This window comes from Streptomyces sp. JK94 (genome assembly GCF_053613315.1).
On sequence record NZ_JBSICH010000035.1, the window covers coordinates 1 to 56,507 of the forward strand.

General features: G+C 73.0%; 50 protein-coding genes, 1 tRNA gene and 4 pseudogenes (1 of these 55 running past the window's edge). 22 read left to right on the forward strand and 33 right to left on the reverse strand.

All coding sequences use genetic code 11. The features are described 5' to 3' along the window. Positions 1-392: transposase (locus ACVV2G_RS26705; RefSeq protein ID WP_453844860.1), on the forward strand; the 392-nt coding region annotated here is incomplete at its 5' end. Between the two features lie 66 nt (positions 393-458). Continuing rightward, positions 459-734: pseudogene (locus ACVV2G_RS26710) on the forward strand (ArsR/SmtB family transcription factor); the annotation flags it as partial. Between the two features lie 75 nt (positions 735-809). On the opposite strand, the gene ACVV2G_RS26715 reads toward ACVV2G_RS26710, so the two are convergent. Continuing rightward, entirely contained in the window at positions 810-1,484 is a 675-nt protein-coding gene (locus ACVV2G_RS26715) for a response regulator (protein WP_453845321.1), read from the reverse strand. A 114-nt stretch (positions 1,485-1,598) separates the two neighbouring features. Next, entirely contained in the window at positions 1,599-2,801 is a 1,203-nt protein-coding gene (locus tag ACVV2G_RS26720) for a sensor histidine kinase (protein ID WP_453845322.1), read from the reverse strand. A gap of 268 nt (positions 2,802-3,069) precedes the next feature. Here ACVV2G_RS26720 and ACVV2G_RS26725 point away from each other — a divergent pair, with 268 nt between their 5' ends. After that, positions 3,070-4,248, forward strand: a complete 1,179-nt coding sequence (locus ACVV2G_RS26725) for an SAM-dependent methyltransferase (RefSeq protein WP_453845323.1) — start codon at positions 3,070-3,072, stop codon at positions 4,246-4,248. Here ACVV2G_RS26725 and ACVV2G_RS26730 read toward each other — a convergent pair. Further along, a complete protein-coding gene (locus tag ACVV2G_RS26730) occupies positions 4,213-5,364 on the reverse strand; it encodes an NADH-quinone oxidoreductase subunit D (protein WP_453845324.1) in 1,152 nt (383 codons plus the stop codon). The two genes, ACVV2G_RS26725 and ACVV2G_RS26730, sit on opposite strands and share 36 nt — an antisense overlap. A 31-nt stretch (positions 5,365-5,395) precedes the next feature. On the opposite strand from ACVV2G_RS26730, the gene ACVV2G_RS26735 reads away from it, so the two are divergent. Together ACVV2G_RS26735 and ACVV2G_RS26740 are read left to right on the forward strand one after the other, a co-directional pair. Continuing rightward, complete coding sequence (locus ACVV2G_RS26735; protein WP_453845325.1) at positions 5,396-5,926, forward strand: PH domain-containing protein; 531 nt, start codon at positions 5,396-5,398, stop codon at positions 5,924-5,926. Further along, positions 5,923-7,260 (forward strand): PH domain-containing protein, encoded by a 1,338-nt coding sequence (locus ACVV2G_RS26740; RefSeq protein WP_453845326.1) that lies wholly within the window; start codon positions 5,923-5,925, stop codon positions 7,258-7,260. The genes ACVV2G_RS26735 and ACVV2G_RS26740 overlap by 4 nt, the downstream gene beginning before the upstream one ends. 165 nt (positions 7,261-7,425) lie before the next feature. Here ACVV2G_RS26740 and ACVV2G_RS26745 read toward each other — a convergent pair whose 3' ends face one another. Together ACVV2G_RS26745 and ACVV2G_RS26750 are read right to left on the reverse strand one after the other, a co-directional pair. Continuing rightward, on the reverse strand, positions 7,426-8,820 hold the full coding sequence (locus tag ACVV2G_RS26745; protein ID WP_453845327.1) for a hypothetical protein: 1,395 nt from the start codon (positions 8,818-8,820) through the stop codon (positions 7,426-7,428). A 159-nt stretch (positions 8,821-8,979) separates the two neighbouring features. Further along, positions 8,980-9,147, reverse strand: a pseudogene (locus tag ACVV2G_RS26750) (esterase); the annotation flags it as partial. Between the two features lie 31 nt (positions 9,148-9,178). Here ACVV2G_RS26750 and ACVV2G_RS26755 point away from each other — a divergent pair. The 6 genes and pseudogenes from ACVV2G_RS26755 to ACVV2G_RS26780 all read left to right on the forward strand — a co-directional run. Beyond that, positions 9,179-9,721 (forward strand): annotated as a pseudogene (locus ACVV2G_RS26755) (phosphatidylglycerol lysyltransferase domain-containing protein); the annotation flags it as partial. Positions 9,722-9,880: 159 nt separating this feature from the next. Then, positions 9,881-10,774 carry a dihydropteroate synthase gene (gene folP / locus ACVV2G_RS26760; protein WP_453845415.1) on the forward strand — a complete coding sequence of 298 codons (894 nt, stop codon included), beginning with the start codon at positions 9,881-9,883 and terminating at the stop codon, positions 10,772-10,774. Then, positions 10,771-11,271 (forward strand): nuclear transport factor 2 family protein, encoded by a 501-nt coding sequence (locus ACVV2G_RS26765; protein ID WP_453845328.1) that lies wholly within the window; start codon positions 10,771-10,773, stop codon positions 11,269-11,271. Before folP ends, ACVV2G_RS26765 begins: the two co-directional genes overlap by 4 nt. 237 nt (positions 11,272-11,508) lie before the next feature. After that, positions 11,509-11,868 carry a dihydroneopterin aldolase gene (gene folB / locus ACVV2G_RS26770; RefSeq protein WP_453845329.1) on the forward strand — a complete coding sequence of 120 codons (360 nt, stop codon included), beginning with the start codon at positions 11,509-11,511 and terminating at the stop codon, positions 11,866-11,868. Then, positions 11,865-12,476, forward strand: a complete 612-nt coding sequence (gene folK / locus ACVV2G_RS26775; RefSeq protein ID WP_453845330.1) for a 2-amino-4-hydroxy-6-hydroxymethyldihydropteridine diphosphokinase — start codon at positions 11,865-11,867, stop codon at positions 12,474-12,476. The genes folB and folK overlap by 4 nt, the downstream gene beginning before the upstream one ends. A gap of 81 nt (positions 12,477-12,557) precedes the next feature. Beyond that, positions 12,558-13,046: a DUF3180 domain-containing protein gene (locus ACVV2G_RS26780; protein WP_453845331.1), complete on the forward strand. Its 489-nt coding sequence runs from the start codon at positions 12,558-12,560 to the stop codon at positions 13,044-13,046. A gap of 89 nt (positions 13,047-13,135) precedes the next feature. Here ACVV2G_RS26780 and folE read toward each other — a convergent pair whose 3' ends face one another. From folE to dacB, 6 genes are all read right to left on the reverse strand, one after another. Next, positions 13,136-13,741: a GTP cyclohydrolase I FolE gene (gene folE / locus ACVV2G_RS26785; protein WP_453845332.1), complete on the reverse strand. Its 606-nt coding sequence runs from the start codon at positions 13,739-13,741 to the stop codon at positions 13,136-13,138. 122 nt (positions 13,742-13,863) lie between these two features. After that, positions 13,864-15,903, reverse strand: a complete 2,040-nt coding sequence (ftsH, locus tag ACVV2G_RS26790; RefSeq protein ID WP_453845416.1) for an ATP-dependent zinc metalloprotease FtsH — start codon at positions 15,901-15,903, stop codon at positions 13,864-13,866. 196 nt (positions 15,904-16,099) lie between these two features. Beyond that, positions 16,100-16,639 carry a hypoxanthine phosphoribosyltransferase gene (gene hpt / locus ACVV2G_RS26795; RefSeq protein WP_229831030.1) on the reverse strand — a complete coding sequence of 180 codons (540 nt, stop codon included), beginning with the start codon at positions 16,637-16,639 and terminating at the stop codon, positions 16,100-16,102. Between the two features lie 95 nt (positions 16,640-16,734). Continuing rightward, positions 16,735-17,784: a tRNA lysidine(34) synthetase TilS gene (tilS, locus tag ACVV2G_RS26800; protein ID WP_453845333.1), complete on the reverse strand. Its 1,050-nt coding sequence runs from the start codon at positions 17,782-17,784 to the stop codon at positions 16,735-16,737. Positions 17,785-17,978: 194 nt separating this feature from the next. Beyond that, positions 17,979-19,106, reverse strand: coding sequence for a zinc-dependent metalloprotease (locus ACVV2G_RS26805; RefSeq protein ID WP_453845334.1), 1,128 nt, complete (start codon positions 19,104-19,106; stop codon positions 17,979-17,981). Between the two features lie 158 nt (positions 19,107-19,264). Next, entirely contained in the window at positions 19,265-20,878 is a 1,614-nt protein-coding gene (dacB, locus tag ACVV2G_RS26810) for a D-alanyl-D-alanine carboxypeptidase/D-alanyl-D-alanine endopeptidase (RefSeq protein WP_453845335.1), read from the reverse strand. A 79-nt stretch (positions 20,879-20,957) separates the two neighbouring features. Here dacB and ACVV2G_RS26815 point away from each other — a divergent pair, with 79 nt between their 5' ends. Together ACVV2G_RS26815 and ACVV2G_RS26820 are read left to right on the forward strand one after the other, a co-directional pair. Then, positions 20,958-21,449: an inorganic diphosphatase gene (locus ACVV2G_RS26815; protein WP_007452023.1), complete on the forward strand. Its 492-nt coding sequence runs from the start codon at positions 20,958-20,960 to the stop codon at positions 21,447-21,449. Positions 21,450-21,573: 124 nt separating this feature from the next. After that, positions 21,574-23,286 (forward strand): threonine/serine exporter family protein, encoded by a 1,713-nt coding sequence (locus tag ACVV2G_RS26820; protein WP_453845336.1) that lies wholly within the window; start codon positions 21,574-21,576, stop codon positions 23,284-23,286. Positions 23,287-23,381: 95 nt separating this feature from the next. Here ACVV2G_RS26820 and ACVV2G_RS26825 read toward each other — a convergent pair whose 3' ends face one another. Then, the gene (locus tag ACVV2G_RS26825; RefSeq protein WP_453845337.1) at positions 23,382-24,320 is read right to left on the reverse strand and encodes a DedA family protein; all 939 of its coding nucleotides are present in this window, start codon (positions 24,318-24,320) and stop codon (positions 23,382-23,384) included. A 136-nt stretch (positions 24,321-24,456) separates the two neighbouring features. On the opposite strand from ACVV2G_RS26825, the gene ACVV2G_RS26830 reads away from it, so the two are divergent. Beyond that, a complete protein-coding gene (locus tag ACVV2G_RS26830) occupies positions 24,457-24,957 on the forward strand; it encodes a YbjQ family protein (RefSeq protein ID WP_453845338.1) in 501 nt (166 codons plus the stop codon). Here the strand turns inward: ACVV2G_RS26830 and ACVV2G_RS26835 are convergent. Continuing rightward, positions 24,909-25,670, reverse strand: a complete 762-nt coding sequence (locus ACVV2G_RS26835; protein WP_453845339.1) for a MerR family transcriptional regulator — start codon at positions 25,668-25,670, stop codon at positions 24,909-24,911. The genes ACVV2G_RS26830 and ACVV2G_RS26835 overlap by 49 nt on opposite strands. A gap of 99 nt (positions 25,671-25,769) precedes the next feature. On the opposite strand from ACVV2G_RS26835, the gene gad reads away from it, so the two are divergent. Next, a complete protein-coding gene (gad, locus tag ACVV2G_RS26840; RefSeq protein WP_453845340.1) occupies positions 25,770-27,197 on the forward strand; it encodes a glutamate decarboxylase in 1,428 nt (475 codons plus the stop codon). Between the two features lie 17 nt (positions 27,198-27,214). On the opposite strand, the gene ACVV2G_RS26845 is transcribed toward gad, so the two are convergent. From ACVV2G_RS26845 to ACVV2G_RS26865, 5 genes are all read right to left on the reverse strand, one after another. After that, positions 27,215-27,943, reverse strand: coding sequence for an ABC transporter permease (locus ACVV2G_RS26845; RefSeq protein WP_453845417.1), 729 nt, complete (start codon positions 27,941-27,943; stop codon positions 27,215-27,217). Positions 27,944-27,993: 50 nt separating this feature from the next. Continuing rightward, the gene (locus ACVV2G_RS26850) at positions 27,994-28,935 is read right to left on the reverse strand and encodes an ATP-binding cassette domain-containing protein (RefSeq protein ID WP_453845341.1); all 942 of its coding nucleotides are present in this window, start codon (positions 28,933-28,935) and stop codon (positions 27,994-27,996) included. Between the two features lie 76 nt (positions 28,936-29,011). Then, positions 29,012-29,653 carry a PadR family transcriptional regulator gene (locus ACVV2G_RS26855; RefSeq protein WP_453845342.1) on the reverse strand — a complete coding sequence of 214 codons (642 nt, stop codon included), beginning with the start codon at positions 29,651-29,653 and terminating at the stop codon, positions 29,012-29,014. A 78-nt stretch (positions 29,654-29,731) separates the two neighbouring features. After that, positions 29,732-31,192, reverse strand: a complete 1,461-nt coding sequence (locus ACVV2G_RS26860; RefSeq protein ID WP_453845343.1) for an aldehyde dehydrogenase family protein — start codon at positions 31,190-31,192, stop codon at positions 29,732-29,734. Between the two features lie 74 nt (positions 31,193-31,266). After that, positions 31,267-32,091, reverse strand: a complete 825-nt coding sequence (locus ACVV2G_RS26865) for a helix-turn-helix domain-containing protein (RefSeq protein ID WP_453845418.1) — start codon at positions 32,089-32,091, stop codon at positions 31,267-31,269. A 356-nt stretch (positions 32,092-32,447) separates the two neighbouring features. On the opposite strand from ACVV2G_RS26865, the gene ACVV2G_RS26870 reads away from it, so the two are divergent. Beyond that, on the forward strand, positions 32,448-32,969 hold the full coding sequence (locus tag ACVV2G_RS26870) for an ATP-binding protein (protein ID WP_453845344.1): 522 nt from the start codon (positions 32,448-32,450) through the stop codon (positions 32,967-32,969). Positions 32,970-33,011: 42 nt separating this feature from the next. On the opposite strand, the gene ACVV2G_RS26875 is transcribed toward ACVV2G_RS26870, so the two are convergent. From ACVV2G_RS26875 to rpmG, 5 genes are all read right to left on the reverse strand, one after another. Next, positions 33,012-33,281: a DUF397 domain-containing protein gene (locus ACVV2G_RS26875; RefSeq protein ID WP_077799099.1), complete on the reverse strand. Its 270-nt coding sequence runs from the start codon at positions 33,279-33,281 to the stop codon at positions 33,012-33,014. Between the two features lie 394 nt (positions 33,282-33,675). Further along, positions 33,676-33,909, reverse strand: a complete 234-nt coding sequence (gene rpsR, locus ACVV2G_RS26880; protein ID WP_453845345.1) for a 30S ribosomal protein S18 — start codon at positions 33,907-33,909, stop codon at positions 33,676-33,678. 4 nt (positions 33,910-33,913) lie between these two features. Next, the gene (locus tag ACVV2G_RS26885; RefSeq protein ID WP_453845346.1) at positions 33,914-35,215 is read right to left on the reverse strand and encodes a CobW family GTP-binding protein; all 1,302 of its coding nucleotides are present in this window, start codon (positions 35,213-35,215) and stop codon (positions 33,914-33,916) included. Further along, the gene (locus tag ACVV2G_RS26890) at positions 35,212-35,466 is read right to left on the reverse strand and encodes a type B 50S ribosomal protein L31 (RefSeq protein ID WP_453845347.1); all 255 of its coding nucleotides are present in this window, start codon (positions 35,464-35,466) and stop codon (positions 35,212-35,214) included. Before ACVV2G_RS26890 ends, ACVV2G_RS26885 begins: the two co-directional genes overlap by 4 nt. 7 nt (positions 35,467-35,473) lie before the next feature. Beyond that, on the reverse strand, positions 35,474-35,638 hold the full coding sequence (gene rpmG / locus ACVV2G_RS26895; protein WP_453845348.1) for a 50S ribosomal protein L33: 165 nt from the start codon (positions 35,636-35,638) through the stop codon (positions 35,474-35,476). Positions 35,639-35,709: 71 nt separating this feature from the next. On the opposite strand from rpmG, the gene rpmB reads away from it, so the two are divergent. The 3 genes from rpmB to ACVV2G_RS26910 all read left to right on the forward strand — a co-directional run bounded on the left by rpmB (position 35,710) and on the right by ACVV2G_RS26910 (position 37,020). Beyond that, positions 35,710-35,946, forward strand: a complete 237-nt coding sequence (gene rpmB / locus ACVV2G_RS26900; protein ID WP_453845349.1) for a 50S ribosomal protein L28 — start codon at positions 35,710-35,712, stop codon at positions 35,944-35,946. After that, the gene (gene rpsN / locus ACVV2G_RS26905) at positions 35,946-36,251 is read left to right on the forward strand and encodes a 30S ribosomal protein S14 (protein ID WP_453845350.1); all 306 of its coding nucleotides are present in this window, start codon (positions 35,946-35,948) and stop codon (positions 36,249-36,251) included. The genes rpmB and rpsN overlap by 1 nt, the downstream gene beginning before the upstream one ends. Positions 36,252-36,486: 235 nt before the next feature. Further along, complete coding sequence (locus tag ACVV2G_RS26910) at positions 36,487-37,020, forward strand: hypothetical protein (protein ID WP_453845351.1); 534 nt, start codon at positions 36,487-36,489, stop codon at positions 37,018-37,020. A gap of 454 nt (positions 37,021-37,474) precedes the next feature. Here ACVV2G_RS26910 and ACVV2G_RS26915 read toward each other — a convergent pair whose 3' ends face one another. After that, positions 37,475-38,614, reverse strand: a complete 1,140-nt coding sequence (locus tag ACVV2G_RS26915) for a DUF2786 domain-containing protein (protein ID WP_453845352.1) — start codon at positions 38,612-38,614, stop codon at positions 37,475-37,477. Positions 38,615-38,799: 185 nt separating this feature from the next. On the opposite strand from ACVV2G_RS26915, the gene ACVV2G_RS26920 reads away from it, so the two are divergent. Together ACVV2G_RS26920 and ACVV2G_RS26925 are read left to right on the forward strand one after the other, a co-directional pair. Then, positions 38,800-39,552, forward strand: coding sequence for a Clp protease N-terminal domain-containing protein (locus tag ACVV2G_RS26920; RefSeq protein ID WP_453845353.1), 753 nt, complete (start codon positions 38,800-38,802; stop codon positions 39,550-39,552). A gap of 250 nt (positions 39,553-39,802) precedes the next feature. Continuing rightward, a complete protein-coding gene (locus ACVV2G_RS26925) occupies positions 39,803-41,494 on the forward strand; it encodes a bifunctional 3'-5' exonuclease/DNA polymerase (protein ID WP_453845354.1) in 1,692 nt (563 codons plus the stop codon). A 335-nt stretch (positions 41,495-41,829) separates the two neighbouring features. On the opposite strand, the gene ACVV2G_RS26930 is transcribed toward ACVV2G_RS26925, so the two are convergent. Next, complete coding sequence (locus ACVV2G_RS26930) at positions 41,830-42,735, reverse strand: glycosyltransferase family 2 protein (protein WP_453845355.1); 906 nt, start codon at positions 42,733-42,735, stop codon at positions 41,830-41,832. Between the two features lie 252 nt (positions 42,736-42,987). Between ACVV2G_RS26930 and ACVV2G_RS26935 the strand changes: the two genes are divergently transcribed. Beyond that, positions 42,988-43,566: a hypothetical protein gene (locus tag ACVV2G_RS26935; protein WP_453845356.1), complete on the forward strand. Its 579-nt coding sequence runs from the start codon at positions 42,988-42,990 to the stop codon at positions 43,564-43,566. A 137-nt stretch (positions 43,567-43,703) separates the two neighbouring features. On the opposite strand, the pseudogene ACVV2G_RS26940 reads toward ACVV2G_RS26935, so the two are convergent. The 8 genes and pseudogenes from ACVV2G_RS26940 to ACVV2G_RS26975 form a co-directional block, all read right to left on the reverse strand. Beyond that, positions 43,704-43,814 (reverse strand): annotated as a pseudogene (locus ACVV2G_RS26940) (IS5/IS1182 family transposase); the annotation flags it as partial. 614 nt (positions 43,815-44,428) lie between these two features. Then, positions 44,429-44,505: transfer RNA gene (locus tag ACVV2G_RS26945), tRNA-Thr, on the reverse strand. Positions 44,506-44,733: 228 nt separating this feature from the next. Next, positions 44,734-46,347, reverse strand: a complete 1,614-nt coding sequence (locus ACVV2G_RS26950) for an alpha/beta hydrolase (RefSeq protein WP_453845357.1) — start codon at positions 46,345-46,347, stop codon at positions 44,734-44,736. Between the two features lie 153 nt (positions 46,348-46,500). Beyond that, the gene (locus ACVV2G_RS26955) at positions 46,501-47,706 is read right to left on the reverse strand and encodes a DNA polymerase III subunit delta' (RefSeq protein WP_453845358.1); all 1,206 of its coding nucleotides are present in this window, start codon (positions 47,704-47,706) and stop codon (positions 46,501-46,503) included. 359 nt (positions 47,707-48,065) lie between these two features. Beyond that, positions 48,066-51,479, reverse strand: a complete 3,414-nt coding sequence (gene tmk, locus ACVV2G_RS26960) for a dTMP kinase (protein ID WP_453845359.1) — start codon at positions 51,477-51,479, stop codon at positions 48,066-48,068. A 224-nt stretch (positions 51,480-51,703) separates the two neighbouring features. Beyond that, positions 51,704-54,547, reverse strand: a complete 2,844-nt coding sequence (gene topA, locus ACVV2G_RS26965; RefSeq protein ID WP_453845360.1) for a type I DNA topoisomerase — start codon at positions 54,545-54,547, stop codon at positions 51,704-51,706. 270 nt (positions 54,548-54,817) lie between these two features. After that, positions 54,818-55,015: a hypothetical protein gene (locus ACVV2G_RS26970; protein WP_453845361.1), complete on the reverse strand. Its 198-nt coding sequence runs from the start codon at positions 55,013-55,015 to the stop codon at positions 54,818-54,820. 330 nt (positions 55,016-55,345) lie between these two features. Continuing rightward, on the reverse strand, positions 55,346-56,507 hold the 3' portion of the coding sequence (locus ACVV2G_RS26975; RefSeq protein ID WP_453845362.1) for a DUF7059 domain-containing protein. Its footprint extends 356 nt past the window's final position; the window shows 1,162 of its 1,518 coding nt (coding positions 357-1,518); the start codon falls outside the window, past its right edge; the stop codon is at positions 55,346-55,348.

Below are 56,507 nucleotides of genomic sequence, written 5' to 3' on the forward strand. Positions count from 1 at the left end.
TGACGTCGATGCCCGGCGTCGGCGTCAGGACCGCCGCCGTCCTGCTGGTCACCGTCGGCGACGGCACCAGCTTCCCCACCGCCGCCCACCTCGCCTCCTACGCCGGCCTCGCCCCCACCACGAAGCAGTCGGGCACCTCCATCCACGGCGAACACGCACCCCGAGGCGGCAACCGGCAACTCAAACGCGCCATGTTCCTGTCCGCCTTCGCCTGCATGAACGCCGACCCCGCCTCCCGCGCCTACTACGACAAACAACGAGCACGCGGCAAAACCCACACCCAGGCCCTCCTCCGCCTCGCCCGCCAGCGCATCAGCGTCCTGTTCGCCATGCTCCGCGACGGCACCTTCTACGCACCCCGCGTCCCCAAGGACGTCGAACTCGCCGCATGACCCCCACAAGCCAAACCAACCCAAATCAACCCTGGGCGCCTTGACGAAAGACATAGAGGCACCCCCCCGCCGTCGGTGGAGCAGCTCACCCTGCGGATGACCGCGCTGTCGCACCCGGTGCGGATGCGGATCTGCCGTCACCTGGCGCGCAGTTCGTACACCACGAGCGAGCTGGCGCAGGTGCACGGCGTGTCGGCCCCGGAGATATCCAGGCACCTGGCCGTGCTGAAGAAGGCGGGCCTGATCACCACCCGCCGCCGCGGACGGTACGTCCTGCACCAACTGGACGTGACGGTGGTGGCCCGGCTGGGCAGCGACTTCCTGGAGGGAATACTCCGCTGATCCGCCGGAGCGCGGTCGCCCGTCCACAGGGGCACGCGGCGCTCCCCACCGGCGCGGCGTCCGCCGCGGGCGCCGTCAGCCCTGCCCGCCGCCGGCCCGCACCAGCCCGGTCTCGTAGGCGAGGACCACGACCTGCACCCGGTCGCGCAGGCCGAGCTTGGTCAGGATGCGCCCCACGTGCGTCTTCACGGTCGCCTCGGACAGCACGAGCCGGGCCGCGATCTCGCCGTTGGACAGGCCTTGGGCGACCAGCACCATGACCTCGCGCTCGCGTTCGGTGAGCCGGTGCAGTTCCTTGTGCCGGGGCTCCTGGCCGGTGGCCGGCAGCATCGGCGCGAACCGGTCCAGGAGCCGTCGGGTCGTCGAGGGGGCGACCACCGCGTCGCCGCTGTGCACGGAACGGATCGCGGCGAGCAGCTCGCCGGGCGGCACGTCCTTCAGCATGAAGCCCGAGGCGCCCGCCTTCAGCGCCGAGAACGCGTACTCGTCGAGGTCGAAGGTGGTCAGGATCAGCACCTTCGGCGCGTCCGGGTCCGCGCAGATCCGGCTGGTCGTCTCGACACCGTCGAGCTTGGGCATGCGGACGTCCATCAGGACGACGTCCACGGCGGTCGAGCGCAGCACCTGGAGGGCCTCGACGCCGTCGCCCGCCTCCGCGACGACCTCCATGTCCGGCTGGGCCGCCAGCACCATCCGGAAGCCGGTGCGCAGCAGCACCTGATCGTCGACGAGCATGACGCGGATCGCCATCGGGGCCTCTTCCGTTCTCCGGGCGTCCGGTCGTGCCGGTCGTGCCGGTGGTCTGCCGGATCGCCTGCCGGTTGTGACAGGTGTCAACGCCGTACATGCGTACGGGCGCGGATGTCAGTGTGCGGGTTTCAGCGGGAGCAGCGCACTGATGCGGAATCCTCCGCCCTGCCGCGGGCCCGCGTCCAGGGTGCCGCCGACCATGCCGACGCGTTCGCGCATACCGATCAGGCCGTGGCCCTGGCCGTCGAAGCCGCCCTCCTCGTACAGCTCGTGCGGGGCGCCCTTGCCGTCGTCCTCGACGAGCAGTCCGAGACCGTCGTCGAAGTAGACCAGCCGCACGCTCGCGCCCGCGTTGGGGCCGCCGTGCTTGCGCGTGTTGGTCAGCGCCTCCTGCACGATGCGGTACGCGGTGAGCTCGACGCCGCTGGGCAGCGTGCGCGGGGTGCCCTCGACCTTGAAGTCCACCGGCAGGCCGGAGGTGCGGCACTGCTCGACGAGGTCCTCGATCTGCTGGACGTCCGGCTGCGGCACGTACTCGCCGGCCTCCTGGTGCTCGCCGGTGCGCAGCACGCCGAGCAGGCGGCGCATCTCCGCGAGGGCCTGGCGGCCGGTGGAGGAGATGGTCTCCAGAGCCTTTCTCGCCTGGTCGGGGGCCGCGTCCATGACATAGGCGGCGCCGTCCGCCTGCACCACCATCACGGAGACGTTGTGCGCGACGACGTCGTGCAGTTCGCGTGCGATCCGGGCGCGCTCGGCGGCGACCGCGACCTTGGACTGCGCCTCGCGCTCCTTCTCCAGTCGGGCGGCCCGCTCCTCCAGCTGCGCGAAGTAGGCACGGCGGGTGCGGATGGAGTCGCCGAGCACCCAGGCCAGCGCGAAGGGCACCGCCTGGAACACCGTTATCGCGACGTTGTTGCCCATGCCCACGTCTTCCATGGGCCAGCGCACCTGGGCGACGGGCGCCGCGCACAGCCCCATGGTCAGCGCGGCCCGGGAGGCCCAGCGAGCGCCGGACACGGCCACGGTGTAGACGATGACCAGGAGGGCGAAGTCGGCCGCCATCGTCGACACGTCCAGCACCACTTGCCCGACGCCCACCGCGGCGGCCAGCAGGAGCATCCGCTCCGGCACGAGCCGGCGCAGCGCGATCACGACGCACAGGAGCAGAACGCAGGGAATGACCAGCGCCGTGGCGTCCGTCCCCCTGGTCTCCTGCTGCGGAGCCACGGACACGACGGAGATTCCGAACAGGACAAGGGCCCAGAAGCAGTCGACCCCGGTGGGGTGTCTGCGGAGGAAATCGTAGAGGCGCTGCACGTGAACCAGCGTAGGGAAGTGCGATAGGTGCAGGGGTCAACCGGAGGACCGATCCGCATCGTCCGTGCGTACTCCGCAAGGTGGAGGCTCCGCTCTCCTGTGCGCCTAGCCTGGGTCTGTGACGCGAGGGACAACAGGGATCAGAGCGACTGCTGCGGCGCAAAAGGCCTGGCGAGGCTGGAGAGAAGCAACGCAGGACGCCCTCTACGGTCCGGGCGGCTTCTACCGCCAGGGGCCCGAGGGTCCGGCCGGGCACTTCCGCACGTCCGTGCACGCGTCGCCGCTGTTCGCCCGGGCCGTGGCGCGGCTGCTGTGCCGGGTGGACGAGGCGCTCGGGCGGCCCGCGTCGCTGGGCTTCGTGGACATGGCGGCCGGGCGGGGGGAGCTGGTCACCGGGGTGCTGGCCGCGCTGCCCGCCGACGTGGCCGCACGCACGCGCGCGTACGCCGTCGAGGTCGCCGGACGGCCGCAGGGGCTGGACCACCGGATCGAGTGGCGCGCCGAGCCGCCGCGCGGGGTGACCGGGCTGCTGTTCGCCAACGAGTGGCTGGACAACGTGCCCGTGGACGTGGCCGAGGTGGACCCGGCCGGCGTGCCGCGGCGGGTGCTCGTCCGGGACGACGGCACCGAGCGGCTCGGGGAGCCGGTGGGCGGGGCCGAGGAGCAGTGGCTGGCGCGGTGGTGGCCGCTGCCCGGCGTGGAGGGGCTGCGGGCCGAGATCGGGCTCCCCCGGGACGCGGCCTGGGCGTCCGCCGTCGCGGCGCTGGCCGGGGGCCTCGCGGTGGCCGCCGACTACGCCCACACCGCGGCCACCCGCCCGCCCTTCGGGACGCTCACCGGCTTCCGGGAGGGGCGGGAGACGGCACCGGTGCCGGACGGGTCGTGCGACATCACCGCCCACGTCGCACTGGACGCGTGCGCGGCGGCCGGCACCGGGAGCTGCGCTCGGACCGGAGCCGAGGAACGTACCGCGGACCACGCCGGGGCACGTACGGCGGACCACGCCGGGGCACGTACCAGGGACCACACCGGGGCACGTACAGCGCCTCAGGCCCAGGAGTCCGCACCGGGCCGCACCGGGGACCACACACCGCCCCACGCCGACGCCCCCGCACCGGACCACACCGGGAAACACACCGCACGCCCCGCCGAGGAACCCGCACCGGCCCCCGCCGGGAGGCGCACGCCGGAGCGCACACCCCCTGGTGCGCTCCTGCGCCCCCAACGCGAGGTCCTGCGCGCGCTCGGTGTCGCGGGCACACGCCCCCCGCTCGCGCTGGCCTCCACCGATCCGACGGCGTACGTACGCGCCCTCACGCACGCCTCGGAGGCCGCCGAGCTGATCGCGCCGGGCGGGCTGGGCGACTTCGTGTGGCTGCTCCAGCCGGTGGGGGCCGTCGACGCGTCCGCGCTACTTGTCGATGTCCCCGACCACGAAGAACAGTGACCCCAGGATCGCGACCATGTCCGCGACCAGCGTCCCGGGCAGCAGCTCCGCGAGCGCCTGGATGTTGTTGTACGAGGCCGAGCGCAGCTTCAGCCGGTACGGGGTCTTCTCACCCTTGCTGACCAGGTAGTAGCCGTTGATGCCGAGCGGGTTCTCGGTCCAGGCGTACGTGTGGCCCTCGGGCGCCTTGAGCACCTTCGGGAGCCGCTGGTTGACGGGCCCGGGCGGCAGCTCGGCCAGGCGGTCCAGACAGGCGTCGGCGAGAGCGAGGGCGTTGTGCGTCTGCTCCAGGAGGCACTCGAAGCGGGCGAGGCAGTCGCCCTCGGTCCGGGTGACCACCTTCAGGGTGTCCTGGAGTGCGCCGTAGGCGAGGTACGGCTCGTCGCGGCGCAGGTCGAAGTCGACGCCGGAGGCGCGCGCGATCGGACCGCTGACGCCGTAGGCGTGCACGGCCTCGGGGGCGAGGGAGCCCACCCCGCGGGTCCGCCCCCGGAAGATCTCGTTGCCGAGCACCAGGTCGTCGAAGACGTCCATGCGCGAGCGGACCGCGGCGACGGCACCGCGCGCGCGGGTGGCCCAGCCGGCCGGCAGGTCCTCCTTGAGGCCCCCGACGCGGTTGAACATGTAGTGCATGCGCCCACCGGAGACCTCCTCCATGACGTTCTGGAGGACCTCCCGCTCCTGGAAGGCGTAGAAGACGGGGGTGATGCCGCCCAGCTCCAGGGGGTATGAGCCCAGGAACATCAGGTGGTTCAGCACCCGGTTCAGCTCCGCGAGCAGCGTCCGCGTCCACACCGCGCGCGCGGGTACCTCCATGCCGAGCATCCGCTCGACGGCGAGGACCACGCCCAGCTCGTTGGAGAAGGCCGACAGCCAGTCGTGGCGGTTGGCGAGCACGATGATCTGGCGGTAGTCACGGGCCTCGAACAGCTTCTCCGCGCCGCGGTGCATGTAGCCGATCACGGGCTCGGCACTCACGATGCGCTCGCCGTCCAGCACCAGCTTGAGCCGCAGCACCCCGTGCGTGGACGGGTGCTGGGGCCCGATGTTGAGCACCATGTCGGTGCTCTCCGCGGCACCGCCGACACCGACCGTGGTCTCCGTCGTGGGAGTCATGCACACAGTCTCCCCTACGTACGCTGGCCCCATGGAGACGGGGAGCACTGACGACACGGGCACGACGGGCAGCACGGGGGCGGCGGAGGCGGTGCCGGACGGGCCGGTGTGGACCGGTCTGCCGCCGGGACTGCTCCGCATGCGGCGGTTGTTGCTGGTGGTGTGGCTGGGACTGCTCGCACTCGCCGCGGGCCTGCTGTCCGGACTGTTCCTGGGCCCGCTCTGGGCGGCCCTGGCGCTGTTCCCCCTGGCCGTCACGGCCTGGGGCTGGTCGATGCTGGAGCGCAACTGGCGTTCCTGGCGCTACGCCGAGCGCGCCGACGACCTGCTGATCAACCGGGGCGTGCTGTGGCGGGAGGAGACCGTCGTCCCCTACGGGCGGATGCAACTGGTCGAGGTCACCTCCGGGCCGGTGGAGCGGTACTTCGGCCTGGCCAGCGTGCAACTGCACACGGCCGCCGCCGCGAGCGACGCGACCATCCCCGGCCTCGACCCGGCCGAGGCGGAACGCCTGCGCGACCGGCTCACCGCGCTGGGTGAAGCCCGATCGGCGGGGCTGTGACGACGCGCGGGGCGGAGAAGGGGCCGCCGGGGACCGGGGACGGTGTCGTCGAGCGGCGGCTGCATCCCGTCACGCCGCTGCGGCGGGCCTGGGCGCCGGTGGCCGTACTCGTCGGATGGGCCGTGCACGACCCGGACCAGGCCCAGCGCCAGCTCACCCGGCTGACGACGGCGCACCTGCTCATCGGCCTCGCCGTGCTCATCCCGGCTGCCGCCCTGTACGGCTTTTTGACCTGGTGGTTCACCCACTTCGCGGTGACCGACACGGAGTTGCGCATCCGTACCGGTCTGCTGTTCCGGCGCACCGCGCACATCCGGCTGGAACGCATCCAGGCCGTCGACGTCACCCAGCCGCTGCTCGCCCGCGTCGTCGGGGTCGCCAAGCTGAAACTCGACGTCATAGGCACCGGCAAGAAGGACGAGCTGGCCTTCCTCGGCGCCGACGAGGCGAGCGCGCTGCGGGCCGAGCTGCTCGCCCGCGCGGCCGGCCTCGCGCCCGAGACCGCGCACGAGGTCGGCGAGGCACCCTCCCGGCAGATGCTGCGCGTACCGCCGCGCGTACTCGCCGTCTCCCTGCTGCTGACCGGCGCGACCTGGGGCACGCTGATCGCCGCCGTCCTCGTACCGACGCTGCTGTGGCTGGCCACCCACAACCTGTGGACGGTGCTGGCGACCGCCTTGCCCCTGCTGGGCGCCGCGGGCGCGAGCAGCGCGGGCCGGTTCGTCGGGGAGTACGACTGGACGGTGGCCGAGTCCCCGGACGGCCTCCGCATCGACCGCGGGCTGCTGGACCGCACGCACGAGACCGTGCCGCCGGGCCGGGTGCAGACCGTACGGATCGTGGAGCCGCTGCTGTGGCGACGGCGGGGCTGGGTGCGGGTGGAGCTGGACGTGGCCGGGTCGTCGAACTCCGTGCTGCTGCCGGTCGCCCCGCGCGAGATCGCGGAGTCGGTCGTCGCCCGTGTCCTGCCCGGGGTGACCGTGCCGGCGGACCCGGCGCTGTCGCGGCCACCGCGCCGCGCCGCGCGGTGCCGGCCCCTGTGGTGGCGCGGTTACGGGCTCGCCGTCACGGACGCGGTCTTCGCCGCCCGGTACGGGCTGCTGCGCCGCACCCTGGCGCTGGTGCCGCACGCCAAGGTGCAGAGCGTCCGCCGCACCCAGGGGCCCTGGCAGCGGGCGCTGCACCTGGCCGGCGTACGGGTGGACACGGGGGCGAACAAGACCGTGACCGCACGGCTGCGCGACGCGGACGAGGCGACGGAGCTGCTGCGGGCCCAGGCGGAGCGTTCCCGGACGGGGCGGCGCGACGCGCTGCCGGACCGCTGGATGGCCTGAGGACGACACGACGCGCCACCGGACCACCGGACGGCCTGAGGACGGTGAACCCGCCGGCCGATGGCCGAGACCGCCGGCGCCGCCGGGACGGACGACCCACCACGACCACGGCGTCCACCGCCGTCGCGGGGTGGAGCCGGTCCCGAGGACGGGCGCCTGCCCGCGTCAGGACACCGCGCTGCGCAGTGCCTGTACGTCGATCTGCTCCGTCTCGTCGTGGGCCGTCAGGTCGATCACCTGGCCCACTCCCCGGGACTCCTCGCCGGCCGGCTTGAAGGCGGCCTCCGTCTCGGCCTTGTGCAGGGCGAGGGCCTCCTGACCGACCACGTCGGCGAGGTCCTCGTTCTGGACGGACTCCAGGGTGCCGGGCGAGGAGGTCCCGTCCTCGGAGTCCTTGGTGCCGAAGAAGTCGAAACCGCCCTCGACCGCGGGGCGCCGCTCCGGAGCGGTCGGTACGACGGCCACCGCGGTCGGCACCGTGAAGTGACCGGTGGTCCGCCGGGTGGGCCGGGCGGGCTGCGCGAACCGGCCGTCGGACCGCTCGGACGCCTCGGACCGCTCGGACGCCTCGGACCGCTCCGGCTGCCCTGATGGCCCCGGCCGTTCGGACGGCTCGGAGCGGTCGGTCCGTCCGGGCTGGGCCGGCGGGGAGGCGGTGGTGGCGCGCTCGTGTCCGCCGGCCGCCTCGGGCCGTCCCTGGGGCTCGTCCTCCGGTGCGGCCTCGGCCGCCTCCGCGCTCTCGCCTCCGCCGTTGCCGCCGTCGTCCCCGCCGTCCCCGTCGTCGCCGTCCCCGGAGTCGCCGGAGTCGCCGGAGTCGCCGTCGCCGTCACGGTGACCGGCGTCCGGTCCGACGGGTGCGTCCTGGCCGAACCGGGCCAGGGCGGCGTTCGCCCGCAGGAACAGCCGGGAGCCCGCGGGCGAGAAGACGGCGGGGGCCTCCTCGGTGACCGCAGGGGTCTCCGCTGCCCCCGCGCCCGGCGCCCCGTCGGCCGGCGCGACGCCGACCGGGGCCCCGTCAGCCGGCGTCCGGTCGGCCGGCGCCGCCCCGGCCGAGGTCTCCCCCACCGGCGCCTGACGTGCCGCCGGCAGTGCGCGCGCCTGCGGCACGGTCTCTATCTCCATCAGCCGGCGGCCCTCCAGCGCGCTGGCACGCTCGGTCTCCGCCGTGGCGTAGCGCCGCAGCAGGGCGGCGTGCTCGTTGCGCAGCCCCGCCAACTCCGTGCGCTTCACCCGCAGCCGGTGCTCCAGCTTCACGCGCAGCTCGCGCGACTCCTCCAGGTCGGACTCCAGTTCGGCGACCCGTTCCTCGTAGCGCCACTCGTCGCTCGCCCGCGCGCGCGTGAGGTCGGCGACGCGCCTGCCCGCCTGCACGTCCCAGTGCCGCATGACGACCGAGCCCGCGACGGCCGTCACCGCGGCGACCGCGGCCAGTGAGCGCAGGATCATCGCTTCGCTGAACACCCAGGGGCCGAGGGCGCAGACGACGGAGACGCCTGCGATCGCCGACGGAGGAAGCAGCCTGTGCAGGGGCGGGGAATGGCGGTGACGTCCACGTGGCATGGCCAGAAACTTACCGCGCGTAGGCGAATCTTGGCGCCCCGCCCCGTAAAAACACGGTCTACTCCTACGTGTTCACAGGACACCGGGAATCCACATGCCCATCGGCAGCCGAATTACTTCAAGATCACTTCTGTGGGACGCCCCGTCGCGCCCGCCCGGCCGCCCACCGAGCCGCCCGCCGAGCCACTGCGGCGTCGCGGGATTCTCGCGCCGCCAGGCAGGGAAGTCGTGCCCGCCGCTTTCCAGGATGATCGACGAGATCCGCATCGGTTTCCTGTCCTTCACCCGTTCAAAGAACTCCAGCGTGTCCTTGTAGTTGGCCTCACCGGACTAGCCGCCGGTGAGGAGCGGTGAAGTAGGTGAGGTGTGGACCCGCGAGACCGGGCTCGACGCCCTCGAACCGGGCGACGAGGCGGTGGTGGACGTCGCGGATTTCTCCCTGGCCGGCCGCTCGATGCGCAACGTGCGCCAGAGAGGCCGGCGCAGCGAGCGCGCCGGTTGCGGGACCCGGCCGGGTACGGCGCGTGGCTGACCTCGGCGGCCCCGCACCGCGCCGCGTCCGCCGCGCCGCCGGGGACTGGCGCGGCACGGACACCGAGCGCGGCTTCTCCACGGCCTGGACCACATCGGCGACCCGACCGACGGCGACTGCCCGATCGCGACCACGCACCGGCAGGACGGCGCGTACGGCGAGCCCGGCGCGCACGGCAGGCACGGCGAGCCCGGCGGGCACGGCGCGACCTCAGGGCGATCCCGTACTTCGTGCCGTGGGGCGCCGACGGCCGGCCCCCCCCCCGACCTGACGAGGCCCGACCGCTCGGCCGGCCCCGGCATGAACGAGCTGCTGATCGTGGCCGCCCTCCGGACCGCCCCGCAGCCGGGCGGCACGCGGGCCTCCCTGAAGCAGGGACCGGGACCGAGGGACAGAGGGACAGGGGGACGGGGGACGAAGGACGGGGGACGGGGGGATGGGGGGGGACGGGGGCCGTACGCCGCCGCGCGCGCCCTCACCCACCCACCGCCGCCGGAGGCCCCCACCCCCGGGGCCTACGCTGAACACATGAGCAAGCAGACCGGCCGCCGCCACCACCTGGCGGGACTGACCCCATGGGACCGCTGCGCGGTCATGGGCGTCGTCAACGTGACCCCCGACTCGTTCTCCGACGGCGGCCGCTTCTTCGACACCACGGCCGCCATCAAGCACGGCCTCGGCCTCGTCGACGAGGGCGCCGACCTGGTGGACGTCGGCGGCGAGTCCACCCGCCCCGGCGCCACCCGCGTCGACGAGGAGGAAGAGCTCAGGCGCGTCGTCCCGGTCGTGCGCGGCCTGGCCTCCGAGGGCGTCGCGGTCTCCGTCGACACGATGCGCGCCTCCGTCGCCGAGCAGGCACTCGCGGTGGGCGCCGCCCTCGTCAACGACGTCAGCGGCGGCCTCGCCGACCCCCGGATGGTCCCGGTCGTCGCCGACGCCGGCGCCCCTTTCGTGGTCATGCACTGGCGCGGCCTCCTGGAGGGCGGCAACGTCCGCGGCACCTACGCCGACGTCGTCACCGAGGTCGTGGACGAGCTGCACGCGCGCGTGGAGGCGGTCCTGGAGGGCGGCATCGCCCCCGACCGCGTGGTCGTCGACCCCGGCCTCGGCTTCTCCAAGGACGCCGAGCACGACCTCGTCCTCCTCGCCCACCTCGACCGTCTCCTCGGCCTCGGCCACCCCCTGCTCGTCGCCGCCTCCCGCAAGCGGTTCCTCGGCCGGGTGCTCGCCGGTCCGGAGACGGCCCCGCCGCCCGCGCGGGAGCGCGACGCGGCCACCGCCGCCGTCTCCGCCCTCGCGGCGCACGCCGGCGCCTGGGCCGTACGCGTGCACGAGGTACGCGCCACGGCCGACGCCGTACGGGTCGCGCGCGCCGTCGAAGGGGCGCGCAGAACGGACCAGGGCTCGGAAGGAACCCGGTGAACGCACCGCACATCGACGTCGAGCAGGTAGAGGCCGCCAACACCGCCTTCTACGAAGCGCTGGAGCAGGGCGACTTCGAGAAGGTGTCGGACTTCTGGCTCACCCCGTCCGACCTGGGCATCGACGAGTCGTACCACGACCCCGCCGACGCCGGCGTGGTCTCCTGCGTCCACCCCGGGTGGCCGGTGCTCACCGGCCGCGGCGAGGTCCTGCGCTCCTACGCGCTGATCATGGCGAACACGGACTACATCCAGTTCTTCCTCACCGACGTGCACGTCTCCGTGACCGGTGACACCGCCCTGGTGACCTGCACCGAGAACATCCTCAGCGGCGGCCCCGCCCCCGAGGGCGACGAGCTCGGCCCGCTCGTGGGGCAGCTCGTGGTCGCCACGAACGCGTTCCGGCGCACGCCCGCCGGCTGGAAACTCTGGTCGCACCACGCCTCCCCCGTACTGGCCGAGACCGAGGACGAGGAGGGCGAGGACACCCCGCCCTGACCCGGGTGAGCCGCGACGTGGTTGGAATCACGGGCCGCCGGGTATGGGCGGCTACCAACCCGTGATCCACCGGGACCGCCAGGGGAAACGCACGGTGAAACCTCCTGGCCCCCGTCCGGCCCCCCACACCCCGTGGCCCGGCGCTGTGGGTGCCCGCGGGTAGATTCGACTGTGGCCGGCGTACCGCCCGCACGTGGTGCGCACCGGCCGAGACCGACGACTGCAGGAGTGATTCGCGTGGATCGTGTCGCGCTGCGCGGCCTGAAGGCCCGCGGGCACCACGGTGTGTTCCCCAAGGAACGCGAGGACGGCCAGACCTTCCTCGTGGACATCGTCCTTGGCCTGGACACCCGTCCGGCCGCGGCCGACGACGACCTGGCGAAGACCGTGCACTACGGCATCGTCGCCGAGGAGGTGGTGGCCGTCGTGGAGGGCGAGCCCGTCAACCTCGTCGAGACGCTCGCCGAGCGCATCGCCCAGGTCTGCCTGAAGCACGACGGGGTCGAGGAGGTCGAGGTCTGCGTCCACAAGCCCGACGCGCCGATCACCGTCCCCTTCGACGACGTGACCGTCACCATCATCCGGAGCCGTGCATGAGCACCTCGTTCACCAAGGGCCTCAGCGACCCGACCGTACAGCCGGTGCCCGCCTCCGTCATCGAGCAGGTCGACGCCGCCGACACCACGCTGTCCAACCCCGAACGGGCCGTGATCGCCCTCGGCGCCAACCTCGGCAACCGGCTGGAGACCCTCCAGGGCGCCATCGACGCCCTGGAGGACACGCCGGGCGTGCGCGTCAAGGGCGTCTCGCCGGTCTACGAGACGGAACCGTGGGGCGTCGACCCCGACAGCCAGCCCTCGTACTTCAACGCGGTCGTGGTCCTGAAGACCACCCTGCCCCCGTCCTCCCTGCTGGAGCGGGCGCACGCGGTCGAGGAGGCCTTCCACCGGGTGCGCGACGAGCGCTGGGGCCCGCGCACCCTCGACGTCGACATCGTCGCCTACGCCGACGTGGTCTCCGACGACCCGCACCTCACCCTCCCCCACCCGCGCGCCCACGAACGCGCCTTCGTCCTGGCCCCCTGGCACGACGTGGAGCCCCACGCCCACCTGCCCGGGCACGGCCCGGTCGCCGGCCTCCTGGCCGCCGTCACCCGAACCGGCGTCGCGCCCCGCGCCGACCTGGAACTCCGGCTGCCCGAGTAGTCGTTAAGGTCGACAAGGTCGTTAAGGTCGGCAAGGCACACCGACGACCACGCAGGGGAACCGAAGGGACACCGGGACACCGTGAAAGAGCTGCGCATCAGGGTGCTGGCCGGCGTGTTCGTCGTCGCCGCGGTCCTGTCCTGGGCGGGCGCCCGCCTGTGGAACTCGTTCGGAAGCCTCCCGAGCGTCCCCCTGGCCGCTCCGATCGTCCTCGCCCTGATCGCCGTGATCCTGCTGGCCACGGCGCTGTCGATCCGGACCCGGCTGAAGGCCCAGCGGGACCGCGTCCCCGACGCCAAGGGCGTCGACCCGATGATGGCGGCCCGCTCGGTGGTCTTCGGCCAGGCCAGCGCCCTGGTGGCCGCCCTCGTCGCCGGGATGTACTGCGGCACGGGCGTCTTCCTGCTGGAGTACCTCGACATCCCGGCCCGCCGCGACCAGGCCTTCTACGCCGGCTTCTCGGTCGTGGCGGGGATCGCCGTCATAGCGGCCGCGATCTTCCTGGAGCGGGTCTGCAAGCTCCCGGAGGACGACGACGAGGACCACCCGGGCACGGCCCCGGCGGCCTGACCCGCCCCCTCCCGTCGCCGTGCCGCCCCCTCCGCACTCGGTGGGTGCCGAGGGGGGCGGTGGGCCGGCACGGGCGCCGGCGGACGTGCTCAGCGGGCCATGATCAGGCTCATCGCCTCGTTGCGCGTGGCGAGGTCGCGCAGCTGGCCGCGCACCGCCGACGTGAGGGTCTTCGCGCCGGGCTTGCGGATGCCGCGCATCGACATGCACATGTGCTCGCACTCCACGACGACGATCACGCCGCGGGGCTCCAGGATCTCCATCAGCGAATCCGCGACCTGCGTGGTGAGACGTTCCTGCACCTGCGGGCGGCGCGCGTAGACGTCCACGAGACGGGCCAGCTTGGACAGCCCCGTGATCTTCCCGCTGGGGGACGGGATGTAGCCGACGTGCGCGACCCCCCGGAACGGAACGAGGTGGTGTTCACACGTGCTGAACACCTCGATGTCCTTCACCAGCACCATCTCGTCGTGCCCGAGGTCGAACGTGGTCGTCAGCACGTCCCCGGGCTCCTGCCACAGCCCTGCGAATATCTCCCTGTACGCCCGTGCCACGCGCGCGGGCGTCTCCCTCAGCCCCTCGCGGTCGGGGTCCTCCCCGACCGCGATGAGCAGTTCGCGTACGGCGTTCTCGGCCCGCTTCTCGTCGAACTCGCCGATCCGGCCGTCGCCGTCCAGCGTCACGGGGTCGGTCATCTGGTGCCTCGTTCCTGTCCTGATACTGCCGTCGGCATACGGAAACGCCGCGCCCCCCAAGGCTAGAACCTGGGGGGCGCGGCATACATTCCGGGCCTGGCGGGCCACCGGGAGTGGCTGGATCAGCTCTCCGGGCGGTCCTCCGGGGCTCGCTCCGGCGCCGGTGCGGGCTCCGGAGTCGTGCTCTTGGCGGTACTGATCGCCGCCGGGGCGCCGTTCGATCCGTTCGTCAGGGCCAGCTCCTTGGGGGAGAGCACCGGCGGACGGGTCGAGGGCGTGCGGCGGGACGATCCGGTCCAGGCGGGCCGGGCCGGACGCTTGACGATCTGGGAGAAGACCTCCGCGATCTCCTCCTTGCCGAGCGTCTCCTTCTCCAGCAGGGCGAGGACGAGGTTGTCGAGGACGTCGCGGTTCTCGACCAGGATCTCCCAGGCCTCGTTGTGCGCCGTCTCGATCAGCTTCTTGACCTCTTCGTCCACCAGCGCGGCGACCTCTTCCGAGTAGTCGCGCTGGTGCGCCATCTCGCGCCCGAGGAACGGCTCGGTGTTGTCGCCACCGAACTTGATCGCACCGAGACGCTCGGTCATGCCGTACTGCGTGACCATCGCCCGAGCCAGGCCGGTGGCCTTCTCGATGTCGTTGGCGGCGCCCGTCGTCGGGTCGTGGAAGACCAGTTCCTCGGCCGCTCGGCCGCCCAGCATGTAGGCGAGCTGGTCGAGCATCTCGTTGCGCGTGGTCGAGTACTTGTCCTCGTCCGGGAGCACCATCGTGTAACCGAGGGCCCGGCCTCTCGACAGGATCGTGATCTTGTGGACGGGGTCGGAGTTGGGTGAGGCCGCCGCGACCAGGGCGTGTCCGCCCTCGTGGTACGCGGTGATCTTCTTCTCCTTGTCCGACATGATCCGGGTCCGCTTCTGCGGGCCCGCGACCACACGGTCGATCGCCTCGTCCAGCATGTGGTTGTCGATCAGCCTCTGGTCGCTGCGGGCCGTCAGCAGGGCCGCCTCGTTCAGCACGTTGGCCAGGTCGGCACCGGTCATGCCGGGCGTACGGCGGGCGACGGCCGACAGGTCGACGTCCTCCGCGACCGGCTTGCCCTTCTGGTGGACCTTGAGGATCTCCAGCCGGCCCTGCATGTCCGGGCGGTCGACCGCGATCTGCCGGTCGAAGCGGCCGGGGCGCAGCAGCGCCGGGTCGAGGATGTCCGGCCGGTTCGTCGCGGCGATGAGGATCACGCCGCCCTTGACGTCGAAGCCGTCCATCTCGACGAGCAGCTGGTTCAGCGTCTGCTCGCGCTCGTCGTGACCGCCGCCGAGGCCGGCGCCGCGGTGGCGGCCGACCGCGTCGATCTCGTCGACGAAGACGATCGCCGGGGCGTTCGCCTTGGCCTGCTCGAACAGGTCGCGCACCCGGGAGGCACCGACACCGACGAACATCTCGACGAAGTCGGAACCGGAGATCGAGTAGAACGGCACGCCCGCCTCGCCCGCGACGGCACGCGCGAGCAGGGTCTTGCCGGTGCCGGGCGGGCCGTACAGCAGCACGCCCTTGGGGATCTTGGCGCCGACGGCCTGGAACTTGGCCGGCTCCTGCAGGAACTCCTTGATCTCGTGGAGCTCCTCGACGGCCTCCTCCGAACCGGCGACGTCCGAGAACGTCGTCTTGGGGGTGTCCTTGGTGATGAGCTTGGCCTTGGACTTGCCGAAGTTCATGACCCGGCTGCCGCCGCCCTGCATCTGGTTCATCAGGAACAGGAAGATGACCACGATGAGGACGAAGGGAAGCAGAGTGATCAGGAGCCCGACGAACGGGTTCTGCTTCGACGGCGACACGGTGTAGCCGTCGGGGATCTGCTTGTCCTGGTACTTGTTCTGCAGCGTGTTGGCGAGGGTCACGCCCTGGTCGCCGATGTAGCTCGCCTTGATCTTCGAGCTGTCCTCGACCTTTTCGCCGTCCTTGAGGTGGACCTCGATGGTCTGCTCGTCACCGGTGGTGAGCTTGGCCGACTCGACCCTGTTGTCGTTGATCGCCTGGACGACCTGGCCAGTGTCCACCGTCTTGTAGCCGCCGGACGAGCCGACGACCTGCATCAACACGACCACGGCAAGGACGGCCAGCACGATCCACATGACCGGCCCACGGAAGTATCGCTTCACGTCCATCCACACGGAGCGGTGCCGCCCCGTCCCTCCTGCCATAGTGAGTTTGATAAGACAGTTCTTCCGACGGTACCCCAGCGCGGCGGCCATCAGCCGCACGGGACCGCTGGCGTCCCGTCTGCATGCTCCAACGGCGCGGAGGCCTCCGGGGTTCCCGGTCGGCCCCCCGAAACGCCGTGGAGCCCGCTACGGGGCCGTGTCAGCCGCCGTAGACGTGGGGCGCGAGCGTACCGACGAACGGCAGGTTGCGGTACTTCTCGGCGTAGTCGAGGCCGTAGCCGACGACGAACTCGTTGGGGATGTCGAAACCGACCCACTCCACGTCGATGGCGACCTTCGCGGCGTCGGGCTTGCGCAGCAGCGTGCACACCTTGAGGGAGGCGGGCTCGCGCGAGCCGAGGTTGGAGATCAGCCAGGACAGGGTCAGGCCGGAGTCGATGATGTCCTCGACGATCAGGACGTGCTTGCCCTTGATGTCGGTGTCCAGGTCCTTGAGGATCCGCACCACGCCGGACGACTGGGTGCCCGCGCCGTACGAGGACACCGCCATCCAGTCCATGGTGACGGGGGTGGACAGCGTGCGCGCCAGGTCGGCCATGACCATCACGGCGCCCTTGAGGACGCCGACGATGAGCAGGTCCTTGCCCGCGTACTCCGCGTCGATCTTCGCGGCCAGCTCGGCCAGCTTCGCGTCGATCTCTTCCTTGGTGATGAGTACCTTCTCGAGGTCGGCACCCATGTCGTTCGCGTCCACCCGCATCACTTTCGGTCGTCCCACCGGCCACTCCGGAGCGCCCCGGCGATCCGTGCGCGGATCGGTGGGAGGGCCCGGATTCAGCCTTGCCGAATCACCAGTCTGCCACCCTGCCGCCGGGCGACGACTTTGCCGGGGAGGTTGATGGCCCCCTGACCGCGCCAGCCGGTGATCAGCCGGTCGACTTCCTCGATGTGGCGGGCGAACAGCGCACCGGCCGGAGCACCGGCCTCGATGGCGGCGCGGCGCAGGATCCGGCGGCGTACGGCGGGCGGGAGGGCGTAGAGCCCCGCGCACTCCAGTACGCCGGTGGCGTCGCGGACGCCTACCTCGGCCTGGCGGGCCCAGGTGTCGAGGGCGTCGGCGTCGTCCCGGGAGAGTTGGGCCGTACGGGCGAGGGCTTCCACGACGCCCTTGCCGAGGGCCTTCTCCAGGGCGGGCAGGCCCTCGTGGCGCAGCCGGGAGCGGGTGTACGCCGGGTCGGCGTTGTGCGGGTCGTCCCAGACGGGCAGGGACTGGACCATGCAGGCCTTGCGGGCGGTCTGCCGGTCGACCTGGAGGAAGGGGCGCCGGTAACGGCCGCCGGCCCCCGAGACCGCGGCCATGCCCGACAGGGAGCGGATGCCGGAGCCGCGGGCGAGGCCCAGCAGAACGGTCTCGGCCTGGTCGTCGCGGGTGTGGCCGAGCAGGACGGCGGCGGCGCCGTGCCGGGCGGCGGCGGCGTCCAGGGCCGCGTAGCGTGCGTCACGGGCGGCGGCTTCGGGACCGCCCGCGCGGCCCACGGTCACGCTGGTGGCCTCGACGGGGTCCAGGCCGAGTTCGCGCAGACGCAGGACGACTTCTTCGGCTCGCAGGTCGGAGCCGCTCTGCAGGCCGTGGTCGACGGTGACACCGCCGGCGCGGACGCCGAGCCGGGGTGCCTCGAAGGCGAGGGCGGAGGCGAGTGCCATGGAGTCGGCGCCGCCGGAGCACGCCACGAGCACGAGCGGTGACGGCGGCCGCTCGGGCAGACGGTCGGCGGCCACCGCGGCGGCGGGAACACCGGCCGTGGTGTGCAGTTCGGTGAGGATGTCGTGGAGGACGCGGCGGACCGCCAGGCGTATCGCCGCGACCGCAGGATGGGGACCCATGTCCGGTGCCCTTCATGAAGTTGTCGGGGGGGGTGAGCCCGAGGTTCGGTCACGCAGAGTGTGTAGATGGTGACAGAAACGGGCCGTTCCCCGAGCATCGCACGCCGGCCGAAGCCTCACGGTCCCTCGGACGGGTGATTGAAGGGGCGTTTATCTGCCGTCGGCCGGATTCGGTTCACGACCGCCCGCCGGGCTCACGACTCCGGCTTGCGCTGCACCCGCGCGATCCAGTCCGCCGGTTTGGCGATCTCCGACTTGGTGGGGAGGGTGTTGGGCGAGGTCCAGACGCGGTTGAACCCGTCCATGCCGCACTCGTCGACGACGGCCCGGACGAAGCGCTCGCCGTCCCGGTACTGACGGAGTTTGGCGTCCAGCCCGAGCAGCTTGCGCAGCGCCAGGTCGAGGCGGGAGGCGCCCTTGGCGCGCCGCTGCTGGAACTTCTCGCGGATCTCCCCGACGCTCGGCACGACGGCCGGGCCGACCCCGTCCATCACGAAGTCGGCGTGCCCCTCCAGGAGGGACATCACGGCGGTGAGCCGGCCGAGGACCTCCCGCTGGGCCGGGGTCTGCACCAGCTCGACCAGGGACCGGCCGCCGTCGTCCTCCTCGCCCTCCGGGCGGCCCCCCGCCAGCGTCTGGGCGGCCTCGCGGACGCGCTCCAGCACCGTCATGGGGTCGACGTCGGTCTCCGCGAGGAACGACTGGATCTCGCCCTCCAGGTGGTCGCGCAGCCAGGGCACCGCGGTGAACTGCGTGCGGTGCGTCTCCTCGTGCAGGCACACCCACAGGCGGAAGTCGTGCGGGTCGACGTCGAGTTCCCGCTCCACGTGCACGATGTTCGGGGCGACGAGCAGCAGCCGGCCGCCGCCGTTGGCACCGGCGGGCAGCTCGCGGGTGGCGGGCGCGAAGGTCTCGTACTGGCCGAGGACCCGGGAGGACAGGAACGACAGCAGCATGCCCAGTTCCACGCCGGTGACCTTGCCGCCGACGGCGCCGAGGACCGCGCCGCCCGGGGTGCCGCCGCGCCGCTCCTGCATCTTCTCCAGCAGGGGTTTGAGGATCTCCCGGAACCCGGCGACGTTCGCCCGGACCCAGCCGGGCCGGTCGACGACGAGGACGGGGGTGTCGTGGGCCTCCTCGGTGGCCATCCGGGTGAAGGCCCGGACGTGTTCCTCCGAGACCTTGGCATGGCGGCGGAGTTCCGCGACGACGGCCCTGGCCTCGTCGCGGCTCACCTCGGGGCCCGGCCGTACGAGCCGGGTCGCGGTCGCCACCGCGAGATTCCAGTCGACCATGCCGGAAGATGCGCCGATGCTCGTCATGCGTCAACCGTACGTGAGCGCCGCCGTCGGGGGCAGGCTGTGGCGGGCGGCGGGGTGGGGGCCCGGTACGGGTGACCGGTGCCGGCGGTGCCCGGGGGCGGTACGCGGCCCGCCCGGCGCCGCGGGCCGCCCCCTCGGCCCGGGTGGGGGCGCGGGGGTCAGGGGCAGCGGCAGGACACCAGGGCCGCCGCCGCCTCGTCCAGGGCCGACTGGGCCGCCCAGGCGTCCGTCGTGCCGGAGGCGAGGAAGGCGAAGGCCAGCAGGCGGCCGTCGTCGGTGACCACGGTGCCCGCGAGGGTGTTGACGCCGGTCAGCGTGCCGGTCTTGGCGCGTACGAGACCGGCCGCGCCGTCCGTGTGGCGGCTGGTCAGCGTGCCGGTGAAGCCGGCGACCGGCAGACCGGTGAGAACCGGGCGGAGCTCGGGGCGGGCCGGGTCGGCGGCCTCGGCCAGCAGGGCGGTGAGCAGTCCGGCGGTGATCCGGTCGGTGCGGTCCAGGCCGCTGCCGTCGTGGAAACGGGCACCGCGCACGGGGAGACCCAGTTGCTCCAGGCGGGCGGTGACGGCCGCGGAGACGCCCTCGAAGTCGGCGGGCTTGCCGGTCGCCACGGCGGTGTGCCGGGCCAGGGCCTCGGCGAGGTCGTTGTCGCTGGTGGTCAGCATCCGCTCGACCAGGACCGACAGCGGGGGCGAGGAGACGGCGGCGAGGGCGTCGGCGCGGTTCGTGGCCTTGGAGGGTCCGGGGTGCGACGCGGTGATGCCGTGCTCGCCGAGGAAACCGGCGAAGGTGCGCGCGGCGTCGGCGGCCGGGTCGGGCACGCGCGGGGCGGGACCGCTGGTGGAGTCGTCCGTGCGGGCCTCGTCGGCCATCAGGGCGGTGACGCGGGCGAGGTTCTCGTTGACCCCGATCGGGTGCATCCCGCTACCGGCGTAGAGCGTCGTGTCGTACGACAGCGTCACCTCGCGCACGTCCCGCTTCTTCAGGGCCGCGGCCGTCTTCCCGGCGAGGGTGCGCAGGCTCGCGAGGCCCCGGGCGTCCGCGCGGGCGGTGAGGGTGGGGTCGCCGCCGCCGACCAGGACGAGTTCGCCGGTGTCGGGCTCCAGGGCGGTGCGGGTGGTGAGGCGGTGGTCGGGGCCGAGGGCGGTGAGGGCGGCGACGGCGGTGGCAATCTTGGTGGTGGAGGCGGGGGTGAGGGCCGCGCCGGCGTCGGCGCCGTAGAGGCGCTTGCCGGTGGAGAGATCGACGACGGACACCCCGGGGCGGGTGCCGAGCGCCGGGGCCTCCAGCAGGGGGCCGAGGGTGTCGGCGAGGGCCGTGCCGCCCGGCACGGCCCCGGCCCCGGCTCCGCCCGGCACCGAGCCGGCGGCGCTGCCGAGGCCCGCCAGGACGGAGCCGGCGCTGGGCGCGGGGCGGGGCGCCCCGGCCGTCGCGCCGGAGCCTCCCGATCCGGGACCGTGATCTGCGCCACCCGTGCGCTCCAGGGCGACGGCCCGGTCCTGCTCGGCCGTACGCTGACCCGTGGAGTCCCAGGGGCCGGCGGCGGTCACCACACCGGCGGCGAGTGCCAGTCCGGCGGTGGCGGCGCCGGCGGTGTACTGCCAGGTCTTCGGCCTGGTGACCCTGTCGAGCTGCGGTGCCGTGGCCCGTGCGAACCGCGCGACCCGCGGTCCGGCGGCCCGCGCGGCGCGTGCGAGACGCGGACGGACGGCGCCCGCGGCCCGCGCCACGTGCGGCCCCGCGGCCCGCCAAGGCCTCAGCTCCGGCACTACCACCAGCCCCTTTCGCGATCACACACCTGCGTGAGGGACACTTAACCACCAGAACTATGTGCTGATCATGGAGGAGCGTCCGGTGGAGTTCGACGTCACGATCGAGATCCCGAAGGGTTCGCGGAACAAGTACGAGGTGGACCACGAGACCGGTCGTATCCGCCTGGACCGCCGCCTCTTCACCTCGACCGCCTACCCGACCGACTACGGCTTCGTCGAGAACACCCTCGGCGAGGACGGCGACCCGCTGGACGCGCTGGTCATCCTGGACGAGCCGACCTTCCCGGGCTGCCTCATCCGCTGCCGCGCGATCGGCATGTTCCGGATGACGGACGAGGCCGGCGGCGACGACAAGCTGCTGTGCGTGCCGTCGACCGACCCGCGTGTGGAGCACCTGCGTGACATCCACCACGTGTCGGAGTTCGACCGCCTGGAGATCCAGCACTTCTTCGAGGTCTACAAGGACCTGGAGCCCGGCAAGTCCGTCGAGGGCGCCGACTGGGTGGGCCGCACCGACGCCGAGGCCGAGATCGAGCGGTCGTACAAGCGCTTCAAGGACCAGGGCGGCCACTGATCACTGATCAGGTTCACTCCCGTAACGGGCTGCACGCGTGACGCGTGCAGCCCGTTCACGTTTGGCTGCGCATACTGAGGGCTACAGGCAGGAGGGTGTGTACGGATCAGGGAGCGTTGCGCAGGTGACGGAGGCGGAGGACCGCAAGCCGCAGTCGGACGAGGCCCGCAGTGCCTTCCGGCCGCCGGGCTCGGTGACCGCGTCGCTCGACGGCGATGCGTCGACGACGTCCGAGTTCGAGATCCCGCAGGGCCTGGCCGTCCCGCGGCACACCGGCACGGAAGCCGAGACGACGTCGGAGTTCGCGCTGCCCGAGGGGCTGGACGCGCCCCCGGCCGCCCCGGTGGACACCGAGGGGTCGGCGTTCAGCACGCCGAGCACGTACAGCGCCTGGACCGCGCCGACCGCCCTCACCCCGGCGAGCGGCATCCCGCTGGTGAACCTGACCAAGGACGCGCCCTGGCAGGACCGGATGCGCGCGATGCTGCGCATGCCGGTGGCCGAGCGGCCCGCGCCCGAGACGGCGCAACGGCACGACGACGACACCGGCCCCGCGGTGCCGCGCGTACTGGATCTGACCCTGCGTATCGGGGAGCTGCTGCTGGCGGGCGGTGAGGGAGCCGAGGACGTGGAGGCGGCGATGTTCGCGGTCTGCCGCTCCTACGGCCTGGACCGCTGCGAGCCGAACGTCACCTTCACCCTGCTGTCGATCTCCCACCAGCCCTCCCTCGTCGAGGACCCGGTGACGGCGTCGCGGACGGTACGCCGCCGGGGCACCGACTACACGCGGCTCGCGGCCGTCTTCCACCTGGTGGACGACCTCAGCGACCCGGACACGAGCATCTCCCTGGAGGAGGCCTACCGGCGCCTCGCGGAGATGCGCCGCAACCGGCACCCGTACCCCACCTGGGTGCTGACCACGGCGAGCGGACTGCTCGCGGGCGCGGCGTCGGTGCTCGTCGGCGGTGGGCCGACCGTGTTCGTCGCGGCCATGCTCGGCTCGATGCTGGGCGACCGGCTGGCCTGGCTGTGCGCCGGGCGCGGGCTTCCGGAGTTCTACCAGTTCGCGGTGGCCGCGATGCCGCCGGCCGCGATGGGCATCCTGCTCACGCTGGTCCACGTGGACGTGAAGGCGTCCGCGGTCATCACGGGTGGACTGTTCGCGCTGCTGCCGGGGCGGGCGCTGGTGGCGGGGGTGCAGGACGGTCTGACCGGCTTCTACATCACCGCCGCGGCGCGCCTGCTGGAGGTCATGTACTTCTTCGTCAGCATCGTCGCCGGGGTGCTGGTGGTGCTGTACTTCGGCGTCCAGCTGGGCGCCGAGCTGAACCCGGACGCCGCACTGGGCACGGGCGACGAGCCCCTCGTCCAGATCGGCGCGTCGATGCTGCTGTCGCTGGCCTTCGCGGTCCTGCTCCAGCAGGAACGATCCACCGTGCTGGCGGTGACCCTGAACGGGGGCGTCGCCTGGGTCGTGTACGGCGCGATGCACTACGCCGGCGGTATCTCGCCGGTGGCGTCCACGGCCGCCGCGGCGGGGCTGGTGGGCCTGTTCGGGCAGCTCATGTCCCGGTACCGGTTCGCGTCGGCGCTGCCGTACACGACCGCGGCGATCGGGCCGCTGCTGCCCGGTTCGGCGACGTACTTCGGACTGCTGGCGATCGCGCAGAGCGAGGTCGACCGGGGGCTGGTGTACCTGTCGACGGCGGTGGCCCTCGCCATGGCCATCGCCATCGGGGTCAACCTCGGCGGGGAGATCTCGCGGCTGTTCCTGAAGGTGCCGGGGGCGGCGAGTGCCGCCGGCAGGCGCGCGGCGAAGCGGACGCGAGGCTTCTAGCGGCGGGGGCGACGAGCCCGGACGGCGCCGTTCACCGGCGACCGCGGGCCCGTCGTGGCGGATCGCGCCGCTCCCCGCGTCCCCGGGGGCGGGGGTCAGCGCCCCTGGGGGTAGGGGTACTGGCCGCCCTGCTGGTCGCCGTGGGGCGGCCGGCCGTATCCCTGCGGGTACTGCTGGGCGTACGGCTGCTGCCGGTCGTAGGACGGGTCGTACGGCTGCTGCGGCTGCTGGTACGGGGGCTGCTGGTACGGGGGCTGCGGCTGCGGCTGGTACTGCTGCGGCTGCGGGTGCGGCTGCGGCTGCGGCTGCTGGTACGGGTCCACGCGGCGGAGCTGGGTCGTGGCGTCGTCCATGACCGGGTACGCGGGCTGCGGCTGGTACTGCTGGGCCGCGGGGACCGCGGTCGCGACGGCGCGCTTCTTCTTGCCGCGCTCGCGCAGGTACTCGATGGCGATCGGGACGACCGAGACCACGACGATCAGGACGAGGATGGGCTCGACGTTCGTCCGGATGAACTCGATCTGGCCGAGCCAGTAGCCCGCGAGGGTGACGCCCGATCCCCAGGCCACACCGCCGATGATGTTGTAGGTGAGGAAGGTGCGGTACTTCATGCGGCCGGCGCCCGCCACGATGGGGGCGAAGGTGCGCACGATCGGCACGAAGCGGGCCAGGACGATCGCCTTGGGACCGTACTTCTCCATGAACTCGTGGGCCTTGTCCAGGTTCTCCCTCTTGAAGAGCCTGGAGTTGGGACGGCTGAAGAGCTTGGGTCCGAGGAACTTTCCGATCATGTAGCCCACTTGGTCGCCGATGACGGCGGCCAGCACGATCAGGGTGCACACCAGCCACAGGGGCTGGCTGATGTACTCGCCCTGGGCGACGAAGAGGCCCGCGGTGAACAGCAGCGAGTCGCCGGGCAGGAACGCGAAGAGGCCGGACTCGGCGAAGACGATGAGCAGGATGCCCGGCAGAGCGAAGGTCTCGATCAGATAGTCCGGGCTGAGCCACTCGGGGCCGAGCGCAAGGGTGGTCACGGGATTGTGGCTCCTGCTGCTGGGGGGAGGCGGGCTGGGACTGGCTGCCCAAACGTATCAACGCAGCCGTACGGTTCCAGGTTCCACCGGGCGCCACGGGGTGCGCTGTGGCCGGGCCCGGGGAAGCCTGTGGACCATGGGCATCGAAGGATACGGCGGCGGACAGGGTCCTCGGCCCGACGTGCTCGTCGTGACCACGAACGACCCGCCGGGCCATCGCGTGCAGGAGGTGCTCGGAGAGGTCTCCGGGCTGACCGTGCGCTCCCGGCACCTGGGGAGCCAGATCGGCGCCGGGCTGAAGCCGGTGGTCGGCGGTGAACGGCGCGGGCTCACCAAGACGCTGGTCGAGCCCGCAGCCAGGCGATGGAGCGGCTCGTCGAGCAGGCACGCGCGCGGGGCCAACGCCGTGCCGGCGTCCCGCTTCGACGTGACGGAGGCCGCGGACGTGGGCACGGAGGTGTGCGCGTACGGGACGGCGGTGGGGGTGGGACGGAGGGGAGGGCAAGGGGGAAGAAAACAACGGTGTTTTCCCCCCCTGATCCTCCGTTCTTCTTCCCCGGGGGTGCCCCCCCGTCCCACGACCACCGCTCAGGGGGTGTGCCGGACGGCGTTGGCGAGGATCGCGTCGCGCAGGTAGGCGGCGAGGCCCGGCCTGGCGGCGTCGATGTTCCGCGTGAAACGCTCGTCCGAGACGTACATCTCGCCCAGGCAGGTGTGCATCTCGTACCCGCAGTCGTAGTGGTTGCGGTTGATGCCCCGCCGGTGCTCCTCGGCGGCGTCCATGGCCTCCTCGGAGTCGGCGGGCTCACCGGCCTCCATCAGGGCGACGAAGCGCCGGGTCAGCTCGTCGGCCTCGTTCTGGATGCGCTGCCAGTCCTCCTTGGTGTACGAGGCGGTCTTCCGCTGCGACTGGCGGTAGGCGTCGGTGCCGCCCCAGCGTTCCCGGGCCTCCTCCTCGTACTGGCCGGGGTCGAAGTCGCCGAAGACCTCGAACTTCTCCTCGGGGGTGAGGTTGATGCCCATGCTGCGTGCCTCCATGGCCTGCTCCACGGCCGCCGCCATCTTCTCCAGCTTCTCGATCCGGGCGGTCAGCAGTTCGTGCCGGCGGCGCAGGTGCGCGCGCGGGTCCGCGTCCGGGTCGTCGAGCAGGGCGGCGACCTCGTCGAGCGGGAAGCCCAGCTCCCGGTAGAACAGGATCCGCTGCAGCCGGTCGAGGTCGGCGTCGTTGTAGCGCCGGTGGCCCGCGTGGCTGCGCTCGCCGGGTACGAGCAGGCCGATGCCGTCGTAGTGGTGCAGGGTTCGCACCGTCACTCCGGCGAAGCCGGCCACCTGTCCCACGGAGTAGCTCACTTCCGCTCCCTTCTCTGACGCCCTCCACGCTGCCGCCTCACGTGACGTGAGGTGCAAGCCCGGGTGCGGGGACCGGGGCCCGGACCTACCGTCGGTCGCATGCCATTGCACCAGGGCTCCCACGCGTCCCACGACGACGCCGGTCACCGGCGCCGGCTCGCCGTCAACCCGTTCCACGGGGCGACGAACCCGCTCGGCGGCATGACCGAGGCACCGCCCGCCCATCGGCTCCCCGACTCCCCGCTGCCCCCGGAGACGGCGTACCGGCTGGTCCACGACGAGCTGATGCTGGACGGCAACGCGCGCCTCAACCTGGCCACTTTCGTCACCACCTGGATGGAGCCGCAGGCCGCGGTGCTGATGGGTGAGTGCCGGGACAAGAACATGATCGACAAGGACGAGTACCCGCGCACCGCCGAACTGGAGCGGCGCTGCGTGGCGATGCTCGCCGGCCTGTGGCACGCGCCCGACCCGTCGGCCGTGGTGGGCTGCTCGACCACCGGGTCGAGCGAGGCGTGCATGCTGGCCGGGATGGCGCTGAAGCGGCGGTGGGCGCTGCGCAACGCCGACCGGTATCCGGCCAAGGACGTGCGGCCCAATCTGGTGATGGGCGTGAACGTCCAGGTCTGCTGGGACAAGTTCTGCACCTTCTGGGAGGTGGAGGCCCGGCAGGTGCCGATGGAGGGTGACCGCTTCCACCTGGACCCGCAGGCCGCCGCCGAGCTGTGCGACGAGAACACGATCGGGGTCGTCGGCGTCCTGGGCTCCACGTTCGACGGTTCCTACGAGCCGGTCGCCGACCTGTGCGCGGCGCTGGACGCGTTGCGGGAGCGAACCGGGCTGGACGTCCCGGTCCACGTGGACGGGGCCTCCGGTGCCATGGTCGCGCCCTTCCTCGACGAGGACCTGGTGTGGGACTTCCGGCTGCCGCGGGTCGCCTCGATCAACACCTCGGGGCACAAGTACGGCCTCGTCTACCCCGGCGTCGGCTGGGCCCTGTGGCGGGACGCGGACGCGCTGCCCGAGGAGCTGGTCTTCCGGGTCAACTACCTGGGCGGCGACATGCCCACGTTCGCGCTGAACTTCTCCCGGCCCGGCGCGCAGGTGGTCGCGCAGTACTACACCTTCCTGCGGCTGGGCCGCGAGGGCTACCGCGCGGTGCAGCAGGCGTCGCGGGACATCGCGCGGGGGCTCGCCGAGCGGGTGGCGACGCTCGGCGACTTCCGGCTGCTGACGCGCGGTGACGAGCTGCCGGTGTTCGCCTTCACGACGGCCGACGACGTGACGGCGTACGACGTGTTCGACGTCTCCCGGCGGCTGCGGGAGGGCGGCTGGCTGGTGCCCGCGTACACGTTCCCGCCGCACCGCGAGGACCTGTCCGTGCTGCGCGTGGTGTGCCGCAACGGGTTCTCGGCCGACATGGCCGACCTGCTGGTGGAGGACCTGGAGCGGCTGCTGCCGGAGCTGCGGCGGCAGCCGCACCCGCTGACCGGGGACAAGGGGGCGGCTACCGGGTTCCACCACTAGGCCGCACGCGGGCCCGGTCAACGGCTGAGCCGCGCGAACCTCCGTACCGCCAGGGGGAAGAACACCGCGAGCAGGGCCAGCGGCCAGGCGAGGGCCGCCCACGCGTGGCCGGGCTCGCCGCCGGGGCCGCCGAACAGGTCGCGGACGGCGGTGGCGGTCTGGGACATCGGGTTCCACTCCACGGCCGTGCCCAGCCAGCCCGGCATGGCGTCGGGGGTGGCGAAGGCGTTGGAGAGGAAGCCGACCGGCCAGACCAGGATCTGCACCGCCTGCACCAGCTCCGGCCTCCCGGCCACCAGGGCCAGGTGGATGCCGAGCCACAGCATCGCGAAGCGGAAGAGCAGCAGCAGACCGACGGCGCCCAGGAAGGCGGCGGGACCGCCCTGGGCCCGCCAGCCGAGCGCGTACCCGACGGCGAGCAGGACCGCGAGGCCGAGCGCCGACTGGAGCATGTCGGCGGCCGAGCGGCCCACCAGCACCGCGCCGCTGGTCATCGGCAGGGAGCGGAAGCGGTCGACGACCCCCTTGTCGAGGTCCCGGGTGACGGCGATCATCGTGCCCTCCAGGCCGAAGGCCATGGTGAGGGCCAGCATCCCGGGGACGAGGTAGTCGACGTAGTCGCCGCTCACGCCTCGGCCGCCGCCGACCAGGTAGCCGAACATCAGCAGCAGCATCACCGGGAAGACCAGGTTGACGACCACCGCGACGGGCTGCCGCGCCCAGCGGGCCAGCTCCCGCCGGGTCATGGTCCAGGAGTCGGTCAGGGCGTACGTCGCGGGTGTCACGGTGCCCGTGCTCACACGGCCTCCTTCGTGCGGTCGGTGAGGTGCAGGAACACCTCGTCCAGGGTCGGACGGCGCAGGGCGACGTCCTCCGCCTCGACACCGCCCTCCTCCAGCGCCCGTACGACGCCGGAGAGCGCCGCCATGCGGTCGGTGACCGGCGCGCTGAGCAGCCGGCGGTCGGCGTCGACGCGGACGCCGGTGAGCGGCAGCAGGGCGAGGGCGGCGCCCAGCTGTCCGGCGTCGCGCAGGACGACGTCGACGCGGTCGCCGCCGGTGGCGGCCTTCAGCTCGTCCGCCGTGCCGTCGGCGACGACCCGGCCCGCGTCGACCACCGAGATGCGGTCGGCGAGCTGGTCGGCCTCCTCCAGGTACTGGGTGGTGAGCAGGACCGTCGTACCGCCGCCGACCAGGGAACGGACCGAGTCCCACACCTCGGCGCTACCGCGCGGGTCGAGGCCCGTGGTCGGTTCGTCCAGGAAGAGCACCTCCGGTTCGGTGATCAGGGAGGCGGCGAGGTCCAGGCGGCGCCGCATGCCGCCGCTGTAGGCACTGACCGGTTTGCGGCCGGTGTCGGTGAGGTCGAAGCGCGCGAGCAGTTCGTCGGCACGCGCGCGTGCCCGCCGGGCGCCCAGGTGGTGGAGGCGGCCGAACATCTCCAGGTTCTGCCGGCCGCCGAGTTCCTCGTCGAGGGCCGCGTGCTGGCCGAGCAGGCCGATGCGCAGCCGTACGGCGTACGCCCGGGTGACGACGTCGTGGCCGGCCACCTCGACGCGGCCCGCGTCGGGGCGCAGGAGGGTGGACAGGATGCGGACCAGGGTCGTCTTGCCCGCGCCGTTCGGACCCAGGACGCCGTGCACCGTGCCCCGCGCGACCGTGAGGTCGAGTCCGTCCAGCGCGTGCCTGCCGCCGTACGCCTTGCGTGCCTCTTCGACGGTGATCGCCGCGTCGGTCACTGACCCTCCTTGATTAGTCAAAATTGACTACTTGCTCGGGGAAGATATGCCCTCCGGGACTCTTAGTCAAACTTGATTAGTGACGGTCCCCGGGATGGCGCTCCCCCGTCGCGTACGGGTTCTCCTCGCCCTCGCCCAGGACGCCCACGAACGGTTCGCCCTCCCCCGCGAAGACGTACGCGCCACCGCGGATGCGCTCGATGAGCGCGCGCGTCCACTCGGCGCCGGTGTCGGCCGAGTGGACCCAGAGGTTCATGATCTCGCCGATGTGGCCGAGCTGCCCGGGGCCCTCCTCGGGCGAGTAGTACTCGGTGACGGACTTGCGCCACAGGTGGATGGCCCGGATCCGCTCCTCGAGCAGGCCGAGCACCTCCTCGCGCCCGAGGTCGACCATGAGGCCGAGCCCCGCCGAGAGCACATCGGGCTTCTGGCCGTACGCGGTGAGGGACTCCCTCAGCAGGGCGAAGTACTCCTCGGTGCCCTGCTCGGTGATCTCGTACTCGGTGCGCGGCGGGCCGCCGGCGGGCGACGGGGCGATCTCGTGCGCGTGCAGCAGGCCCTGCTTGGCCATCTGCTTCAGCGCGTGGTAGATCGAGCCGGGCTTGGCGTTGGACCACTCGTGCGCGCCCCAGTACTCCAGGTCGTTGCGCACCTGGTAGCCGTGGGCCCGCCCGTGCTGGCGGACCGCGCCGAGCACCAGGAGTCGGATCACTGACATGGGGTCCAGGTTAGGGTGCCGCCCCCGCGGCCCGGGCCCCGCACCCGCCGGCGGCCCGCCCGGCGCCCGGTGACGCGGTCAGAACGGGAACCCGCTCCGCCCGTGCTGCACCGAGATCCACTTCTGGGTGGTGAAGGCGTCCAGCATGGTGTCGCCGTTCAGGCGTCCGATGCCGGAGTGCTTCTCGCCGCCGAAGGGCACGATCGGCTCGTCGTGCACGGTCCCGTCGTTCACGTGGAACATGCCGGTGTCGATCTGCTGGGCGAAGGTGACGCCGCGCTCGATGTTCCCGGTGTGCACGGCCCCGCTCAGCCCGTACGGGGTGTCGTTGACGAGGCGCACCGCCTCCTCCTCGCCGTCGAACGGGACGAGGAAGGCGACCGGGCCGAAGACCTCCTGGCGGAGCAGCGCCGAGTCGGCGGGCAGGCCGGTGAGGACCGACGGTGTGACGAGGTTGTCCGTGGCCGTGCCGCGCAGCAGGGCGGTGGCGCCCTCGGCGAGGGCCTGCTCGACGACCCCCGTCAGGGCGTCCGCCTGCGAGGAGTTGATCACCGGGCCGATGACGGTCGCCGGGTCGCCCGGGTCGCCGGCCTTGAGGCTCCCGACCTTGGCGACGAACTTCTCGGTGAACTCGTCGGCCACCGCGCGGTCGACCAGGACGCGGTTGGCGGCCATGCAGACCTGGCCCTGGTGGACGAAGCGGCTGAAGACGGCGGCGTCGACCGCGTAGTCGACGTCGGCGTCGTCGAGGACCACGAGGGCGCTGTTGCCACCGAGTTCGAGGACCGAGCGCTTGAAGTGCGCGGCGCAGACGGTGGCGACGTGGCGGCCGACCTTGTCGGACCCGGTGAAGGAGATCACCTTCGGGACCGGGTGCTCCAGGAAGGCGTCGCCGATCTCCGCGATGTCGGTGACCACGACGTTGAGCAGTCCGCCGGGCAGGCCCGCGTCCTCGAAGAGCTTCGCCACCAGGGTGCCGCCGACGACCGGCGTGTTCTGGTGCGGCTTGAGGACGACGCCGTTGCCGAGGGCGAGGGCCGGGGCGACCGACTTCAGGGAGAGGAGGAAGGGGAAGTTGAAGGGGCTGACGACGCCCACGACGCCGACCGGCACCCGGTAGACCCGGTTCTCCTTGCCGTCGACCGGCGAGGGGATGATCCGGCCCTCGGGCGCGAGCGCCAGGTGGACCGCCTCGCGCAGGAACTCCTTGGCGAGGTGCAGCTCGAAGGCGGCCTTGAGGCGGGTGCCGCCCAGCTCGGCGGTGATCGCCTCGCTGATCTCCGCCTCGCGGTCCTCCACGAGGCGCAGCACCTTCTCGAACACCGCGCGGCGGGCGTACGGGTTCGTCGTCGCCCACCGCTTCTGCGCCCGCTCGGCCGCCCGGTACGCGGCGTCGACCTCGTCGACCGTGGCTATCGTGATCGAGGCCAGCTTCTCGTTGTCGTACGGGTTGAAGTCGATGATGTCCCAGGAGCCGGTGCCCGGACGCCACTCGCCGTCGATGTACTGCCGGGCGAGGTCGGTGAAGTACGACGACATGTGAACCCTCAATCCCCTAGCTGCCGCAGCCGCCGCCGGCGAACCGCCTGATGGTCCGTCATCGTACTGATGTATCAGATGAGTTGAAGCAGCCCCCGCAGGAGGTCCCGGCTCTCGTCCGGTCCCGGACTGTCCTGCTGGAGCTCCTTCAGCGCGGTCTCGTACTGGGTGACGTCCTCGCGCTTGTCCAGGTACAGCGCGCTGGTGAGCTGTTCCAGGTACACGACGTCCGACAGGTCGGACTCGGGGAAGCCGAGGATCGTGAACGCGCCGCTCTCGCCGGAGTGGCCGCCGAAGCCGAACGGCATGACCTGCAGCCGCACGTTGGGGCGCTGGGACATCTCGATCAGGTGCTGGAACTGTCCGCGCATCACCGCGCGGTCGCCGTACGGACGGCGCAGCGCGGCCTCGTCCAGGACGATGTGGAACTCGGGGGCGGTCTCCGCGACGAGGTGCTTCTGCCGCTCCAGGCGCAGCGCCACCCGCCGCTCCACGTCCGCCTCGCTCGCGCCCTTCATGCCGCGCCGGACGACCGCGCGGGCGTACTCCTCGGTCTGCAGGAGCCCGTGCACGAACTGCACCTCGTAGACCCGGATGAGCGAGGCGGCGCCCTCCAGGCCGACGTAAGTGGGGAACCAGCTGGGCAGCACGTCGGAGTAGCTGTGCCACCAGCCGGCGACGTTGGCCTCCTTGGCCAGGGCGAGCAGGGAGGTGCGCTCCTGCTCGTCCGTGATGCCGTACAGCGTCAGCAGGTCCTCGACGTCCCTCGTCTTGAAACTCACCCGGCCCAGCTCCATCCGGCTGATCTTCGACTCCGAGGCACGGATCGAGTAGCCCGCCTTCTCCCGCGTGATCCCCCGCGTCTCACGCAGCCGCCTGAGTTGAGATCCGAGCAGCATGCGCCGCACCACCGATCCGGGCTCTCCCGCGCTCACGTTCGCCAGCCTCCCCAACCGTCTTCAGGGGCCGAAGTCTGCCACTAAAACACTTCGAGCAGTACTCGCCCGGTTACGGAAACGGAATCGACCCGAAGGAAACGTGCAGGACCACTCGGGAAACGACCAGGAAGTGGACGGGGAACCCGGCGCAGGGGGGCCGGAGATGACGGAAAATTTGACCAACAAGTGGTACGGGCAGGTCCATTCCGGTCACGTGCACGTGCATCTGCCCTTGCATCTGCGGTGAGCATCCGAAACCATGGTCCCGCACCACCGCGCCGCATCGCTACGACCGCGAATTCCCGGGAGTGCCTCGCATGGGGACGAATGGATCGACCATGCTCGAGCCGTTACGGCAGGGCCTTCCGCCACTCGACCCCGCGGCCGTCTCCAACGCTGCCTCCTGCGCCCTGCCACCGCGGTACGAAGCGGTGCGCGAGGCCAGGGGGTTCACCCGCAGGACGCTCGACGGCTGGGAGACGGGCGACCGCTTCGACGACATCTGCCTGGTGGTCTCCGAACTCGTCACCAACGCCCTGCGGCACGCGCTGCCGGCCGACACCCCGCGGCACGGGGAGCACAACGGCCCCGTCCGGCTGCACCTGATGCGCTGGACCGACCGGCTGGTGTGCGCGGTGCGCGACCCCAGTCACGACAGCCCGGTGGCCCGCGCCACGGACGACTTCTCGGCGGAGTCGGGCCGGGGCCTGTTCCTCGTCGACTCCTTCAGCGACGGCTGGGGCTGGCACCCGCTCGCCGGGACGCTCAACGGCAAGGTGGTCTGGGCGCTGTTCCGGCTCAAGCGGTCCGGCGACCTGCCGGACGGGCCCTACGGGTGAGGACGCGCCGCGGCGCCTTCGCGCGCCGCGGTTCCCCGCCCGTCAGCTCGCGATCAGGTGGTCGAACTCGCCGTCCTTGACGCCCAGCAGCATGGCCTCGATCTCGGCGCGCGTGTAGACGAGCGCGGGGCCGTCGGGGAAACGCGAGTTGCGCACGGCCACGCCACCGTCGGGCAGCCGGGCGAACTCCACGCAGGAGCCCTGCGAATTGCTGTGGCGGCTCTTCTGCCAGGCCACGTCGTGCAGCTGCGTGGCGGCCATGCCGTTGTACACGCCGGACGCGTCGTCAACGTCGTACACGTCGTGGTCCACAGGTCGCTCCCCGGTGGTGCACTGGCTGATGTGGCCATTGATGTAGTGGTCAACTGATCCGGATCATAACCCTGTTCACGTGCTTGTGCATGAGCAAATGCACGTGCACGCGGGGTGTTCCCCCGGTTACAGCTCGACGGGTGCTCTACCGAAAGCCCTTACCCTCTTGGACGCCCGCCCGTGGGGAGCCGTTCCCGGGTAGGGCCACGCGTTCGTAGGACATGCAGCAGGATGCGACGGCAGACGGCCCCGGGGGCCGCTCGGCGGAGCGGCCCCCGGGGCGGGGCCGAGGTGAGGGGCGGCGCCGGTGCCAGACGAGGGTGGCGACGCCGTGCGCGTCGGCCTCGGCGGGCAGCAGGGCACAGGCCGGACGGTTGCGGCGTGCGGCGCCGGGTCAGCGCGTGGAGTACGGCATCAGCGCCATCTCCCGCGCGTTCTTGATCGCCCTGGTCAGCTGCCGCTGCTGCTGGGCCGTCACACGGGTGACGCGGCGGCTGCGGATCTTGCCGCGGTCGGAGACGAACTTCCGCAGCAGATCGGTGTCCTTGTAGTCGATGTACGTCACTCCTGCTTGGTCCAGCGGGTTGGGCCGCCGTCCGAGAGGCTTCCGGTCGCTCTTGCGGGGCACGGGGTCAGACCTCCAGGAGGTGGTCGAAGGCGGAGGGCAGCCGCTGCCAGGCGGCCCGCCCGGCGGCGTACTCGGCGTCGGTCAGCAGGCAGGACTCCAGAAGCCGTTCGAGGCCGTCGCGGTCGAGGCCGGGGGACGTGAAGACCAGGTGCTGGCAGCGGTCGCCGTGCTCGGGGTGCCAGTCCAGCGCGGCGGCCGCGCGGCGCACGGGCGGGACCAGGTCCCAGGCGGCGTCGGGGAGCGACGCGAGCCAGGGTCCCGCGCCCTCCACGCACAGCGCGCCGCCGGCGGCGTCCCAGTGCAGCAGGGTGTCCGCCCTGTCGGCGAGCCAGAACCGGCCCCGGCTGCGGGCGGCGGCACAGGTCAGGTCCTCCAGCGCCGCGTACAGCCGCTCCGGGTGGAAGGGGCGGCGCCGGCGCCAGACGAGGGTGGCGACGCCGTGCGCGTCGGCCTCGGCGGGCAGCAGGGCACAGGCCGGGTGCTGGGCGGCGGCCGCGGCCTCCACGTCGAAGCCGGCGAGCGCCTCCCGCGCCAGCGCCGAGGGCGTAGGGGGTGCAAAAGGCGTGGGGGGTGTGGAGGGGCCGGAGGCCTTGGGGGTCGTGGAGGTCGTCGTCGTGGAGACCGTGGGAGGCCCCGTGGGGGACGTGGGGGACGTGGGGGACTCCGGAGTCTCGGGGGAGGCCCCGGCCGGGGCGCCGTCGCCGATCGGCACCCGGCGGGCCGTCGGGTGCAACTGGGCCAGCAGCTCCCGGTCCTCGCCGTCCGCCTCCCGGGAGTCGGCGAGGGCCAGGACGGGGGCGTACTCCAGCTGCCGCGCGAAGGTGTCGGCGACCGTGCGCCGATCGGTGGCCGCGGCGGCGAGGCCGCCCTCGGCGAGGTCGTCGCCGTTGCCCAGATACGGCAGCACCAGGGCCGGGTCCACGGCGGTGATCACGCCGGTGACGGTGAAGCCGCCGGCCGTCACCACCTCCGCCATCGCCTTGGGCTCGACCGAGTCCCACAGCTCCACGACCACCAGCGGGGTGCCCCCGGCGTCCGCGAGCCGGGCCAGCTCGGGAACGAGGTCCTCGCGCAGGGCGCAGCAGGCGCAGTCGTTGACGAGGGGCGCCTCTCCGGCGAAGAGGACGCCGGTGGCGTCCCGCACGGTCCGCACGACCGTTCCCGCGGCGGCCGTCGCCAGGTCGTGGTGGAGGACGACGCTGCCGGGCACGTCGGCCAGCAGCCGCGCCACGGCCGCCCTGCGGGCGTCGGCGTGCAGGCCGCCGACGATCGCCACGGGCAGGGCCCGGCGGTCCGGCCCGCTCATGCCCCGTCCCGCTTTCCGTACCGCCGCTCGAAGCGCTCCACGCGGCCGGCGGTGTCCAGGACGCGGGCGGTGCCGGTGTAGAAGGGGTGGCTGACGTCCGAGATCTCGACGTCGACGACCGGGTAGGTGTGGCCGTCCTCCCACTCGACGGTGCGCTCGCCGGTCATGGTCGACCGGGTGAGGAAGGCGTAGCCGGCCGCCCGGTCGCGGAAGACGACCGGCCGGTACTCCGGGTGGATTCCCTTGCGCATGGCGGGGTCAGCGCTCCTCTCGGAAGTCGACGTGGCGGCCGGCGACCGGGTCGTACTTGCGCAGGGTCAGCCGGTCCGGGTCGTTGCGGCGGTTCTTGCGGGTGACGTAGGTGAAACCGGTCCCGGCGGTGGACCGGAGTCTGGTGACCGGGCGGAGTTCGTTGCGTGCCATGCTGATACTTTACTGAAAACGACTTCCATTACCAACAGGGCCGTCCGGTCCGAAGGAGAGGTACGTCACCCGTGTCCGCCCACTGCATGCTGACCGGCACCCGGCCGGGGTTCGGCAACCGCATCTCCCACTCCCACCGGCGGACCTCCCGCCGCTTCGACCCCAACATCCAGACCAAGCGCTACTGGCTGCCGAGCGAGAGCCGGCACGTACGGCTGCGGCTGAGCACGAAGGCGATCAGGACCGTCGACGCGATCGGCGTCGAGGCGGCCGTGGCGCGCGTCCGCGCACGGGGGGTGAAGGTCTGATGGCTAAGAAGAGCAAGATCGCGAAAAACGAGCAGCGGCAGGAGACCGTCGCCCGGTACGCCGCGCGGCGGGCCGAGCTGAAGGAGATCATCCGCCGGCCGTCCGCCACGGACGCCGAACGGCTGTCCGCCCAGCGGGAACTGCGCGGACAGCCCCGCGACGCCGGCCCCACGCGCGTACGCAACCGCGACCAGGTCGACGGGCGCCCGCGCGGGTACTTCCGCGTCTTCGGGCTGTCCCGGGTGAACCTGCGCGAGCAGGCGCACGCCGGGCATCTCCCGGGGGTGCGCAAGTCGTCCTGGTAGCTTGCGGCTGTCCGAGGCCGAACGGCCGTCCGGCTACAGCTTGGAGCTTCCGGTGACACTGGTGACTGCGGGAAGCACGGCGACCGCGACGCGTACGGCCGAACGCCCCTCGGGCGAGGCCGCGCCGGGCGTTCCGGACGGTCCGGGCGGTCCGGGCGGTCCGGGCGGTCCGGATGGGGCGGCCGGCACGCCGGGTCCGCGCGGGCCGGTGCGGCGGTCGCGGACCCGGCGGTCCGTGCGGGCCGCGGCCGTGGTCGTCGGCCTGATGGGCGCGCTGGCGCTGACCGCCTGCACCGACGGCGGCGGCTCCGACGGCGGCGGTTCGGGCAGCGGCGGTTCGGGAGGCAGCGGTTCGGGAGGCAGCGGTTCGGGGGGCGGTGACACGTCCTCGGCCGCGCCCCGCGAGTCCGCGAGCGCGGACCCGGGCGGCACCGGCGGATCACCGGCCGCCGCCGGTGAACTGGAAGGCAGCTGGCTGGCCACCACCGGCGGTCGGGCGGTCGCGCTGATGGTCAACGGCGACAAGGCCGCCCTCTTCGCCACCGGCGGGACCGTGTGCAGCGGCACCACCGGCGAGGACGCCGGCACCCGGACGATCCGTCTCAAGTGCACCTCCGGCGGCGACGACCGGACGACCGGCACGGTCGAGTCGGTCGACGGCACCTCGCTCAAGGTGACCTGGCAGGGCGGCGTCGGCGAGGAGACGTACACCAGGTCGGAGGGCGGATCGCTGCCGCCCGGTCTGCCGACGGCCGGTCTCGGCTCCTGAACCGCGCCGCGGGGGAGGAACGTACCCCGTGCGCACCACCGGGCCCGCGGGGCAGCCGGGCCCGCGGGGCAGCCGGGCCCGCCGGGACAGCTGAGGCAACCGGGCCCGCCGGGACAGCCGGGCCCGCCGGGACAGCTGAGGCAACCGAGGCAACCGAGGCAACCGAGACAACCGAACCCGCCGAGCCCGCCGGGCCTCCGAAGACCACCGGGCCTTCCACCGGCACCGCCGGCCTCGCCGTGTGCCCGGTGGGGTTCGCCCTGCCGGACGACGCCGCCACCTCACCGTTCCCCGTGGCCGTCGTACGGCACCCGGCGGCGAAGGACGCCGGGCCTGCCGCCACGGCGGGGGCCTCCCGAGCGCCGACGGCTGACCGGGGCGCACCTCCTCCCACGGGGAGCGACTGCCCTGTCGTACGTCGTACGCGAGAGGCGATCCGGACGCCCGACGACGCCTACGACAGCGGACGCCGGTGTTCGACCCGGGCGTGGTCGGCCGCGCGGGTGCCCTCCGTCCAGCCCGCCGCGTCGGCGGCACCGCGCAAGCGGGTCGTGGTCGTCTCCGGGAACATGCGTTCACGGTGGTCGGCGACCGCGACCTCGCGGGAGGCGAGGACCGGGAGGAGGTCCACGCCGGCCGCCGTACCCGTCTCGGCGGCGACCGCTTCGGCCGCGGCCCTCAACCGGGCGCCCGCGCGGTGGGCGTACGCGGCGAGGAAGGACTGCCGGAAGATCTTGGTCCGCTTGCGTCCGCCCGCACGCTGGGCGGCTTCGGCCTTCGCCATCGCGGCCTCGGCCTGCACCAGCAGCGAGGTGTACAGCAGCTCGACCACCTCCAGGTCGGCCTCGAAGCCGACGACGGTGGAGAAGCCCAGGGGTTCGTTCCACACGGCCCGGCAGTGGTTCGCGTCGGCCACCGCGTCCAGGAGCACCGCCTTGGCCTGCTCGTACGGCGGCTCCACCCCGATCCGGCAGGCGCCCGGCGCGTCGGGCGACGGCGCGTGGGCGGACAGCAGCGCCTCGTCGATGCTGTGCCGGGCCATCAGCTCCTGCGCCTTGGCACTGAGCGCCTCCGCCTCCTGCGGGTACCCGGTCGCCTCCGCCTTGGCGAGCAGCGCGCGGATGCGGGCGAGGGCACGGGACTCCGGCCGGGGCTCGGTGCGGGCCGTCTCCCCCGGCGCCCCCGCCTCCAGGGGCTCCAGCACGGGCAGGCGCAGCAGCAGTCGGTACAGCTCCAGTACGGCGGTGGCGTACGAGAAGCGGTCGGTGCGGGGCGGCGCCTGGTCCGGTACGCCGGCGAGCTGCGCCGCCCAGCGGGGGCCGCGTGGACGGTCGTGCGGTGCCTGGGCGCGGATCAGCGCGGCGACCAGCCGTACGTGGACCTCGTCCCGTTCCCGCCGCACGATCCGTACGAGGTCGGCCGGCTGCCAGCCGCGCCGCCAGGCCGTGGCCACGAACTCCTCGCCGCGGCGGCCCAGCTCCGCGTCCGCCCCGGGGTCGGCCGCGAGCAGCGAGGCGGCGGTGTCGAGGGCGTCGTCGGCGGCGTCGTACAGGGCGGTCTCGAAGGCACGGTCGACGGTGCTGGGCGTACTCACCCGGCGATGGTGCCACGCCCCCGGGTCCGGCCCACTCCGTGGGATGCGGCGGAGACCGCGCCACCCCGCGTCGGGGACGGCCGCGCATGGTGCGCCGTCCGGACGGCCGCAGGCTCCCCACGGAGCGGAAAAGCGTCTGTCAACCGACGGTTGACACCCCCAGGTGCGCAACCTACGGTTGACACATGGCGACGAACTCGAGCATCACGTCCTCCGTACGTCTCGACGAACTCATCACCGCGATCAAGAAGGCGCACGCGGAGCCTCTGGAGCAGCTCCAGGACGCCGTGATCGCCGGCGACCACCTCGGCGAGGTGGCCGACCACCTCATCGGCCACTTCGTGGACCAGGCCCGGCGCTCGGGCGCTTCCTGGACGGACATCGGCAGGAGCATGGGCGTGACCCGGCAGGCGGCGCAGAAGCGCTTCGTCCCGAAGGAGTCCGCCGACCTGGACGCGAGCCAGGGCTTCAGCCGCTACACGGTCCGCGCGCGCAACGTGGTGATGGCGGCCCACCACGCGGCCAAGACCGCCGGGGCCACCGAGGGCCTGCCCGAGCACCTCGTCCTCGGCCTGATCACCGAACGCGAGAGCCTGTCCGCCAAGGCCATCGCCGCGCAGGGCGTGACCCTCGACGCGGTCCGCACGGCTGCGTCCGCGGCGCTCCCGCCCGCCGCCGCGCAGGCTCCGGACCTGGTGCCCTACGGTCCCGCGGCCAAGAAGGTCCTCGAACTCACCTTCCGCGAGGCCCTCCGTCTCGGCCACAACTACATCGGCACCGAGCACCTCCTGCTCGCCCTGCTGGAGCACGAGCACGGCGAGGGCGTACTCAGCGGTCTCGGCCTCGGCAAGGAGGCCACCGAGCGTTACGTCACCGAGGCGCTGGCGGAGTTCCTGGCGGCGACCGAGGAGAAGGAGCCCGGGGAGGGACAGGGCTGAGGACCCGTCCACGAGCTGAGGACCCGTCCATGACACGAACGGGGCCGCCGTCCGGCACCACGGCACGGGCGAGGGCGGGGGCACGGGCGAGGGCGGGGGCAGAGGCAGAGGCAGAGGCAGAGGCAGGGCGGACGCTCCGGATACGGCACGGGCCAGGGCCGGCACCCGGCGTGGGGATACGTGGGGCAGGGCGGACGCCCCGGCCGTCGCAGCGGAGGCCGTTGTCAGTCCCTGCTGCGACACTCGCGACATGGCCGACCGGTGGGCGCTCGCCGTGGCCGAGGACGGTGGCGTGGAGGTCGCCCCCCTCGGTCCCGACGGCCTGCCCGCCGGACCGGTGCTGCGCGAGCCCGGCCCGGCACAGGCCGTACGGGCCCGGCCGGAGACCGCACGCTGGGTGTGGCGGTCCACCGCCGAGGTCTACCCGCACCTCCTCGCCGCGGGAGTGCGAGCAGAGCGGTGCTACGACATGGAGGCCGCCGAGAACCTCCTGCTCGGTCACGAGGGGCGGTACGGGGAGCCACGCTCGGCCGCGGCGGCCCTCGCCCGGTTGCGCGGCGGCCCCGTACCGTCCGATCCGCCGCAGCGGTCCGCCGCACCGGGCGCGCAGTCCCCGCTCTTCGAACCGCGGGGCGTCCACCTGCCCCTCGCCGACCTGCTGTCCGTCTACGCCGAGCAGCAGCGACGCCACGAGCGGTCCGCGCACCCCGACCGGCTGCGGCTGCTGACGGCGGCCGAGTCGGCGGGGACGCTGGTGGCCGCCGAGATGAACCGCGCCGGGCTGCCCTGGCGGGCCGACGTGCACCGCGAGGTACTGCACGACCTGCTCGGCGAGCGGTACGCGGGCGGGGGCGAGCCGCGCCGCCTGGCCGAGCTGGCCGACGAGGTGTCCGTGGCGTTCGGCCGCCGGGTGCGGCCCGACCTGCCCGCGGACGTGGTCAAGGCGTTCGCGCAGGCCGGCATCAAGGTCGGCTCCACCCGCCGGTGGGAGATCGAGTCGGTCGACCACCCGGCCGTGCAGCCGCTGATCGAGTACAAGAGGCTCTACCGCATCTGGGTCGCCCACGGCTGGTCCTGGCTGCAGGACTGGGTGCGCGACGGGCGGTTCCGCCCCGAGTTCCTGGCCGCCGGCACCGTCACCGGACGCTGGGTGACCAACGGCGGGGGCGGTCTGCAGATCCCCAAGGTGATCCGGCGGGCCGTCGTCGCCGACCCGGGCTGGCGGCTCGTCGTCGCCGACGCCGACCAGATGGAACCGCGCGTCCTGGCGGCGATCTCCCGGGACCCCGGGCTGATGGAGGTGGCCGGCCGCGAGACCGACCTCTACCAGTCGGTGTCCGACCGCGCCTTCTCCGGCGACCGCGACCAGGCCAAACTCGCCGTACTCGGCGCGGTCTACGGCCAGACCTCCGGCGACGGCCTGAGGAACCTCGCCGCGCTCAGACGCCGCTTCCCCCGCGCGGTGGCGTACGTCGACGACGCGGCCCGCGCGGGAGAGGAGGGACGCCTGGTGCGGACCTGGCTGGGGCGCACCTGTCCGCCGGCGGCCGGAGCGGCCGACGGTGCCGAGGAGGCGGGCATGCCGCAGGACGGCCCTTCCGACGTGCCGGGCCCCTCGCAGGAGTGGGTGCCCGGCTACGCCTCCACGGACGCCCGCGCGCGGGGCCGCTTCGCCCGCAACTTCGTCGTACAGGGCAGCGCCGCCGACTGGGCCCTGCTGCTGCTCGCCGCGCTGCGGCAGGCCTGCGCGGACAAGGCGGCGGAGCTGGTCTTCTTCCAGCACGACGAAGTGATCGTGCACTGCCCCCGGGAGGAGACCGACGCCGTCGTCGCGGCGATCCGGGACGCGGCGGAGCTGGCGGGCCGCCTGACGTTCGGCCGGACACCGGTGCGGTTCCCGTTCACCACGGCGGTCGTGGAGTGCTACGCGGACGCGAAGTGATCGGGGGCGCTCCGGGACCGGGGCGCCGCACTCGGGCCGCCAGCGGAGGGCCGGGCGGGGCGCCGTCGGAGCGCCGGGCGGGGCGCCATCGGAGCGCCGGGCGCCCCGCGGAGACGCGAGCGGGCCGCGCGGCAGAGCAAGCGGGTCGGTGTCACGGAGGACGCGAGAGCGCAGCGGACGGGGAGGGCGCACAGGATGCAGAGGCGCCCGATGAACCGCCACCGGGTGGCGGAGCAAGCGGAACGGCGGAGCACGCGAGACAGCAGCGCACGCGAAACGGCGGAGCACGCGGAACGGCGGCGGAGCCCGCGGGACTTCGGTCTCCGCGCGACCGCTCAGACTACGGGCGGGCGCCCCAGTCGCGTGAGCCGCACCACGGTGCGCCAGCGCATCGGCCGCCGCTCCCCCGCCGGACTGCGCAGCCCCTCCGCGAAACCGCCGAACCACGCCCGCAGCCCGCCGAGCGACCGGTTCCGCGCCAGCGTGAGCAGCATCCACACCCCGAGGTGGACGGGGATGAGCGGCAGCGGCAGCCGGCGCCGGGTGAGCCACACCCGGTTGCGGGCGTTGACCCGGAAGTAGATGGCGTGCCGCGCGGGCGAGGTCCTCGGGTGCTGGAGCAGCAGTTCGGGGGCGTACAGGATCCGCCACCCGGCGTCGGCCGCCCGCCAGGCCAGGTCGGTCTCCTCATGCGCGAAGAAGAACTCGGCGGGCCAGTCGCCGATCTCGTCGAGCATCGCCGACCGCAGCGCGTGACCGCCGCCGAGGAAGCCGGTGACGTACCCGCCCCGCATGGGGTCGGAGGCGCCGACCCGGGGGACGTGCCGCTGCTGTGTCTCGCCGTTCTCGTCGGCGATCCGGAAGCCGACGATGCCGAGCCGGTCGTCGGCGGCGAACAACTCCCCCACTCGGCGCAGTACATCGGCGTCGACGAGCAGTCCGTCGTCGTCCAGTTCCACGACCACGTCGGTGTCGCCGAACTCCCGCAACCGCGCGAGCGCCACGTTGCGTCCGCCGGGACAGCCGAGGTTCTCGTCCACCTCGATCGACGTGACCTCACCGGGCAGCGACAGCCGCGCGGCGAACTCGGGCAGCGGGCAGCCGTTGCCGACGACGACGATCCGCGCGGGCGGGACGTCCTGCTTGGCCACGGACTCCAGCAGGGCGTCGACCTCGGCGGGCCGGTTCCCCATGGTCACCACGGCGACGGCGATCCTCGGTGCACCCGTGACCTCGCCCATGCCCTCACCTCGTCCCTGCCGGCAGCGTGTGCGCGATGCTAGCCGTTCACGACACGGATTCACGGCGTACGGCCACCGGCGGCCCAGCGGTTCGCCGTACTGGCCGTGTCCGCTGCCACCCCGCCCGCCCGCACGCCACCGCCCAGGACCGCCGGCCGGCGCCCGGCCACGGGCACGGGCGCGCCGTGGATGCCGCCCCCTCCGACGGGTAGGAGAAATGATCCGACGGGACGGACGACAGGGGGTGTTCGGATGGCTGGCGCAGCGGACGAGGGGCCTCACGGCAGCCACCGCTCCTGGACGGCCGTGCGTGTGGCCGGGATGTTGCTGTCAACGGCGGCGGTGGGGTTCGCCGTCGGTGCGCTGGCAGAGGACGGCAGACACCGGCTGTGGTCCGGGGCCATCGTCGCGGCGATCGGGTCGGTCCTCACGGCCGTCGTCCTCGCCGTGGTGTTGCGCCGGGAGGGCCGGCGGGCGCGGCGCTTCGGCCTGAACGCCGGTCAGCTCCTCCGCATCAGCCAGGACGTGCGTCGCGGAAGGCCCCCTGCCGACCCCGCCGTACGGCCGGCGGTCCTGGACGTCCTCGGGCGGCAGCGCCGGGCTCTGGACCTCCAGCGGCGCAGGGCGTACCGCTGGGTGCAGCGGGGACTGGTCACTCTGTGGTCCCTTGTGGCGGTCGCCCACGTCGCAGACGGCTCCTACGGTTTCGCCGCCGTGATGCTGCTCTGCGTCCTGTGCGCCCTCGCCGGCCCCTTCACGCTCCGCCGCCAGGAGCGCCGGCTCGATGCCGTGGAGCGGTCGCTCGGCCTCCCCGGCTCATGCGACGCCTGACCGTCCCGGACCGACGCCGGGCCCGGCGGTACCACCGCTCCGGCTCCAGCACACGCCGCAACGGCTGCCCCGCCCCGGACACCGCCGGCCGAGGGGGAGGTCGCCCGGGGTCTCGCGCCAGTGAGCCTTTTCCATCCTCACTCCGAGCTGGTCAGATGAACGGTGAGGACGGCTTGGACGAGGCTGGTGATCCGGGTGGTCGAGCACCGCAGTTTGCGGAGGAGCCGCCAGGACTTGAGGGTGGCGACGGGCGGACCGGTTGCCTGTCGGGAGAGGTCGGCGAGGGCGAGATCCCAACGATTACGGGACAGATGTGGGCAACGAGTGGCGGTGACTGCCGACGGCCATGTGCCCGGGCGGCGTCGTCGAAGCTCGTGGGTGAGCACGACCGGCAGATCTGATTCACCCTCGATGCGCCACAGATGGGGAACCCGGCGTCGGCGTAGAGCCCCGGCTTGTCCTGGCCCTCCCTGGTGCGGTAGGCCGTGATCACCGCCTGGATACGGGTCGTTGACCTTCCCGCACTGGAGGGCGAGTCGTCGACAACGATGGCCAACTGTCGACCCGCTCGTCGCCAAGGCCAGAAATGACAGTCCTCATCACCAGGTTTCGGCCACTACCTGCACCGCCGCTGCACGGCTGTCCACCGCTCGTCCACCGGAGCCCACTCACGTGAGCCCACACCAGCCGTCGGAGCACGTAAAAGCCAAGGTCAGACACTCCACCCTGAATCCTGTCACGGAAACGACACCTCCGACCTACGCATTACGATGCGCCGACTACGAGTGTCCGATTGGCCAGGATTCCAAGGTCAACGAGAACAAGAAACCCCAGGTCAGATGCCTGACCTGGGGTTCACCAATGGAGCCGCCTTCGGGATTCGAACCCGAGACCTACGCATTACGAGTGCGTTGCTCTGGCCATCTGAGCTAAGGCGGCGCGCTGTGCACCCATGGTGCGATCAGCAACGTCGGTAAGTCTACACAGTTTCCGGGGGTGCTTCGTACCCGCCCCGGAGGCCGGGCTCCGGGGCGGGTGGTGCAGGCTGCCGGGGCGGAAGCCGCGGGCCCTCGGGCCGGTCGCCGCGGTACCCCGGGCCGGCTGCGGCGGGCCCTCGGGCCGGTCTCGGCGGACCCGGGGGCCGGTCGCCGCGGCACCCGGGGGCGTTTACGAGCAGCGTTTGCCGTCCTGTGGTGGGGTGCCGCGCAGGAGGTAGGTGTTGATCGCGGAGTCGATGCAGGTGCTGCCGCGGCCGTAGGCGGTGTGGCCGTCGCCCTCGTAGGTGAGGAGGTGGCCGGAGGAGAGCTGGTCGGCCAGGGCCTCGGCCCAGCGGTACGGGGTGGCCGGGTCCCGGGTGGTGCCGACCACGACGATCGGGGTGGCGCCGGCGGCCTCGATGCGGTGCGGCTCGCCCGTGGGCTGCACGGGCCAGTACGCGCAGTTCAGGGAGGCCCAGGCGAGGCCCTCGCCGAAGACCGGGGACGCCTTCTCGAAGTCGGGCAGCGCCTCGCGCACCTCGTCCGGGGAGGAGAAGGCCGCGGGAAGGTCCAGGCAGTTCACGCTGGCGTTGGCGAACATCAGGTTGCCGTAGCTGCCGTCGGCCTCGCGCTCGTAGTAGCTGTCGGACAGGACCAGCAGGCCGGCGCCGTCGTTCTCCTCCATCGCCGAGGTGAGCGACTCGCGCAGCTGCTGCCAGGCGCCCTCGTCGTACATCGCCGCGATCACACCGGTGAGGGCCAGGGACTCGGTGAGCTTGCGGCCGTCGGCGTCCCCCGCGGGGACCGGCTCGGCGTCCACGTCGTCGAAGAAGGCCTTCAGGTTCTCGCCGACCCGGCCGGGCGAGGTGCCCTCGCCCCCCAGGGGGCAGTCCGGCTGCCGTACGCAGTCCTTCGCGAAGGACTGGAAGGCCGTCTCGAAGCCCGCCGTCTGCTCCAGGTTCAGGCGGCGTGCGGGCAGCGACGGGTCCATCGCGCCGTCCAGGACGAGGCGGCCCACCCGGTCCGGGAACAGGCCCGCGTACGTCGCCCCGAGGAACGTGCCGTACGAGGCACCGACGTAGGTCAGCTTCTCGTCGCCCAGCACCGCCCGCAGGACGTCCATGTCCCGGGCCGCCTCGACCGTCGAGACGTGGCGCAGCAGTTTCGGTGCGTCCGCTCCGCAGCCCTCGGCGAACTCCTTGTAGGCCTCGACCAGCTCGTCCGTCTCGCCCTGGTCGTCGGGGGTGACGTCCGTCTGCGTGTACGCGTCCATCTCACGGCCGTCGAGGCACTCGATGGGCTCACTGCGGGCCACGCCCCGCGGGTCGACCGCCACCATGTCGTACTGTGCGCGGACCTCCTTCGGGTAGCCGATGCCCGCGTACTGCTGGAGGTAGCCGATCGCCGAGCCGCCCGGTCCGCCCGGGTTCACCAGCAGTGAGCCGAGCCGCTCGCCGGGTCCGGTGGCCTTCTTGCGGGCCACCGCGAGCCGGACGTCCCCCTCGGCCGGCTTCGCGTAGTCGAGCGGGGCCTTCATGGTGGCGCACTGGAAGCCCGGGACCCCGCAGTCGCGCCAGGTCAGCTTCTGCTCGTAGTACGGCGACAGCGCGGAGGGCGTGGCCTGCGGCAGCGCGGCCAGCGTCGCCGCCTCCGTCGGTCCGGCAGCCTCCGCCGCCGGGGAACCGGCGGACGTCGACGCGCCCCCGGCCGAGCAGGCGGTGGCGAGCAACGCCGCGGTCAGGAGCGAGGCTCCGGTACGGATCCTGCCGGTGCGGGTCCTGCGGTGAGTGCGCCTTGTGTACATCCAGCGAGCGTAACTCTCCGCGATGGCGGCAATGCTCTGCGTGCCCGGCATGCCTCGTACGAGTTACGCCGTCAACCGCCGTCGTGGCTCCCGGCACCCGGATTCCGGCCCCGGGGTCCCGGCTCAGGGCTCCGGGCCCCGGCTCCCGGCGGGTCAGCCCGCTCTGAGGGCCATCGTCATCGCCTCCACCGCGAGCAGCGGCGGAACATTGCGGTCGAGTGCCTCACCGCAGGCGGCGATCGCCTCGATGCGGCGGAGCGTGGACTCGGGGGAGCTGCCGCCGGCGATGCGCTCCAGGGCCTCCTCGGCGTCGGCGTTGGCGATCGCGACGCGGGAGCCGAGCTGGAGCGCGAGCACGTCGCGGTAGAAGGCGGTGAGGTCGGACAGGGCGAGGTCGAGGGTGTTGCGCTGCGTGCGTGTCCGGCGCCGTTTCTGGTTGTCCTCCAGATCCTTCATCACACCCGCCGTGCCCCGCGGCAGCCGGCCGCCCTGGGCGGCGCCCAGGGCGGCCTTCAGCTCCTCGGTCTCCTTGGCGTCCGTGTCCTCGGCGAGCTGCTTGGCGTCCGCCGCCGCCGCGTCGACCAGCTCCTGGGCCGCCCTGAGCGCGCTGCCGACGTCCCCGACCCGCAGCGGCAGCTTCAGTACGGCGGCCCGGCGCTCGCGGGCCGCCGGGTCGGTGGCCAGGCGGCGGGCCCGGTCGACGTGGCCCTGCGTGGCACGGGCCGCCGCGGCGGCGACGTCCGGCTCGACGCCCTCGCGGCGCACGAGCATGTCGGCGACGGCCTCCACCGAGGGGGTGCGGAGGTTCAGGTGGCGGCAGCGGGAGCGGATGGTGGGCAGGACGTCCTCGACGGACGGGGCGCACAGCATCCACACGGTCCGCGGGGCGGGCTCCTCGACGGCTTTGAGGACCGCGTTGGCGGACTTCTCGTTCAGCCGCTCGGCGTCCTCGACCAGGATGATCTGCCAGCGGCCGGTGGCCGGCGAGGTGAACGACTTGCGGACCGTGTCCCGCATGTCCCCGACGCGGATCTCCGCGCCGACGGCGGTGACCGTGCTGACGTCCGCGTGCGTGCCGATGAGCGCCGTGTGGCATCCGTCGCAGAAGCCGCACCCGGGGACGCCGCCCAGGGCCCGGTCGGGGCTCACACACTGCAGAGCGGCGGCGAAGGCCCGCGCCGTCTGTGTCACTCCCGCGCCGGGCGGGCCGGTGAACAGCCAGGCGTGCGTCATGCTCGACGTCTCGGGGAGGGGGCCGGCGTCCGCGGCGGCGGTGACGACGGCGTCGGCGTCCCGGGCTGCCGCGGCGAGCTGCTCGCTCACCCTCTCCTGCCCGACGAGGTCGTCCCACACGGTCATGGGTCACGCCGTCCTTCCGTCGCACTCCGCCGCACTGCTCCGCGCCGCGCGCCGCACCCCGCGTCGCGCCTTCCATTGTGCGGGGCGGCACTGACAACGGGAGCCGGGCGCCCGGTGCCGAGCCGGGGTGGGCCGGCGGGTCGGGGTGCGCCACCCCGCGCGCCGTCCGCCGCAGCGTCCTTCCCCGGCGGGCCGCTCCGCCGGCGCGGGCGTCTCCGTCGCGGCCTTCGCCACCGCGGCCACCGCGGCCGCCCGGCTGCCGCCGCCCCGACCGCCCTCGTCCCGGCCGCCCTCGCTCCGGCCCCCTGTGCACCTGGCCGCGCGCCGCGGAGCGCCCGAGGCACCGACACTCCGGCCGGTCAGCGCCGGCCCCGCCCCTTGCCCCGGCGACCCTCGTCACCGTCGCGTCCGTCGCGCCCGTCGCTCCGGCCACCGTCGGCGCGGTCGCCTCCGTCGCGGTCGTGCGGTCCCAGCAGCTCGTCCGCCAACGTCGGCAGGTCGTCCAGCGGAGTCTCCTCGGCCCAGTCGGAGCGGCGTCTGCGGGGCGGAGCAGCCTGCTCGGGGTCGATCCGGGGCATCTCACGCGTGCGGTCCTGCGCCTCCTCGGGCCGCCCGGCACCGGCGGCCTGGCCTTCCTCCCGGAAGTAGCCCGGAGGAACCCGGTCGGCGGGGTCGCCTCCGCGTACGGGCGGCGGCACGGCCGTCTCCTCGGCAGCACGCGGCTCCACCGCGGGCAGCACCGCCGTCTCCTCGGCGGCACGCGACTCCACCGCCGGCGGCATCGCCGCCCCGTCCGCCGCTCCCGGCCTCACGGGCGGCAGCACCGCCGTCTCCTCGGCGGCACGCGGCTCCACCGCCGGCAGTACCGCCGTCTCGTCCGCCGCTCCCGGCCTCACGGGCGGCGCCGGGGGCACGGGCAGCTCGGTCGTCACCTCGGACTCGGAGACGCCGGAGGCCCCGCTGCCCTCGTCCTCCCTGCGGGCTTCCTCCCGCGGGTCGCGCACCGGCCGCAGTACCGCCGTGTCCTCCACCGGCCCGCCGGAGGCTTTCTCCGGGGCCACGGCCGGCGTCGCGACGGTCGCCGCGTCCGAGGGAGCCGGAGCGGCCGGCGCCGGCCGGGGCCCCGCCGCCGCGGGAGGTGCCGTCGGCTTCGGGCCCGCGGCGGCCGCGGCAGCCGCCTGCTCCGCGGCCCGGCGTGCCTCCTCGGCGCGCATCAGGGCCTCCTCGGCCTTGCGCTGCTTCTCCAGGCGCCGGGCCTCGGCCTCGGCCCGCAGCCGCTCCTCCTCCTCGGCCTGCTTGCGCCGCCGCTCCTCCTCGGCCCGGCGTCGCGCCTCCTCCTCGGCCCGCGCCTTCTCCTCTGCGAGGAGCCGTGCCCGTTCCTCCTCGGCCTTCCGGCGCGCTTCCTCGGCCCGCTGCCGGGCCTCCTCCGCCTGCCGCTCGGCCTCGCGCCGCTGCGCCTCCTCCAGCTCGCGCCGCTTGCGCTCCTCCTCCTCGGCGCGCAGCCGCTCCAGCTGCTCGAGGCGCTCGCGCTCCAGGCGCTCCTCCTCGGCCTTGCGCGCAGCCTCCTCCTCGGCCTTGCGGCGCGCTTCCTCCTCGGCCTTGCGGCGAGCCTCCTCCCGGGCCTTGATCTCGGCCTCGGACAGCGGCAGCACCCGGTCGAGCCGGTGGCGCACGGCGGTGGTGACGGCCTCGGGCTCCTGGCCCGCGTCCACGACGAGGTAGCGGCCGGGGTCGGCCGCGGCCAGGGTCAGGAAACCGGAGCGTACGCGCGCGTGGAACTCGGCGGGCTCCGACTCCAGCCGGTCCGGCGCCTCGGTGAACCGCTCGCGCGCGGCCTCCGGCGAGACGTCCAGCAGGACGGTCAGGTGCGGGACGAGCCCGTTGGTCGCCCAGCGGTTGATGCGGGCGATCTCGGTGGGGGACAGGTCGCGGCCGGCACCCTGGTAGGCCACCGAGGAGTCGATGTACCGGTCGGAGACGACCACGGCGCCGCGCTCCAGGGCGGGCCGGACCACGGTGTCGACGTGCTCCGCGCGGTCGGCGGCGTACAGCAGTGCCTCCGCGCGGTGGGACAGCCCGGCGCTCGACACGTCCAGCAGGATGGAGCGCAGGCGCTTGCCCACCGGCGTCGCCCCCGGCTCGCGCGTCAGCACGACCTCGTGCCCCTTGCCCCTGATCCACTCGGCGAGTGCCTCGGCCTGGGTGGACTTCCCGGCGCCGTCGCCGCCTTCCAGGGCGATGAAGAAGCCGCCCTTCGCGGGCGCGGGGACCGGGTCGTCGCCGCCGAGCAGCGCGTCCCGCAGGTCCTGCCGCAGCGGCACCCCGGAACGGTCGTCGACCTTGGCCAGTACCAGCGCGGCCACCGGCAGCAGCAGCGCCCCGGCCAGCATCAGCCAGAACGCGGCGCCGCCGTGCGCGAAGACGAACCTGCCGTTCTCCAGGCGGTGCGGCCCGATCGCCGCCGCCACCACGGGGGCGACGACCGCGCCGAGCGCCACGCAGACCCGGACGACCGCGTGCAGGTGCTCGGTCGTCCGCGCCCGGCGGTGGTCCTCGGTCTCCTGGTCGAGCAGCGCGTGCCCGGTGTTGGCGGCCACTCCCGCGCCGATGCCTGCCAGCGCCAGGAGCAGCAGCACGGTGGTGTCGTCGGGGACGAGGCCCGCGGCCAGCAGGGCGACGCCGACGAAGGCGATCGCCAGGGCCAGCAGGCGCCGGCGGGACAGGGAGGGCAGCAGGGCGGGCGCCGTACGGATGCCGACGACGACCCCGCCGGTCAGCGCGCCCACCATCAGCCCGTACAGCACGGGGCCGCCGCCCAGGTCCTTGGCGTGCAGCACCGCCACGGCGACCACGGCGGCCACCACGGCGGCGACCGCGGCGCAGGCGAGCACCAGCAGCGGGAGGACGCCGGTACGGCCCTTGTCGGCGCCCGTGCCGCTCCTCGGCCGGCGCAGGCCCTCCAGCGGCGAGCGCGCGCGGGGGGTGCGGACCGAGGGCAGCTCCAGGAACGTCAGGACAGACAGGGACGCGGCGAACAGTCCGGCCGCGACGTACGAACCGAGCGCCGCCTGGTGCTCGGCGAACCAGTCGACACCGGCGCCCAGCAGGTTGTTCAGCAGGCCCGCGACGACGAGCGCGGCGCCGGCCAGCGGGATCGCGACGAAGCCCGTACGCAGTGACAGGCGGCGCAGCGCGTCCATGTGGTCCGGCAGCGGTCGGACCGTCGCGCCCTCCGGGGGCGGCGCGGGCAGCAGCGCGGGGGCCGCGCTCTCCCGGCAGACCGTCCAGAAGCGCTCGGCGACGCCGGTGACGAAGACGGTCACCAGGAGAACGGCGAGCGCGTCGTCCGGCGTCCAGTCGATCCACAGCGGCGCGACGATCAGCAGCGCGGCCCGCAGCCCGTCCGCGCCGACCATGGTCCAGCGCCGGTCCAGCGGGCCGTCCGGCGAGGTGAGCGAGGACAGCGGCCCGAGCAGGACCGCGCCGAAGAGCAGCGTCGCCAGGACGCGTACGCCGAAAACGATCGCCACTGCGAACGCCACGCCCCGGTAACCACCGCCGAACGAGCCCGCGCCGATCGCGGCCTGGACGACGAGGAGGACCAGCACCAGGAGGGCGAGAATGTCGCCGACACCCCCCACGAGCTGTGCGCTCCACAAGCGCCTCAGCTGCGGCCGGCGCAGCAGGGCGCGGACGGCGCGCTCGCGGGAGTCCGCGACCAGGGCGTCGTCCGGGGCGGGGTGAGGGGCCGTTGGCTGCTCGGCTCGCGTCATGCGTTCAGCCTACTGGTCGCCGACGACAGTCCGGCGTGCCCGGCCGAACGCACGCACGCCCCGACACCGAAATGATGCCGGGGCGTTCGTTTCGCGAAGAGCGCGCGAGGCTCCGCGGGGTTCCTGAGCCGGGCTCAGGAACCGGACCGGGTTCAGAAACCGGACCGGGTTCAGGAACCGGACCGGGTTCAGGAACCGGACCGGGTTCAGGAACCGGACCGGGTTCAGTCCTCCGACGCCTTCGACGCGGTGGTCTTCCCGGCGACCGCCCGGGTGGCCGTCTTCTTCGCCGCGGTCTTCTTCGCGGCCGTCGTCTTCGCCGCCGCCGTCTTCTTGGTGGCCGCCGCCTTCTTGGCCGGAGCCTTCTTGGCCGGAGCCTTCTTGGCGGCCGTCTTCTTCGCCGTCTTCTTGGCGGGCCCCTTGGCGCGCTTCTCGGCGAGCAGCTCGTAGCCGCGCTCCGGCGTGATCTCCTCGACGCTGTCGCCGGAGCGCAGGGTCGCATTGGTCTCGCCGTCGGTGACGTACGGGCCGAAGCGGCCGTCCTTGACCACGACCGGCTTCTCGCTGACCGGGTCCGTGCCCAGCTCCTTGAGCGGCGGCTTGGCCGCCGCCCGGCCACGCTGCTTGGGCTGGGCGTAGATCGCCAGCGCCTCCTCCAGCGTGATCGTGAAGAGCTGCTCCTCGGACGTCAGGGACCGCGAGTCCGTGCCCTTCTTCAGGTACGGGCCGTAGCGGCCGTTCTGCGCGGTGATCTCGACGCCCTCGGCGTCGGCGCCGACGACACGCGGCAGCGACATCAGCTTCAGGGCGTCGTCCAGGGTGACCGTGTCCAGCGCCATCGTCTTGAACAGCGAGGCCGTACGCGGCTTCACGGCGTTCTTGCCGGTCTTCGGGGTGCCCTCGGGGAGCACCTCGGTGACGTAGGGACCGTAGCGGCCGTCCTTGGCGACGATGGTGTGGCCGGTGGCCGGGTCGGTGCCCAGTTCGAAGTCGCCGCTCGGCTTGGCGAGCAGTTCCTCCGCCAGCTCGACGGACAGCTCGTCCGGTGCCAGGTCCTCGGGCACGTCGGCGCGCTGGTGGTTCTCGGCGTCCTTCTCACCGCGCTCGACGTACGGGCCGTAGCGTCCGACGCGCAGCACGATGTCGTTGCCGACGGGGAAGGAGGACACCTCGCGCGCGTCGATCGCGCCGAGGTCGGTCACCAGCTCCTTGAGGCCGCCGAGGTGGTCCCCGTCGCCGTTGCCGGCGTCGGCCGCTCCGCCGCTGCCGGCGCCCTCGCCGAAGTAGAAGCGGCGCAGCCACGGCACCGCCTGGGCCTCGCCGCGCGCGATGGCGTCGAGGTCGTCCTCCATCTTGGCGGTGAAGTCGTAGTCGACGAGCCGCCCGAAGTGCTTCTCCAGGAGGTTGACCACGGCGAAGGACAGGAAGGACGGGACGAGGGCCGTGCCCTTCTTGAAGACGTAGCCGCGGTCCAGGATCGTGCCGATGATCGACGCGTAGGTCGACGGGCGGCCGATCTCGCGCTCCTCCAGCTCCTTGACCAGCGACGCCTCGGTGTAGCGGGCCGGGGGCTTGGTGGCGTGGCCGTCGACCGTGATCTGCTCGGCCGTGAGGGCGTCGCCCTCGCTGACCTGCGGCAGGCGGCGCTCCCGGTCGTCCAGCTCGGCGTTCGGGTCGTCGGCACCCTCGACGTACGCCTTCAGGAAGCCGTGGAAGGTGATCGTCTTGCCGGACGCGCTGAACTCCACGTCCCGGCCGTCGGAGGCGGCGCCACCGATCTTCACGGTGACGCTGTTGCCGGTCGCGTCCTTCATCTGGGAGGCGACGGTCCGCTTCCAGATCAGCTCGTAGAGCCTGAACTGGTCGCCGCCGAGGCCGGTCTCGGCGGGCGTGCGGAAGCGGTCGCCCGAGGGGCGGATCGCCTCGTGCGCCTCCTGCGCGTTCTTGACCTTGCCGGCGTACGTCCGCGGCTGGGCGGGGAGGTAGTCGGCGCCGTACAGCTGCGTGACCTGGGCGCGTGCGGCGGTGACCGCCGTGTCGCTCAGGGTCGTCGAGTCCGTACGCATGTAGGTGATGTAGCCGTTCTCGTACAGCTTCTGGGCGATCTGCATGGTCGCCTTGGCGCCGAAGCCGAGCTTGCGCGAGGCCTCCTGCTGGAGCGTCGTCGTGCGGAACGGGGCGTACGGCGAGCGGCGGTACGGCTTGGACTCGACGGAGCGGACCGCGAACCGGGTGTTCTCCAGGGCGGCGGCGAGCGCGCGGGCGTTCGCCTCGTCGAGGTGGAGGGTGTTCGCGCTCTTGATCTGCCCCAGGGAGTCGAAGTCGCGCCCCTGTGCGACGCGCCTGCCGTCGACGGTCTGCAGACGGGCGACGAGCGACGACGGGTCCGACAGGTCCCCCGCCCGGCCGGTCGCGAAGGTGCCCGTCAGGTCCCAGTACTCGGCGGAGCGGAACGCCCTGCGCTCGCGTTCCCGCTCGACCACGAGCCGGGTGGCGACGGACTGGACCCGGCCGGCCGACAGGCGCGGCATGACCTTCTTCCACAGGACCGGCGAGACCTCGTAGCCGTAGAGGCGGTCGAGGATGCGGCGGGTCTCCTGGGCGTCGACGAGCTTCTGGTTGAGCTGGCGCGGGTTGGCGACCGCGGCCCGGATCGCGTCCTTGGTGATCTCGTGGAAGACCATGCGCTTGACGGGGATCTTCGGCTTGAGGACTTCCTGGAGGTGCCACGCGATGGCCTCGCCCTCGCGGTCCTCATCGGTGGCGAGGAAGAGCTCGTCGGAGTCCTTCAGCAGGTCCTTGAGCTTCTTGACCTGTGCCTTCTTGTCAGCGTTGACCACATAGATCGGCTGGAAGTCGTGTTCGACGTCCACACCGAGGCGGCGGACCTCGCCGGTGTACTTCTCGGGCACCTCCGCGGCGCCGCTGGGAAGGTCGCGGATGTGCCCGACGCTCGCCTCGACGACGTAGCCAGGGCCGAGATAGCCCTTGATCGTCTTCGCCTTGGCAGGCGACTCGACGATGACGAGTCGGCGGCCGCCGTTCGCGGTCTCGCTGGTCGGGGACAACTTCGCTCTTCTCTCCGGTCGACGCTGGGGCCTCCCCAGGCAGTGCTCCCGGGGTCGGGTCGTGCTGCGTTTCGGTCGTGACGCTGCGGAGTGTGACGGTACCTCCCGCCCCCGTGTCAAACGGGAAAAGCCCGCAACGGCCACTCGAACGGTAACCCGACGAACCCTGTTCCTGCCGCCCGGAGTGCGGACCGGCCCTGACGGGCGTATCCGGAGCGCGATCCCCCGATTACCTGGGCGGGGGTGCGGCCGGGGTCCGGAACCGGCCTCTCACACGCGCGTCAGGCACCATGCCCCGAGGGCCAGCGCGACGACCCCGGCGACGGTCGCGAGGGTCGCGGATGCGACGGGGCTCACACCGTGTGCGACGGGCCGGCCGTGCCGGAGCCGGGTCGTGGTCCACGTCAGCAGCCCTGCCCCGAACAGGGCGAACACCGTCCCCGCGAAGATCGCCGGCCCGCTCTCCATGGTCCCCGTGCCCCTTTTCTCCAGCCCGCGCGTGTCCAGCCCCGGCGAGGCTGTCACGCACGGGCGGCGGGCAGGCGAACCCGAGGTGAACGAGCAGCCGACGGATCGGCGACGTGACCGCCGTGGCTCGTTTCTCCCGTACGGCGGCGCGGGCCGCCGGGGTCCGGCCCTGCGGCGGTTCCCGGGCCACAGGGGCCAGCTCTGCGCTGATTTCCCGACCGCCGGGGTCCGGCCCAGCGCCGGTACCCGGACCACCGGGGCCAGCTCTGCGGCGGTTCCCCGACCGCCGGGCCCGGCCCCACGCCGGTACCCGGACCACGAGGCCCGGCCCTACGCCGGTTCGAGGAAACCCAGTTCCACCAGGAGCCGGATCTGGGCGGGCGTGCGGTCACGCAGCGCCACCGGGTCCTCGCCGACCAGTTGGGCGATGGCGTCCAGGATCCGGCCGGCGCTCATGGTGCCGTCGCAGACGCCCGCGAAACCGGCGCCGACGGTGTCGACCCGGGTGGCGCGACGCATGCCGCGGTTCTGGCGCAGGACGACGTGCTCCGGGTCCTCGGCGCCGGGCAGCCCCACCTGCTCCTGGACGACCTCACCGGCCAGCGTGAAGTGCGCCTCCAGCAGGGCGGCGTCGTCGTGGGCGCGCAGGTAGTCGATGCGGTCGAAGTGCGCGCGCACCGTCTCGCCGAGCGGCTGCTCGATCGGGTGCGGCCATTCCTCCGTGGTGATCGAGGGCTCCGCGGCCCCGGTCCGGCGCAGCGTGATCCAGCCGAAGCCGACCGCCTTGACCTTGCGGGCCTCGAACTCGTCCAGCCACGCGTCGTAGCGCGCCTGGTACTCGGCCGCGTCGGCGCGGTGGTCGCCCGCGTCCCTGAGCCACAGCTCGGCGTACTGCGTGACGTCCTGCACCTCGCGCTGCACGATCCAGGCGTCGCAGCCGCGCGGCACCCAGGAGCGCAGCCGGTCCGTCCAGTCCTCCCCCTCCACGTGCTGCCAGTTGGCGAGGAAGTGCGCGAACCCTCCCTCGTTCAGGCGCTCCCCCGTCTGCTGAACGAGCGACCGGCACAGATCGTCCCCGCCCATCCCGCCGTCGCGGTAGGTGAGCCGGGCGCCCGGTGAGATGACGAACGGCGGGTTGGAGACGATCAGGTCGTACGTCTCGCCGTCGTCGACGGGCTCGTAGAGCGAACCCTCGCGCAGATCGGCGGCCTGCTCCCCGGACAGGGCGAGCGTGAGCGCGGTGATGTGCAGCGCGCGCGGGTTGACGTCGGTGGCCGTCACGCGCGTGGCGTGCCGGGCGGCGTGCAGCGCCTGGATTCCGGAGCCGGTACCGAGGTCGAGGGCGGCGGAGACGGGCTTACGGACGGTCAGGCCCGCCAGTGTCATGGACGCGCCGCCGACGCCGAGGACGACGCCCTGCGCGCGGTGGCCGATGCCGCCGGCGCCGCCGACCGCGCAACCGAGGTCGGACACGATGAACCAGTCCTCGCCG

Excerpts from the sequence above, each read along its gene's own strand:
- ACVV2G_RS26730 (WP_453845324.1), bottom strand. The coding sequence starts at position 5,364 with ATGACTCCCACGACGGAGACCACGGTCGGTGTCGGCGGTGCCGCGGAG.
- tilS (WP_453845333.1), bottom strand. The coding sequence starts at position 17,784 with ATGGGTCCCCATCCTGCGGTCGCGGCGATACGCCTGGCGGTCCGCCGC.
- ACVV2G_RS26955 (WP_453845358.1), bottom strand. The coding sequence starts at position 47,706 with ATGACCGTGTGGGACGACCTCGTCGGGCAGGAGAGGGTGAGCGAGCAG.
- ACVV2G_RS26805 (WP_453845334.1), bottom strand. The coding sequence starts at position 19,106 with ATGACGAGCATCGGCGCATCTTCCGGCATGGTCGACTGGAATCTCGCG.
- ACVV2G_RS26715 (WP_453845321.1), bottom strand. The coding sequence starts at position 1,484 with ATGGCGATCCGCGTCATGCTCGTCGACGATCAGGTGCTGCTGCGCACC.
- rpsN (WP_453845350.1), top strand. The coding sequence starts at position 35,946 with ATGGCTAAGAAGAGCAAGATCGCGAAAAACGAGCAGCGGCAGGAGACC.
- ACVV2G_RS26930 (WP_453845355.1), bottom strand. The coding sequence starts at position 42,735 with ATGGGCGAGGTCACGGGTGCACCGAGGATCGCCGTCGCCGTGGTGACC.
- ACVV2G_RS26860 (WP_453845343.1), bottom strand. The coding sequence starts at position 31,192 with ATGTCGTCGTACTTCACCGACCTCGCCCGGCAGTACATCGACGGCGAG.
- ACVV2G_RS26865 (WP_453845418.1), bottom strand. The coding sequence starts at position 32,091 with ATGCTGCTCGGATCTCAACTCAGGCGGCTGCGTGAGACGCGGGGGATC.
- folP (WP_453845415.1), top strand. The coding sequence starts at position 9,881 with ATGAGCAAGCAGACCGGCCGCCGCCACCACCTGGCGGGACTGACCCCA.
- ACVV2G_RS26890 (WP_453845347.1), bottom strand. The coding sequence starts at position 35,466 with ATGCGCAAGGGAATCCACCCGGAGTACCGGCCGGTCGTCTTCCGCGAC.
- ACVV2G_RS26925 (WP_453845354.1), top strand. The coding sequence starts at position 39,803 with ATGGCCGACCGGTGGGCGCTCGCCGTGGCCGAGGACGGTGGCGTGGAG.
- ACVV2G_RS26745 (WP_453845327.1), bottom strand. The coding sequence starts at position 8,820 with ATGCCACGTGGACGTCACCGCCATTCCCCGCCCCTGCACAGGCTGCTT.
- ACVV2G_RS26885 (WP_453845346.1), bottom strand. The coding sequence starts at position 35,215 with ATGAGCGGGCCGGACCGCCGGGCCCTGCCCGTGGCGATCGTCGGCGGC.
- hpt (WP_229831030.1), bottom strand. The coding sequence starts at position 16,639 with ATGGGTGCCGACCTCGAGAAGGTACTCATCACCAAGGAAGAGATCGAC.
- ACVV2G_RS26830 (WP_453845338.1), top strand. The coding sequence starts at position 24,457 with ATGGGCATCGAAGGATACGGCGGCGGACAGGGTCCTCGGCCCGACGTG.
- ACVV2G_RS26870 (WP_453845344.1), top strand. The coding sequence starts at position 32,448 with ATGGGGACGAATGGATCGACCATGCTCGAGCCGTTACGGCAGGGCCTT.
- ACVV2G_RS26855 (WP_453845342.1), bottom strand. The coding sequence starts at position 29,653 with ATGTCAGTGATCCGACTCCTGGTGCTCGGCGCGGTCCGCCAGCACGGG.
- ACVV2G_RS26935 (WP_453845356.1), top strand. The coding sequence starts at position 42,988 with ATGGCTGGCGCAGCGGACGAGGGGCCTCACGGCAGCCACCGCTCCTGG.
- gad (WP_453845340.1), top strand. The coding sequence starts at position 25,770 with ATGCCATTGCACCAGGGCTCCCACGCGTCCCACGACGACGCCGGTCAC.
- folE (WP_453845332.1), bottom strand. The coding sequence starts at position 13,741 with ATGACCGACCCCGTGACGCTGGACGGCGACGGCCGGATCGGCGAGTTC.
- ACVV2G_RS26950 (WP_453845357.1), bottom strand. The coding sequence starts at position 46,347 with ATGTACACAAGGCGCACTCACCGCAGGACCCGCACCGGCAGGATCCGT.
- ftsH (WP_453845416.1), bottom strand. The coding sequence starts at position 15,903 with ATGGACGTGAAGCGATACTTCCGTGGGCCGGTCATGTGGATCGTGCTG.
- tmk (WP_453845359.1), bottom strand. The coding sequence starts at position 51,479 with ATGACGCGAGCCGAGCAGCCAACGGCCCCTCACCCCGCCCCGGACGAC.
- ACVV2G_RS26920 (WP_453845353.1), top strand. The coding sequence starts at position 38,800 with ATGGCGACGAACTCGAGCATCACGTCCTCCGTACGTCTCGACGAACTC.
- ACVV2G_RS26970 (WP_453845361.1), bottom strand. The coding sequence starts at position 55,015 with ATGGAGAGCGGGCCGGCGATCTTCGCGGGGACGGTGTTCGCCCTGTTC.
- folK (WP_453845330.1), top strand. The coding sequence starts at position 11,865 with ATGAGCACCTCGTTCACCAAGGGCCTCAGCGACCCGACCGTACAGCCG.
- ACVV2G_RS26845 (WP_453845417.1), bottom strand. The coding sequence starts at position 27,943 with ATGACCCGGCGGGAGCTGGCCCGCTGGGCGCGGCAGCCCGTCGCGGTG.
- rpmG (WP_453845348.1), bottom strand. The coding sequence starts at position 35,638 with ATGGCACGCAACGAACTCCGCCCGGTCACCAGACTCCGGTCCACCGCC.
- ACVV2G_RS26735 (WP_453845325.1), top strand. The coding sequence starts at position 5,396 with ATGGAGACGGGGAGCACTGACGACACGGGCACGACGGGCAGCACGGGG.